The organism is Enterobacter sp. EC_64, from assembly GCF_019584165.1.
Classification (GTDB): domain Bacteria; phylum Pseudomonadota; class Gammaproteobacteria; order Enterobacterales; family Enterobacteriaceae; genus Enterobacter; species Enterobacter roggenkampii.
Map to the genome: position 1 here is coordinate 1 of NZ_VDAS01000007.1, position 57112 is coordinate 57112.

51 protein-coding genes (1 of these 51 cut by a window edge) are annotated in these 57112 nt (G+C 58.0%); 17 read left to right on the top strand and 34 right to left on the bottom strand.

The annotated features are described in order from the left end of the window. Positions 1–410 precede the first annotated feature (410 nt). On the top strand, positions 411–1742 hold the full coding sequence (locus tag FHC52_RS07165; protein WP_220419990.1) for a 2-hydroxycarboxylate transporter family protein: 1332 nt from the start codon (positions 411–413) through the stop codon (positions 1740–1742). Positions 1743–1863: 121 nt separating this feature from the next. Next, complete coding sequence (locus FHC52_RS07170) at positions 1864–2505, top strand: helix-turn-helix domain-containing protein (RefSeq protein ID WP_021240222.1); 642 nt, start codon at positions 1864–1866, stop codon at positions 2503–2505. Here FHC52_RS07170 and FHC52_RS07175 read toward each other — a convergent pair. Next, positions 2498–2797, bottom strand: coding sequence for a helix-turn-helix transcriptional regulator (locus FHC52_RS07175; RefSeq protein WP_008501755.1), 300 nt, complete (start codon positions 2795–2797; stop codon positions 2498–2500). The genes FHC52_RS07170 and FHC52_RS07175 overlap by 8 nt on opposite strands. 160 nt (positions 2798–2957) lie before the next feature. On the opposite strand from FHC52_RS07175, the gene fusA reads away from it, so the two are divergent. Further along, positions 2958–5057 carry an elongation factor G gene (gene fusA / locus FHC52_RS07180; protein ID WP_023327565.1) on the top strand — a complete coding sequence of 700 codons (2100 nt, stop codon included), beginning with the start codon at positions 2958–2960 and terminating at the stop codon, positions 5055–5057. Positions 5058–5092: 35 nt separating this feature from the next. On the opposite strand, the gene FHC52_RS07185 is transcribed toward fusA, so the two are convergent. Next, positions 5093–5665, bottom strand: a complete 573-nt coding sequence (locus FHC52_RS07185) for a flavin reductase family protein (RefSeq protein WP_220419991.1) — start codon at positions 5663–5665, stop codon at positions 5093–5095. A gap of 108 nt (positions 5666–5773) precedes the next feature. On the opposite strand from FHC52_RS07185, the gene nhoA reads away from it, so the two are divergent. Then, positions 5774–6619 (top strand): N-hydroxyarylamine O-acetyltransferase, encoded by an 846-nt coding sequence (gene nhoA, locus FHC52_RS07190; RefSeq protein WP_220419992.1) that lies wholly within the window; start codon positions 5774–5776, stop codon positions 6617–6619. Between the two features lie 94 nt (positions 6620–6713). After that, complete coding sequence (locus FHC52_RS07195) at positions 6714–7163, top strand: hypothetical protein (protein WP_126287843.1); 450 nt, start codon at positions 6714–6716, stop codon at positions 7161–7163. A gap of 86 nt (positions 7164–7249) precedes the next feature. Here FHC52_RS07195 and narI read toward each other — a convergent pair whose 3' ends face one another. The 6 genes from narI to FHC52_RS07225 form a co-directional block, all read right to left on the bottom strand. Beyond that, positions 7250–7930, bottom strand: a complete 681-nt coding sequence (gene narI / locus FHC52_RS07200; protein ID WP_014883923.1) for a respiratory nitrate reductase subunit gamma — start codon at positions 7928–7930, stop codon at positions 7250–7252. Next, positions 7927–8622 (bottom strand): nitrate reductase molybdenum cofactor assembly chaperone, encoded by a 696-nt coding sequence (gene narW / locus FHC52_RS07205; RefSeq protein WP_045410297.1) that lies wholly within the window; start codon positions 8620–8622, stop codon positions 7927–7929. Before narW ends, narI begins: the two co-directional genes overlap by 4 nt. After that, positions 8622–10166, bottom strand: coding sequence for a nitrate reductase subunit beta (narH, locus tag FHC52_RS07210; protein WP_220419993.1), 1545 nt, complete (start codon positions 10164–10166; stop codon positions 8622–8624). Before narH ends, narW begins: the two co-directional genes overlap by 1 nt. Next, entirely contained in the window at positions 10163–13903 is a 3741-nt protein-coding gene (locus FHC52_RS07215) for a nitrate reductase subunit alpha (protein WP_220419994.1), read from the bottom strand. Before FHC52_RS07215 ends, narH begins: the two co-directional genes overlap by 4 nt. 27 nt (positions 13904–13930) lie before the next feature. After that, positions 13931–15319 (bottom strand): NarK family nitrate/nitrite MFS transporter, encoded by a 1389-nt coding sequence (locus FHC52_RS07220; protein WP_220419995.1) that lies wholly within the window; start codon positions 15317–15319, stop codon positions 13931–13933. Between the two features lie 207 nt (positions 15320–15526). Then, complete coding sequence (locus FHC52_RS07225) at positions 15527–16102, bottom strand: TetR family transcriptional regulator (protein ID WP_220419996.1); 576 nt, start codon at positions 16100–16102, stop codon at positions 15527–15529. A gap of 117 nt (positions 16103–16219) precedes the next feature. Here FHC52_RS07225 and FHC52_RS07230 point away from each other — a divergent pair, with 117 nt between their 5' ends. After that, a complete protein-coding gene (locus tag FHC52_RS07230) occupies positions 16220–17707 on the top strand; it encodes an MFS transporter (RefSeq protein WP_039266474.1) in 1488 nt (495 codons plus the stop codon). Between the two features lie 66 nt (positions 17708–17773). On the opposite strand, the gene FHC52_RS07235 is transcribed toward FHC52_RS07230, so the two are convergent. Genes FHC52_RS07235 through FHC52_RS07265 form a run of 7 tightly spaced genes read right to left on the bottom strand, consistent with a single transcriptional unit; the run spans position 17774 to position 24224 of the window. After that, on the bottom strand, positions 17774–19000 hold the full coding sequence (locus tag FHC52_RS07235) for a Zn-dependent hydrolase (RefSeq protein ID WP_220419997.1): 1227 nt from the start codon (positions 18998–19000) through the stop codon (positions 17774–17776). After that, a complete protein-coding gene (locus FHC52_RS07240; protein WP_045333844.1) occupies positions 18997–19479 on the bottom strand; it encodes an L-2-amino-thiazoline-4-carboxylic acid hydrolase in 483 nt (160 codons plus the stop codon). The genes FHC52_RS07235 and FHC52_RS07240 overlap by 4 nt, the downstream gene beginning before the upstream one ends. Before the next feature lie 17 nt (positions 19480–19496). Further along, entirely contained in the window at positions 19497–20654 is a 1158-nt protein-coding gene (locus FHC52_RS07245) for a branched-chain amino acid ABC transporter substrate-binding protein (RefSeq protein WP_220419998.1), read from the bottom strand. A 28-nt stretch (positions 20655–20682) separates the two neighbouring features. Then, positions 20683–21402: an ABC transporter ATP-binding protein gene (locus FHC52_RS07250; RefSeq protein WP_045333841.1), complete on the bottom strand. Its 720-nt coding sequence runs from the start codon at positions 21400–21402 to the stop codon at positions 20683–20685. After that, complete coding sequence (locus FHC52_RS07255; protein WP_220419999.1) at positions 21395–22162, bottom strand: ABC transporter ATP-binding protein; 768 nt, start codon at positions 22160–22162, stop codon at positions 21395–21397. Before FHC52_RS07255 ends, FHC52_RS07250 begins: the two co-directional genes overlap by 8 nt. Continuing rightward, the gene (locus tag FHC52_RS07260) at positions 22159–23265 is read right to left on the bottom strand and encodes a branched-chain amino acid ABC transporter permease (protein ID WP_021240204.1); all 1107 of its coding nucleotides are present in this window, start codon (positions 23263–23265) and stop codon (positions 22159–22161) included. Before FHC52_RS07260 ends, FHC52_RS07255 begins: the two co-directional genes overlap by 4 nt. Before the next feature lie 8 nt (positions 23266–23273). Further along, the gene (locus tag FHC52_RS07265; RefSeq protein WP_032635720.1) at positions 23274–24224 is read right to left on the bottom strand and encodes a branched-chain amino acid ABC transporter permease; all 951 of its coding nucleotides are present in this window, start codon (positions 24222–24224) and stop codon (positions 23274–23276) included. A gap of 170 nt (positions 24225–24394) precedes the next feature. Between FHC52_RS07265 and FHC52_RS07270 the strand changes: the two genes are divergently transcribed. Next, on the top strand, positions 24395–25339 hold the full coding sequence (locus FHC52_RS07270; protein ID WP_023327551.1) for a LysR substrate-binding domain-containing protein: 945 nt from the start codon (positions 24395–24397) through the stop codon (positions 25337–25339). 52 nt (positions 25340–25391) lie between these two features. Here the strand turns inward: FHC52_RS07270 and FHC52_RS07275 are convergent, their stop codons facing one another. Further along, positions 25392–26501, bottom strand: coding sequence for a porin OmpC (locus tag FHC52_RS07275; RefSeq protein ID WP_023327550.1), 1110 nt, complete (start codon positions 26499–26501; stop codon positions 25392–25394). Positions 26502–27130: 629 nt separating this feature from the next. Further along, entirely contained in the window at positions 27131–28009 is an 879-nt protein-coding gene (yddG, locus tag FHC52_RS07280; RefSeq protein ID WP_023327549.1) for an aromatic amino acid DMT transporter YddG, read from the bottom strand. A 220-nt stretch (positions 28010–28229) separates the two neighbouring features. Here yddG and fdnG point away from each other — a divergent pair, with 220 nt between their 5' ends. Genes fdnG through fdnI form a run of 3 tightly spaced genes read left to right on the top strand, consistent with a single transcriptional unit; the run spans position 28230 to position 32822 of the window. After that, on the top strand, positions 28230–31277 hold the full coding sequence (gene fdnG / locus FHC52_RS07285) for a formate dehydrogenase-N subunit alpha (RefSeq protein WP_220420000.1): 3048 nt from the start codon (positions 28230–28232) through the stop codon (positions 31275–31277). Positions 31278–31288: 11 nt separating this feature from the next. Then, positions 31289–32173, top strand: a complete 885-nt coding sequence (gene fdxH / locus FHC52_RS07290; RefSeq protein WP_023327547.1) for a formate dehydrogenase subunit beta — start codon at positions 31289–31291, stop codon at positions 32171–32173. Then, entirely contained in the window at positions 32166–32822 is a 657-nt protein-coding gene (gene fdnI / locus FHC52_RS07295; RefSeq protein WP_220420001.1) for a formate dehydrogenase-N subunit gamma, read from the top strand. Before fdxH ends, fdnI begins: the two co-directional genes overlap by 8 nt. 60 nt (positions 32823–32882) lie before the next feature. On the opposite strand, the gene ppk2 is transcribed toward fdnI, so the two are convergent. Next, positions 32883–33701, bottom strand: coding sequence for a polyphosphate kinase 2 (gene ppk2, locus FHC52_RS07300; RefSeq protein WP_023327546.1), 819 nt, complete (start codon positions 33699–33701; stop codon positions 32883–32885). 252 nt (positions 33702–33953) lie between these two features. Here ppk2 and FHC52_RS07305 point away from each other — a divergent pair, with 252 nt between their 5' ends. The 3 genes from FHC52_RS07305 (at position 33954) to araJ (ending at position 36208) form a co-directional block, all read left to right on the top strand. After that, positions 33954–34322 carry a hypothetical protein gene (locus tag FHC52_RS07305; RefSeq protein ID WP_021240196.1) on the top strand — a complete coding sequence of 123 codons (369 nt, stop codon included), beginning with the start codon at positions 33954–33956 and terminating at the stop codon, positions 34320–34322. Continuing rightward, positions 34322–34828, top strand: a complete 507-nt coding sequence (locus FHC52_RS07310; RefSeq protein WP_023327545.1) for a YbjP/YqhG family protein — start codon at positions 34322–34324, stop codon at positions 34826–34828. Before FHC52_RS07305 ends, FHC52_RS07310 begins: the two co-directional genes overlap by 1 nt. A 189-nt stretch (positions 34829–35017) precedes the next feature. Continuing rightward, on the top strand, positions 35018–36208 hold the full coding sequence (gene araJ, locus FHC52_RS07315) for an MFS transporter AraJ (protein ID WP_032651930.1): 1191 nt from the start codon (positions 35018–35020) through the stop codon (positions 36206–36208). Here the strand turns inward: araJ and FHC52_RS07320 are convergent. From FHC52_RS07320 to FHC52_RS07355, 8 genes are all read right to left on the bottom strand, one after another. Continuing rightward, positions 36200–37291, bottom strand: a complete 1092-nt coding sequence (locus FHC52_RS07320; RefSeq protein ID WP_032651928.1) for an alkylhydroperoxidase domain protein — start codon at positions 37289–37291, stop codon at positions 36200–36202. The two genes, araJ and FHC52_RS07320, sit on opposite strands and share 9 nt — an antisense overlap. A gap of 10 nt (positions 37292–37301) precedes the next feature. Then, on the bottom strand, positions 37302–38291 hold the full coding sequence (locus FHC52_RS07325) for a putative FMN-dependent luciferase-like monooxygenase (RefSeq protein WP_039025271.1): 990 nt from the start codon (positions 38289–38291) through the stop codon (positions 37302–37304). Continuing rightward, complete coding sequence (locus FHC52_RS07330; RefSeq protein ID WP_032651924.1) at positions 38288–39895, bottom strand: ABC transporter ATP-binding protein; 1608 nt, start codon at positions 39893–39895, stop codon at positions 38288–38290. Before FHC52_RS07330 ends, FHC52_RS07325 begins: the two co-directional genes overlap by 4 nt. Continuing rightward, the gene (locus tag FHC52_RS07335) at positions 39892–40743 is read right to left on the bottom strand and encodes an ABC transporter permease (protein WP_039025269.1); all 852 of its coding nucleotides are present in this window, start codon (positions 40741–40743) and stop codon (positions 39892–39894) included. Before FHC52_RS07335 ends, FHC52_RS07330 begins: the two co-directional genes overlap by 4 nt. After that, complete coding sequence (locus FHC52_RS07340) at positions 40740–41684, bottom strand: ABC transporter permease (RefSeq protein ID WP_023327539.1); 945 nt, start codon at positions 41682–41684, stop codon at positions 40740–40742. Before FHC52_RS07340 ends, FHC52_RS07335 begins: the two co-directional genes overlap by 4 nt. 10 nt (positions 41685–41694) lie before the next feature. Then, positions 41695–43314, bottom strand: coding sequence for a TIGR04028 family ABC transporter substrate-binding protein (locus tag FHC52_RS07345; protein ID WP_126287858.1), 1620 nt, complete (start codon positions 43312–43314; stop codon positions 41695–41697). A 149-nt stretch (positions 43315–43463) separates the two neighbouring features. After that, the gene (gene adhP, locus FHC52_RS07350) at positions 43464–44474 is read right to left on the bottom strand and encodes an alcohol dehydrogenase AdhP (protein ID WP_126287860.1); all 1011 of its coding nucleotides are present in this window, start codon (positions 44472–44474) and stop codon (positions 43464–43466) included. A 196-nt stretch (positions 44475–44670) separates the two neighbouring features. Continuing rightward, entirely contained in the window at positions 44671–46383 is a 1713-nt protein-coding gene (locus tag FHC52_RS07355; protein ID WP_126287862.1) for an ABC-F family ATP-binding cassette domain-containing protein, read from the bottom strand. A 330-nt stretch (positions 46384–46713) separates the two neighbouring features. On the opposite strand from FHC52_RS07355, the gene FHC52_RS22755 reads away from it, so the two are divergent. Further along, on the top strand, positions 46714–47541 hold the full coding sequence (locus tag FHC52_RS22755) for an HNH endonuclease signature motif containing protein (protein ID WP_047721479.1): 828 nt from the start codon (positions 46714–46716) through the stop codon (positions 47539–47541). Positions 47542–47565: 24 nt separating this feature from the next. On the opposite strand, the gene FHC52_RS07365 is transcribed toward FHC52_RS22755, so the two are convergent. The 4 genes from FHC52_RS07365 to FHC52_RS07380 all read right to left on the bottom strand — a co-directional run bounded on the left by FHC52_RS07365 (position 47566) and on the right by FHC52_RS07380 (position 50974). Further along, entirely contained in the window at positions 47566–49263 is a 1698-nt protein-coding gene (locus tag FHC52_RS07365; protein WP_008501715.1) for an NAD-dependent malic enzyme, read from the bottom strand. Positions 49264–49439: 176 nt separating this feature from the next. After that, complete coding sequence (gene sra / locus FHC52_RS07370) at positions 49440–49577, bottom strand: stationary-phase-induced ribosome-associated protein (protein WP_008501714.1); 138 nt, start codon at positions 49575–49577, stop codon at positions 49440–49442. 95 nt (positions 49578–49672) lie between these two features. After that, positions 49673–49888, bottom strand: coding sequence for a biofilm-dependent modulation protein (bdm, locus tag FHC52_RS07375; protein ID WP_008501713.1), 216 nt, complete (start codon positions 49886–49888; stop codon positions 49673–49675). Positions 49889–50122: 234 nt separating this feature from the next. Next, the gene (locus FHC52_RS07380) at positions 50123–50974 is read right to left on the bottom strand and encodes a Vmh family MBL fold metallo-hydrolase (RefSeq protein ID WP_021240186.1); all 852 of its coding nucleotides are present in this window, start codon (positions 50972–50974) and stop codon (positions 50123–50125) included. A 110-nt stretch (positions 50975–51084) separates the two neighbouring features. Between FHC52_RS07380 and FHC52_RS07385 the strand changes: the two genes are divergently transcribed. Beyond that, the gene (locus FHC52_RS07385) at positions 51085–51960 is read left to right on the top strand and encodes a LysR family transcriptional regulator (RefSeq protein WP_126287864.1); all 876 of its coding nucleotides are present in this window, start codon (positions 51085–51087) and stop codon (positions 51958–51960) included. 19 nt (positions 51961–51979) lie between these two features. Here FHC52_RS07385 and FHC52_RS07390 read toward each other — a convergent pair whose 3' ends face one another. Then, positions 51980–52939: a hypothetical protein gene (locus FHC52_RS07390; RefSeq protein WP_032651911.1), complete on the bottom strand. Its 960-nt coding sequence runs from the start codon at positions 52937–52939 to the stop codon at positions 51980–51982. A 115-nt stretch (positions 52940–53054) separates the two neighbouring features. On the opposite strand from FHC52_RS07390, the gene FHC52_RS07395 reads away from it, so the two are divergent. After that, positions 53055–53483 carry an OsmC family protein gene (locus FHC52_RS07395; protein ID WP_008501708.1) on the top strand — a complete coding sequence of 143 codons (429 nt, stop codon included), beginning with the start codon at positions 53055–53057 and terminating at the stop codon, positions 53481–53483. A 23-nt stretch (positions 53484–53506) separates the two neighbouring features. Here FHC52_RS07395 and FHC52_RS07400 read toward each other — a convergent pair whose 3' ends face one another. Then, positions 53507–54412, bottom strand: a complete 906-nt coding sequence (locus tag FHC52_RS07400) for a LysR family transcriptional regulator (protein ID WP_044596480.1) — start codon at positions 54410–54412, stop codon at positions 53507–53509. A gap of 116 nt (positions 54413–54528) precedes the next feature. Between FHC52_RS07400 and FHC52_RS07405 the strand changes: the two genes are divergently transcribed. Beyond that, entirely contained in the window at positions 54529–55278 is a 750-nt protein-coding gene (locus FHC52_RS07405; RefSeq protein ID WP_021240182.1) for an SDR family NAD(P)-dependent oxidoreductase, read from the top strand. On the opposite strand, the gene FHC52_RS07410 is transcribed toward FHC52_RS07405, so the two are convergent. Further along, entirely contained in the window at positions 55275–56204 is a 930-nt protein-coding gene (locus FHC52_RS07410) for an ABC transporter ATP-binding protein (RefSeq protein ID WP_008501705.1), read from the bottom strand. The genes FHC52_RS07405 and FHC52_RS07410 overlap by 4 nt on opposite strands. After that, positions 56197–57112, bottom strand: the 3' portion of a protein-coding gene (locus FHC52_RS07415) for an ABC transporter ATP-binding protein (protein WP_023327531.1). Its footprint extends 71 nt past the window's final position; 916 of the gene's 987 nt are visible here — the last part of the coding sequence; its start codon lies off the right edge, out of view; it ends in the stop codon at positions 56197–56199. The genes FHC52_RS07410 and FHC52_RS07415 overlap by 8 nt, the downstream gene beginning before the upstream one ends.

A 57112-nucleotide genomic window follows, 5' to 3' on the forward strand; every position in this document is an offset into this window, starting at 1 on the left:
GGTCTAAATAGGCTGATTCAAGGCATTTACGGGAGAAAAAATCGGCTCAAACATGAAGAAATGAAATGACTGAGTCAGCCGAGAAGAATTTCCCCGCTTATTCGCACCTTCCCTAACGGAGCAGGAGTGATAAGGGTCACATTATTTCTGGTTTTATTAATTTCAAAAGAATTGCATTGAATGCCATGAATAACTTTAGTTACATAATAATGAATTAAATTATTTAAAAGGAAAGGGCTGTTGTGTTCACATTTCTCTTCGAAAGCCCATGTTAATTTCACGCTGAGCCTGTTTTTGAGAAAAGGCCACCAAAGTCATTATTTTCTATTTAAGAACATTTATTCGAATCAGGAATAGTTTTCCGCTTATTCCTTTCTCTGTATATCCGAACACAAATTTCAGGTGATTATATGAAAGATAATCCTGTACCGACTTCCGCGCTGTCGACCTCGCGTTTTGCTTTTGGGCTTAACACGACCGAGGTGGGCGCGGTTCCGCTGATGCTGTTCGTCGGGATTGCCGCGATTGTGGCGACGTCCGCCTGGGCAGGGCTGCTGCCGAAAAATATGATTGGCGGACTGGCGGTCATCATGACCCTTGGCTTTGCGTTTGCCAAAGTGGGGCGTCAAATCCCCGTGCTGAAGGACATCGGCGGCCCGGCGATCCTGTGTCTGATGGTGCCTTCCGTGCTGGTCTATTTTGGCGCATTCGGGATACAAACCCTTGATACGGTGCATCTGCTGATGAAGGAGGCGAATCTGCTCTATTTCGTCATCGCCTGCCTGGTGGTCGGCAGCATCCTGGGGATGAACCGGGTGCTGCTGATCCAGGGCATGATGCGCATGTTTATTCCGCTGGTGGCGGGAACACTGATGGCCGTGCTGAGCGGGCTTATTGTGGGAACGCTGTTTGGGTATACGCCTTACCACACCTTCTTCTTTATCATTGTCCCTATCATTGGCGGTGGAATTGGCGAGGGGATTTTGCCCCTGTCTCTGGCCTATTCGGCAATCCTGGGGCAGACGCCGGACGTCTACGTGGCGCAGCTGGCTCCCGCTGCGGTCGTCGGAAATATCTTCGCCATTATTTGTGCCGGCTCGCTGGCGCGTCTTGGGACGAAACGTCCTTCGCTTTCGGGAAATGGCATGCTCACGCGGAGTAAAGACGACGCCAGCCTGTTCGCCGGGGCGCCTGGCGCTCAGCAGACGGATTTTCATTTGATGGGCGGCGGATTGCTGATGGTGTGCGCGTTTTTCATCGTCGGAGGCTTGTTTGAAAAACTGGTCCATATTCCCGGCCCGGTGCTGATGATCCTGATTGCCGTCCTGTGTAAATACTTCAGGGTGATCCCGGCCTCAATGGAGCAGGGGGCGCACAGCTGCTATAAATTCGTTTCGGCTGCGCTGGTCTGGCCGCTGATGATCGGCCTCGGGATGCTATACGTGCCGCTCGAAAGCGTGGTGTCGGTCTTCTCGGTGGGCTATGTAGTGGTATGCGGATCGGTGGTGATTGCGATGGCGCTGAGCGGCTACGTGATTGCGTCGCGTCTGAATATGTACCCGGTGGAAGCGGCGATTGTGACCTGCTGCCACAGTGGGCTGGGCGGTACGGGAGATGTGGCCATTCTGTCCGCCTCCAACCGCATGTCGCTTATGCCGTTCGCGCAGATCGCGACGCGTATTGGCGGTGCCTCAACGGTGATTTTCGCCACGCTGTTGATGGGCTGGATTATGGCGCACTGATTCGAATCGGCAGGATACTGAATCGCAACGACATTTACAGCGTGTCGCTGCGGTTCAGTCCTTTATAAAACTCACCGCGCTGTATAGAATTACCGCAGCCACAGCGACGGGATACCCCACGATGACCGGAAGAGTTGATTATCAGATTGAAAAATATCTCCTGACCGAAGCTGCCGAACCGGAGCGCCTGACGCGCCAGTGGGCAGAGGTTCTGGAGGAGTGTCGTGAGCAAAAGGCCGGTGCAGAGGAGCGGCTGCGCCTCGCGTTGCTTAATGTGGATTACGTCACCAGCTTCGAGCTGCCCTTCAGGCTGCTTCTCACCCGTGCGCCCCAGTTGATTGATGCCGTCAGGAAAGAGCTTCAGCTCAGTCAGAAAAATGTTCTTTTCAATGGCAAGCGCTTTGGCTGCGTCTACAGCCTTAAACGGGATCTGGACGGCATACCTGACGAGTTTACCTATCACCTGAAGACGCGGATCCAGCGCAGTGACGCCACGGGCGCGACGGAAGCGTCCTACCGACAAATTGCCCAGCAGGTGAAAGCGCCAAAGGAACGCCTCAAACTGGCGCTGGACAACGGGCTGTCTGTAACCGCGCTTGACGGGCTTTTCTGGTTTGGCATTCAGCGCATCGCGGCTGATGTACAACGGTTACGCAAAACAGGGATGCGGATCGTGACGTCCAACGCCGAGGTGTTCGATACGCTTACCAAAACAACCCGGCAGGTCCCGGTCTATCGCCTGGAAGGGACTGAAATTACTTAACCTGCAGCAGGATCGCCATCAACCCTGGAAAACGGGTATCCAGATCGTCTCGTCGCAATGAAATCATGTTTTCGCGTCCCTGCGGACGCTGCCAGATGACCCCGCTGTCGCGCAATACGCGCCAGTGATGGGTCATCGTGGACTTCACCACGTCCTCCGGGCGCAGCGCGTTACAGCTCAGTTCGCTGCCGTCGGCGAGCCGGCGAATAATCGATAGCCGGAGCGGGTTGCCGAGGGCAAAGAGCACATTTTCCAGCAGTATTTGTTCAGTTTCAGGGTGGTTAGGGATCATCGTTTTCCTGCGTATGGCGTCAGATTGAGCTATATCAACAATAGGTCAACCCTTAAAAAATAGTTCGATAATACTCGTACAATAGGACTATTATAGCAAACGAACGAATGCACGACCATCCTGGTCGTCACAAACACGTCATACTGACTAAGGAAATATCATGCCCCGACCCATCCCTCTCGAACGTTATCGCAACATCGGTATCTCCGCGCATATCGATGCCGGTAAAACCACCACCACCGAGCGCATCCTGTTTTATACCGGGATGAGCCACAAGCTGGGTGAAGTACACGATGGCGCGGCAACCACTGACTGGATGGCGCAGGAGCAAGAGCGCGGGATCACCATTACGTCCGCGGCGGTCAGCTGCTTCTGGCCAGGCATGGACAGAGGCTATGAGCCGCACCGGATTAACATCATCGACACCCCGGGGCACGTGGATTTCACCATTGAGGTGGAACGTTCCATGCGCGTACTCGACGGTGCCGTGATGGTGTATGACTCCGTGGGCGGCGTGCAGCCGCAGTCGGAAACCGTCTGGCGTCAGGCCAATAAATATCACGTACCGCGTCTGGCCTTCGTCAACAAAATGGACCGTCCGGGTGCCGACTTCTTCCGCGTCGTGCGGATGATGCAGGAACGCCTGAAGGCCAATCCGGTGCCGATTGTCATCCCGGTGGGTGCCGAAGATCATTTCACCGGCGTGGTGGATCTGATCAAAATGCGCACCATTCTGTGGGACGATGCCACTCAGGGCATGGCGTTTAACTATGCGCCAGTACCTGACGATCTGCTCAGTACCGCGCAAGAGTGGCGCGAAAAAATGGTCTCTGCGGCGGCGGAAGCAAGCGATGAACTGATGGATAAGTACCTGGAAACGGGCAATCTTGATGAAGCTGAAATCATCAAAGGGCTGCGTATTCGCACCATTGCCGGGGAAATCCAACCGATGCTGTGCGGCAGCGCCTTCAAAAACAAAGGCGTGCAGCGCATGCTCGATGCGGTGATCGAGCTGATGCCGTCGCCGCTGGACGTGCCGGCCATTGATGGCGTGGATGAAAAAGGGCAGCACGCGGAGCGTCACCCGAGCGATGATGAGCCGTTCTCGGCGCTGGCGTTCAAGCTGATGAGCGATCCGTACGTCGGGCAGCTGACCTTTATCCGCGTCTATTCTGGCGTGCTGCGTAAAGGCGACGCGGTGTATAACCCGGTGAAAGGGAAGAAAGAGCGCATCGGGCGAATCGTACTGATGCATGCCAACGATCGCCACGAGGTGGATGAACTGCGCGCCGGGGATATCGCGGCCTGTGTCGGGTTAAAAGACGTAACCACCGGCGACACGCTCACCGATCCGAACGCCGTCATTACGCTTGAGCGCATGGAGTTCCCGGACCCGGTGATCTCGCTGGCGATTGAGCCGAAAACCAAAGGCGATCAGGAGAAAATGGGCATCGCGCTGCAGCGTCTGGCGGCGGAAGATCCGTCTTTCCGCCTGCACACTGACGAAGAGTCCGGTCAGACCATTATCTCCGGGATGGGTGAGCTACACCTCGAGATTATCGTCGACCGCATGAAGCGTGAGTTTGGCGTCGAGGCAAATATCGGTCGTCCGCAGGTGACCTACCGTGAAACTCTGCGTAAAACGGTGAAGGACATCGAGGGCAAATTTGTCCGACAGTCCGGCGGTAAAGGGCAGTACGGCCATGTGGTCCTGAGTCTGGAGCCTCTGGAGCCCGGAAGTGGTTTTAAATTTGAAGATGCCACCAAGGGCGGCGTGGTGCCGCGCGAGTATATCCCCTCCGTTGAGAAAGGGCTGCGGGAAGCGATGAACAGCGGCGTGCTGGCGGGCTATCCGGTCGTCGATGTTAAAGCGACGCTGACGTTTGGCTCGTATCACGACGTCGACTCCTCGGAGATGGCGTTCCGCATGGCGGCGATCCTCGGCTTTAAAGAGGGCGCCCGCAGGGCGGATCCGGCGATCCTTGAGCCGATCATGCACGTGGAGGTGGAAACACCGGAAGAGTACGCCGGTAACATCATGGGCGATCTCTCTTCCCGCCGCGGCATGGTGCAGGGGATGGCAGAGCAGTACGGAAGCCAGATTATTCGCGCTGACGTGCCGCTGGCGGAGATGTTTGGTTATGCCACGACATTGCGCTCGATGTCCCAGGGACGCGCGACGTATACGATGGAGTTCCACCATTTTGCGGAAGCCCCGCGGAATGTTGCGGATGAGATTATTGCACGGCGTGCGAAGTAATACGGTCACCCTCTCCCATTAGGGGGAGGGTTTTCTCAATCCAGCGCCTTCACCATCTTCCCGCTCGCCACAAACGTCCCGGCTCCAAGATGATGCAGGGTATTGAGCTTATCCCCGTCAAACTGCCAGCGTCCGGCAATAAACGCCCGCTCATCCGCTGCCGCTGAAACCACTTCACCAAACAGCGTGTCATATTTCTCTGCCGCAGAGGTCACGGGTAATAACCGGCATTCCATCCACGCCAGGCATTTCTCTTCAATGACCGGCAGGCCGAGCTCCGGGCCATTCACGACCGGGATCCCGTAACAGTTGAATTTGTCCTCGTCGCGCCCGCTGACGCTGCCCACCGCGTAAGTCCAGTTGGCCGCCGCCACGCCGGGAATGACGATGCCAAATTTCCCGCTGCGTTCGATCAGCTCGCGTGACCAGGTACTTTTATCCACGACTATCGTGACGCGTGGCGGTTCAAACTCAACGGGCATGGACCATGCGGCGGCCATAACGTTACGTCTGTCGATCGTTTCATCACGACTGGTAATCAGTACGGTAGGACCGTGGTTGAGCAGACGGCTGGCATGACGTAATTCAACAGGGCGAAAGTGGCTCATAGGATCTCCTCATCTGTAACGATGAGTATGACGAAAAAGCACGTAAATCAAAGTGAGCGCGTAGAATTAGTTTATAAACACAGCATCACTATCAAAGGAAACTGATATATGTCCCCCTTTCTGACCACCTATTTCGCCCGCATCGGCTGGAAGCAACCGGCTTCTGCTGATATAGACACCCTGCGCGCACTGCATTTACATCACAACTGCGCGATCCCGTTTGAGAATATCGATGTCGTCCTGCCGCGCGAAATTCATCTCGAAGACCAGTGTCTGGTCGACAAATTGCTGACCGCCCGTCGTGGGGGATACTGCTTTGAGCAAAACGGCCTGTTTGAGCGGGTATTGCGTGACGTCGGGTTTACCGTGCGCAGCGTATTGGGGCGCGTGGTATTAGCGAGCCCGCCGCAAATGCCGCCGCGCACGCACCGCCTGCTGCTGGTTGAGCTTAACGGTGAGCGCTGGATTGCGGACGTGGGGTTTGGCGGCCAGACGCTGACGGCGCCGATTCGTTTACTCGCTAACGAGGAGCAGGAAACGCCGCACGGTCTGTATCGTCTGCTGAGCGAGGGCAACGACTGGGTGCTGCAGTACCGCCACCACGAGCACTGGCAGTCGATGTACCACTTTGACCTGACGACGCAGTATTTCAGTGATTACGTGATGGGAAATTTCTGGTCGGCGCACTGGCCGCAGTCGCACTTCCGTCATCATCTGCTGATGTGCCGCCATCTGCCGGACGGCGGCAAGCTGACGCTGACCAACTTCAACTTTACCCACTGGCAGAACGGTCATGTGGAGGAGCAGATCCATTTGCCGGATGCGGAGGCGCTGTATAAGCTGCTGCAGGAGCGGTTTGGCCTGGGCGTTGATGACCCGAAGCACGGCTTTACCCTGGCCGAGCTGACGGCGGTGATGGCGGGGTTTGATACGCATCCGCAGGCAGGGAAATAGCCCGGTGGCGGCTACGCCTTACCGGGCCTACGGGTGACCGAACACAGGCCGCCACCCGGCAGGTTAGTTTAAACATCGTCAAAGGCATGCTGATATGGAAATCTTGTTGCGGAATAAATTCAGTTCAGTGGGAATGTTACTCGGGGTTATTGCACTGCTTCTCTCATTAGTGCAGTTCACCTTTGGTCCTTTTTCGACAAAGTCGACGGCGCTTGAAATTGTTGTGGCTGAAAAGGTTTCGGCGGTAAAAAAAGGGATCATTGCTGGCATAAAGGGAGAACAGCCGGCCGTTGAGGCAAAAAAGAAAGCGTTCGATATCGACAGCATTCTTATCAATAGCGGAATAATTTTATCCGTTGTGGCATTAGGGCTTGCCTTCACGGCTGGGATGCGCAAAGAGAACAGATGGGGGGTGAGTGGTGCACTGTTTTTTTCCGGGGCCACGCTCGCTTTTCATGCGGCGTTACTGGCTTTTGGTCTGATTGTCACAGTGTTGCTGCTGCTGTTGGTTATTTCAGTCGTCAGCGGAAGTACTTTGTTCTGACATTGCGGCCCGGTGGCGTCTACACCTGACCGGGCCTACGGGCGTGTGAACGTAGGTCGGGTAAGGCGTAGCCGCCACCCGACAAATCAACGGCGCGATCTCACCACCTGATACCGCCGCGTAAAGTACTCAAACGGCGCGCTCCACACGTGCACCAGGCGGGTGAAGGGGAAGATGAGGAAGATCGTCATCCCCAACACCAGATGCACGCGGAAGATCGGCGCCACGCCGCTCAGCATTTCTGATGAACCGCCCTTAAACGTCACGATCCCCTGCGCCCAGCCCACCAGCTTCATCATCTCGCTTCCGTCAGGATATTGCGCGGAGAAAGGAATGGTCGATAGCCCCAGAATGCACTGTATCAGCAGGATACTCATAATGATGATATCCGGTGTGGTGGAGGTGGCACGCACCCGCTGGTTGAACAAGCGGCGAATCAGCAGCATCGACCCGCCGATCAGCGTCAGCACGCCGCAGATCCCTCCCGCAATCATGGCCAGCTGCTGCTTAACCGCGACGGGTAAAAACCAGGCGTACATCCAGTGCGGGGTTAACATGCCGAACAGGTGCCCGAAGAAGATCCCCAGAATCCCGATATGAAACAGGTTAGAGGCCCAGTTCATCCCGCGCTTGCTGAGCATCTGGCTTGACGAGGCGCGCCAGGTGTACTGCCCGTAGTCGTAGCGCAACCAGCTGCCGAGGAAAAACACGGTGGCGCAGATGTACGGATAAATGTCATAGAAAAACACGTTCAGGTAGTGTGTCATTTTGGGCCTCCGGCACTGACGTCCACGTACTGCGGCGCGACGTCCTGGCTAAAGCGTCGTTGATATTGCTGCATCGGCGAGCTGTCGCACGATGTGGCGTTGTCTTCGATAAACTTCACCTGTTCCTCTTCCCACACGGCGTCCAGCGCCTGACGGGTATCATCCCGTTTTTCACCGGACACCTGTTTCGCCACGCTGTCGCTGGAAAGCCGCGTACCGGCCATCGTCAGCAGGGCGTCAAACAGCTGATAGTGCGCCACGCCGCGCTGCTTGAGGCGACCACCAATCAGCGCCAGGATCGGCGCGACATTTTGCAATCCTTCACGCGCCTCGTCGTCGGTCACGATGCTCAGGTATTCCAGGTACAGCGGCAGATAGTCCGGCAGCTCGCGGCAGTCCAGCACCAGACCGGCTTTCTCATACTGGCTCATCAGATCGACCATCGCCTGACCGCGATCGCGGGACTCGGCGTGAACGTGCTCGAACAGCAGCAGGGACGTTGCGCGACCGCGCTCAAACACCTCACACCATTCGGCCTGTTTATCCAGCAGCGGGGCGCTCAGGTGCTGGCGGGCAAACGGCAGCATCATGGGCGCGTCCTGCGCAATTAACGAAAGCGCTTCATCACGGTTTTCCCACAGGGTCTCATCGGGATACTCGATCAGCAGCGCGATGATTTTGAGGATCTGCATTACTCTCCCTCCCCATTTTCGCGCACCTCGGTGATGTTGATCGCGTCGATGCGGCTGCTGTTGAAGAGGTTGAATTTCGTATCGGAGCCGTGGCAGCCGTCGCCGAAGGTGAAGCCGCAGCCGTTTTTCTCCGGGAAGGCGTCGCGCGCCATTTCGCGGTGGCTGGTCGGGATCACGAAGCGGTCTTCGTAGTTAGCGATGGCGAGATAGCGGTACATCTCCTCAACCTGCGCTTCGGTCAGGCCGACCTCTTCAATGGCGCGGGTATCGGTCACGCCTTCCACGGTCTGGGAACGCTTGTAGTGACGCATTGCCATCATGCGCTTCAGGGCGCGCAGCACCGGGCCGGTATCGCCCGCGCTGAGCATGTTCGCCAGATACTGCACCGGAATGCGCAGGCTTTCGACTGCGGGAAGAACGCCGTCGCTCTGCGGCAGGCCGCCGGCGTCCGCGTAGGATTGAATCGGCGACAGCGGCGGCACGTACCAGACCATCGGCAGGGTGCGGTATTCCGGGTGCAGCGGCAGGGCCAGCTTCCAGTCCATCGCCATTTTGTAGACCGGGGAACGCTGGGCGGCGTCAATCACGTTCTGCGGAATACCCTGCTTCAGCGTTTCCTCAATCACCGCCGGATCGTTCGGGTTGAGGAACACGTCGCACTGGCGCTCGTACAGATCGGTTTCATGCTCGGTGCTGGCCGCCTCTTCAATGCGGTCCGCGTCATACAGCAGCACGCCGAGGTAGCGGATGCGCCCGACGCAGGTTTCCGAGCAGACGGTCGGCTGGCCGGACTCAATGCGCGGGTAGCAGAAGATGCATTTTTCTGACTTGCCGCTCTTCCAGTTGAAGTAGATTTTCTTGTAGGGACAGCCGCTGATGCACAGGCGCCAGCCGCGGCATTTGTCCTGGTCGATCAGCACAATGCCGTCCTCTTCGCGCTTGTAAATCGCGCCGCTCGGGCAGGTGGCGACGCAGCTCGGGTTGAGACAGTGCTCGCACAGGCGCGGCAGGTACATCATGAAGGTGTTTTCGAACTGGCCGTACATCTCCTTCTGGATCTTCTGGAAGTTGCGGTCGCGGGCGCGTTTTTCGAACTCGCCCCCCAGCAGCTCCTCCCAGTTGGGGCCCCAGACGATTTTGTCCATGCGCTTGCCGTCAATCAGCGAGCGCGGGCGGGCGGTAGGGAGGTGATCCCCCTCCGGGGCGCGGTGCAGATCCTGATAGTCAAAGGTGAAGGGTTCGTAATAATCGTCAATCTGCGGCAGAACGGGGTTGGCGAAAATCTTCGACAGCACGCCCATTTTGCCGCCGAGGCGTGGGGTCAGCTTGCCGTGAATGCCGCGGATCCAGCCGCCTTGCCACTCCTCCTGATCCTCCCAGTTTTTCGGGTAGCCGATCCCCGGTTTGGTCTCCACGTTGTTGAACCACGCATATTCCATCCCTTCACGCCCGGTCCAGACGTTCTTGCAGGTGACCGAGCAGGTGTGGCAGCCGATGCATTTATCGAGATTCAGAACCATGCCAACCTGTGAGCGTATTTTCATTTTTTCGCCTCCTGGACCTGATCCCGACCTTCGCCGTCCAGCCAGTTAATGTTTTTCATTTTGCGGATCATGATGAACTCGTCGCGGTTGGAGCCGACGGTGCCGTAATAGTTGAAGCTATACGCCAGCTGGGCGTAGCCGCCGATCATGTGCGTCGGTTTCGGGCAGACGCGGGTGACAGAGTTGTGGATCCCGCCGCGCCGTCCGGTCACCTCGGAACCCGGAATGTTCAGGATGCGCTCCTGAGCGTGATACATCATGGTCATGCCCGGCGGCACGCGCTGGCTGACCACCGCGCGGGCGGTGAGGGCGCCGTTGGCGTTGAAGGCCTCGATCCAGTCGTTGTCCTCAATGCCCAGCTCGCGGGCGTCGGTTTCGCTGATCCAGACAATCGGCCCGCCGCGCGACAGGGTCTGCATCAGCAGGTTTTCGCTGTAGGTGGAGTGAATGCCCCATTTCTGGTGCGGCGTCAGGAAATTGAGCGCTTTTTCCGGGAAGCCGTTCGGCGGGATCTCGCGCATATGGGTGACGCTGCGGGTGTCAATCGGTGGACGATAGGCCACCAGACTTTCGCCGAAGGCGCGCATCCAGGGATGATCCTGATACAGCTGCTGGCGGCCGGAAAGTGTACGCCACGGGATCAGCTCGTGAACGTTGGTATAGCCCGCGTTATAGGAGACGTGCTCGCTCTCCAGGCCGGACCAGGTTGGGCTGGAGATGATTTTACGCGGCTGCGCCTGGATATCGCGGAAGCGGATCTTCTCATCTTCCTTGTTCAGCGCCAGATGGGTGTGATTGCGCCCGGTCAGTTCGCCGAGCGCTTCCCAGGCCTTCACCGCCACCTGGCCGTTGGTTTCCGGCGCAAGGGCGAGGATCACCTCTGAAGCGTCAATGGCAGTTTCAATGCGCGGGCGGCCTTTCGCCGGGCCGTCGAGCTTGACGTAGTTGAGCTTGCCGAGGAAATCAACCTCGTTCTGCGTGTTCCACGATATGCCTTTCCCGCCGTTGCCGAGCGTGTCCATCAGCGGGCCGAGGGCGGTGAAGCGCTCGTAAGTTTCCGGGTAGTTCCGCTCGACGACCGCGATGTTCGGCGCCGTTTTACCGGGGATCAGATCGCATTCCCCTTTGCGCCAGTCCTGTATGTCAAACGGCTGCGACAGCTCCGCGGGGGAGTCGTGCTGTAGCGGCTGTAGCACCACGTCCGTTTCGGTGCCGAGATGCCCGACGCAGACCTCGGAGAAGACGTTGGCGATGCCCTTGTAGATCTCCCAGTCGCTGCGGGACTCCCACGCCGGGTCGACGGCGGCCGAGAGCGGGTGAATAAACGGATGCATGTCCGAGGTATTCATATCGTCTTTTTCATACCAGGTGGCGGTCGGCAGGACGATATCCGAGAACAGGCAGGTGCTGGACATGCGGAAGTCGAGCGTGACCAGCAGGTCGAGCTTGCCCTCAATGGCGGCGGTCTGCCACTCCACTTCCTCAGGCTTCACGTCGTCGGTTGAGCCCAAATCCTCGCCCTGAATCCCGCTCTCGGTGCCGAGCAGGTATTTCAGCATGTACTCATGGCCTTTCCCGGACGAGCCGAGCAGGTTAGAGCGCCAGACGAACAGGTTGCGCGGATGGTTCTTACCGTTGTCCGGCTGCTCGCAGGCGAAGCGGATATCGCCCGATTTTAACGCCTGAACGGTGTACTCCTGCGGCGTCATGCCCGCCGCGTCCGCGCGGGCCTTTATGTGCAGAGGGTTGAGGTTGAGCTGCGGCGCCGACGGCAGCCAGCCCATGCGCTCGGCGCGGACGTTGAAATCAATCAGGTGGCCGGTGAACCTCGAGGCGTCCGCCAGCGGAGAGAGCAGCTCCTGCGCGGTCAGCTTCTCGTAGCGCCACTGGCTGGCGTGGTTGTAGAAGAAGGAGGTGCTGTTCATCTGGCGCGGCGGACGGTTCCAGTCGAGCGCGAAGGCCAGCGGCAGCCAGCCGGTTTGCGGGCGCAGCTTCTCCTGGCCGACATAGTGCGACCAGCCGCCGCCGCTCTGCCCGACGCAGCCGCAGAAGACCAGCATGTTGATCATCCCGCGGTAGTTCATGTCCATGTGGTACCAGTGGTTCACCCCTGCACCGAGAATGATCATCGACCGGCCGTGGGTTTTGTGCGCCGTGTCGGCAAACTCGCGGGCGATTTTTTCAATCAGCCGGGCGGGCACGCCGGTGATCTGCTCGCCCCAGGCGGGGGTATAGGCTTTGACCTGGTCATAGCTCTCTGCGGCGTTGCTGTCCTCCAGACCGCGATCGAGACCGTAGTTCGCCAGCACCAGATCGTAAACGCTGACCACGCGCTTCTCGCTGCCGTCGGCAAGCGTCAGGGTTTTGCTCGGCACGCGGCGCGTCAGCACCGGATCCTGCTTCACGCTGCGGAAATGCGGGTTCTCGTTGCCGCCAAAGTAGGGGAAGGCGACATCGGCCACGCTGTCGTGGGTAATGAGCAGCGACAGCGTCAGTTCGGTGTCGTGGCCCGCAGCCTGTGGCTCCAGGTTCCATTTGCCTTTTTCTCCCCAGCGGAAGCCGATGGAGCCGTTTGGCACCACCAGGTTTCCGGCTACGTCAAAGGCGACGGTCTTCCACTCCGGGTTATTGGCTTCCCCCAGCCCGTCGACAAGGTCCGAGGCGCGCAGCATACGCCCAGGCACCACGCGACCGTCTTCCTGCTCGTCCAACAGCACCAGCATCGGCATATCGGTATAGCGGCGGCAGTAGTTAAGGAAGTAGTCGCTCGGGTTATCGAGGTGAAATTCTTTGAGGATCACGTGGCCCATCGCCATGGCGAGGGCGCTGTCGGTGCCCTGTTTGGGGGACAGCCACTGGTCGCTCAGCTTCGCGACTTCCGAGAAGTCCGGCGTGATGGCGACGGTTTTGGTGCCCTTGTAGCGCACCTCGGTGAAGAAATGGGCGTCCGGAGTACGCGTCTGCGGCACGTTCGAGCCCCAGGCGATGATATAGCTGGAGTTGTACCAGTCGGCGGACTCCGGCACGTCGGTCTGCTCGCCCCAGGTCATCGGCGACGCCGGCGGCAGGTCGCAGTACCAGTCGTAGAAGCTCAGGCAGGTACCGCCCAGCAGGGAAAGATAGCGCGTGCCGGCGGCGTAGGAGACCATCGACATCGCCGGAATAGGGGAAAAACCGGCCACGCGGTCCGGGCCGTAGTTTTTGATGGTCCAGACGTTGGCGGCGGCAATCAGCTGGTTCAGCTCTTTCCAGTTCGAGCGGATAAACCCGCCTTTACCCCGCGCCTTCCTGTAGCTTTGCGCCTTTTGCGGATCGCTCTGGATGGCGTCCCAGGCCAGCACCGGATCGGTATGCTGCGCCAGCGCCTCGCGCCACAGCTCAATCAGCCTGCGGCGCACCAGCGGGTATTTAAGACGGTTGGCGCTATAGAGATACCACGAGTAGCTCGCCCCGCGCGGGCAGCCGCGCGGTTCGTGGTTGGGCAGGTCAGGGCGGGTGCGCGGATAGTCGGTCTGCTGGGTTTCCCAGGTCACCAGGCCGTTTTTGACATAAATCTTCCAGCTGCAGGAGCCGGTACAGTTCACGCCGTGGGTGGAGCGCACGATCTTGTCGAACTGCCAGCGCTGGCGGTAGCCGTCCTCCCAGTCGCGGTTGGTGTTATATACCTGCCCGTGCCCGTTGGCGAAGCTGTCCCCCTTTGTTTTGAAATAACGAAAGCGATCCAACAGTTTGCTCATGACATTTCTCCTGCTTCGGACGTGTAGTTATTCTTGTTTTGCGGATTTGCGGCCATACACCAGCCAGGTAACGAGCACGCAGACGATGTAAAACACGAGGAACACCTTCATGGCGCCGACCGGCGATCCGGTCATTGCCAGCGAGGTGCCAAAGGCTTTGGGAATGAAGAACCCGCCAACGGCGCCGATAGCGGAGATAAAGCCCAGCGCGGCGGCGGTCTCTGTCACCGCTTCGTGCTGCGCCTGCTCGTCCGTGCCGCCCTGTTTTTTGACGCGGTCGAGCGTGATTTGGCGGAAAATAATCGCGATCATCTGGAAGGTCGATCCGCTGCCGAGCCCGGCGGTGAGGAACAGCCCCATAAAGACCAGGTAGAACGCGACGAAGCTGCCGGAGCCAGAGCCGGGCAGCGTCAGGAAGATCAGGGCGCTGAAGAGGGCCATAAAGACGAAGTTAATCAGCGTGACCCGCACGCCGCCCAGTTTGTCAGAGATCATCCCGCCCGCTGATCGCGCCAGCGCACCGATTAGGGGGCCAAAGAAGGCGAGGTGCAGAATGTTGACGTCCGGAAACTGGGTTTTTGACAGCATGGCAAAGCCCGCCGAGAAGCCGATAAACGAGCCGAAGGTCGCCAGATAAAGCAGGCTCAGCAGCCAGAGATGAAAGCGCTTCAGCACCGGGAGCTGGCTGGCGATAGAGGCCTTAGAGCTGGCGATATCGTTCATTCCAAAGAAGGCCGCAAGGGTGGCCAGCAGCAGCAGCGGCGCCCATATCCAGGCCGCATTGGCCAGCCACAGGGTGGAACCGTCATCCTGCGGTACGCCCTCCACGCCCAGGAAGGTAAACATCGGCAGGAAGATCACCAGCGGCGCGACCAGCTGCATCACGCTGACGCCCAGGTTGCCGAGCCCGCCGTTAATACCGAGCGCGCTACCCTGTTTTGCCTTGGGGAAGAAGAAGCTAATGTTGCCCATGCTGGAGGCAAAGTTGGCGCCTGCAAAGCCGCAGAGCAGGGCAATCACGATAAAGATCCAGTAAGGCGTCGCGGTGTTCTGGATGGCCATCCCCAGCCAGACGCAGGGAATGATCAGGATGACGGTACTCAATACCGTCCAGTATCGTCCGCCAAATATGGGTACCATAAACGAATAGGGGACGCGCAATATCGCGCCGGAGAGAGAAGGTAATGCCGTTAGCATAAAAAGTTGATCGGTGGTGAAATGAAATCCGACTTTATTCAGATTGACGGCAATGGCGCTAAATAACATCCAGACGCAAAACGCTAACAGCAAACAGGCGACAGAAATCCACAGGTTTCTTCGCGCGATATGTTTTCCTTTGTTTTCCCAAAATTGCACATTTTCCGGTTTCCAGTTACTTAACAGATGCGGATTACTCTTCTCACTTTGTTGTGACATATCACCCTCTTGCTCGCCAGAATGAAGAGAAAACAAATGAAAACAGTTAGATAGATGTGAGTGCGCTGGTTGGTTTATTGGATGTTTTTGGATACAACTGAAAGGATAGATAAAAAAGCGAACCCCTGAGATTCGAAAGGAAATATGGGTTCGCTTAATGTGTTACTAATTGTAAAACTCGCGGTAAATAATACTCCGTTGGGAGTATTAACCCAATTCGAGGGAGATAAGTTTATCGAGATGCTTATTAAACGCCGCATCGTCCATTTCGGGCATATTTAAAATCGTGATCCCATCAAGCCCACAAACCAGCCCGATCAATCGCCAGGCAATATTTTCCGCGCGATCGGTAAGCGTAAAGGCGCTGGCCTCCGCCCCGGCGCGGATAATCGCCACGGTCTCCTGATGCCACATCTCCATGGTCAGGGCGTAAGCCGCGTTGATTTCAGGATCCCGGCTGGCGAGAATTTGAGCTTCCCGCCAGAGGCGAATGTAAGGCTCAAGCCCGCCGTCGTCACTGCCGAGCATGCTGTGCAGCCGTTCCCGCCAGCTGGCGTTTTCACCCACCACGTCGGCATCCAGCAGCTCGCGGATCACGCGCACAAAGGCCAGCGATTTTAGCTCGCCGCCGGAGGCGAAGTGGTGGTGGACCTGTCCGGTCGCGACGCCCGCTTCAGCGGCAATTCGCCGTACCGTCATGGCTGCCAGCCCCTCGGCCAGCGCCACGCGCATCGCGGCCTGCAGGATCGCTTCCCGTCTCTCTTCCTTGCTCAAATATTGCATTTTTTCACTACTCTCAATAGGAATGAAACGAGTGTAACAAAAAGCTGGACACGCGTTCAACTTTACGTAGGATCGCAATCTGGACATGTGTCCAGGTTTGAGATGAAAAGGAAATTTATGTTTCGTCAGTGGTTAGCGTTAGTGATTATCGTGCTGGTGTATATCCCGGTGGCGATTGACGCGACGGTGCTGCACGTAGCGGCGCCGACATTGAGCATGACGCTGGGCGCCAGCGGCAATGAATTATTGTGGATCATCGATATTTACTCGCTGGTGATGGCGGGAATGGTGCTGCCGATGGGCGCCCTGGGTGACCGCATCGGTTTTAAACGGTTGTTGATGATCGGCAGCACGCTGTTTGGCCTGTCATCGCTGGCGGCAGCGTTTGCCCCCTCAGCAGGGTGGCTGATCGCGGCGCGCGCCTCGCTGGCGATTGGTGCGGCCATGATCATTCCTGCCACTCTGGCGGGGATCCGCACGCTCTTTACCGACGCGAAAGATCGCAACATCGCGCTCGGCGTCTGGGCGGCGGTCGGTTCCGGCGGGGCAGCGTTTGGCCCGCTGATTGGCGGTATGCTGCTGGAGCATTTTTACTGGGGATCGGTGTTTTTGATCAACGTACCGATTGTGCTGGTGGTGGTGTCGCTGGCCGCGCGTTTTGTCCCCCGTCAGCAGGGCCGACCGGAGCAGCCGCTGAATATCAGCCATGCCATCATGCTGATTGTGGCGATTTTGCTGCTGGTCTACAGCGCCAAAACCGCGCTTAAGGGCGCTCTGGCGCCGTGGCAGGTGGCGTGTACCCTGCTGACGGGTGCCGTGATGCTGTTTATTTTTGTGCGCATCCAGCTTCGCGCCCGCGTGCCGATGATCGACATGCGCCTGTTCTGCCATCGCATCATTCTGAGCGGCGTGGTCATGGCGATGACCGCCATGATTGCCCTGGTCGGGTTTGAGCTGCTGATGGCGCAGGAGCTGCAGTTTGTCCACGGCTTTACGCCGTTCGAGGCGGGCATGTTTATGCTCCCGGTAATGGTGGCCAGCGGGTTCAGCGGACCGATTGCCGGTGTGCTGGTGGGCCGTCTGGGGCTACGCATTGTCGCTGCGGGTGGCATGGGGCTGAGCGCGGTCAGCTTTATCGGCCTGTCGACGCTCGACTTCAGCACGCAGCAGTGGCAGGCGTGGGGGCTGATGGTGCTGCTCGGCTTCAGTGCCGCCAGCGCGCTGCTGGCCTCGACCTCGGCCATTATGGCGGCCGCGCCGAAAGAGAAGGCGGCTGCCGCCGGAGCCATTGAAACCATGTCCTATGAGCTGGGGGCCGGGCTGGGGATCGCCATTTTTGGCCTGCTGTTGACCCGCAGCTTCTCGGCGTCGATTGCGCTGCCGCAGGGGCTGCATGCCTCGCTCGTCGATAAAGCCTCGTCATCGATTGGTGAAGCGATGAAGGTGGCGCAGGAACTGACGCCGTCCCTCGCGGAGCCGGTGATTGAGGCGGCGAAAAGCGCCTTTATTACCTCTCACAGCGTGGCGCTGGGGAGTGCAGGCGGAATGCTGCTGTTGCTGGCAGTGGGGATCTGGTTCAGCCTGGCGAAGGTGCCGAAGGGGTAAAACACGCCCGGTGGCGCTGCGCTTACCGGGCCTACGGGCGCGGTTGTCCGAGCCGCGCCACCCGGTTTATTTTTCCTGGGCCGCGGCCAACACGCTGTGCAACAGCACGTTCGCCCCTTTTTCCGACCACTCCGGCAGGATCCTTTCCGCTTCGTTATGGCTGATGCCCTTCACGCAGGGGATAAAAATCATGCTGGCAGGGGCAATTTTGCTCACATAGCAGGCGTCGTGTCCCGCGCCGGAGACCATCGGTTTCGCCGAGTAGCCCAGTTCCGCCACGGCCTTCTCCGTGCGGGCCAGACATTCGGCATCAAACGCGATGGGCGCGTAGTCAAAGATGCGCTCAACGACAGCCGCCACCCCGCGCAGGCTCAGGCTTTCAGCCACCTTATGCAGCGCCGCCTCCATGGCTTCCAGCGCCGTCTGCGCCGGATGGCGAAACTCCACGCTGCAGACCACCCGAGACGGCACGACGTTGCGCGAGTTTGGCGTAACCTGCGCCATGCCGATCGTCGCCCGTCCGTCCGGCGCATGCCGATAGCCAATCTCCTCCACCTTCAGCGCCAGCTCCGCGAAGGCGGTCAGCGCGTCGCGGCGGCTGTGCATCGGCGTGGTGCCCGCGTGGGCGGCAAACCCGTCCAGCGTCAGGGTGAACCAGCGCTGGCCCATTGCCGCGCGGACGAGCCCGATATCCAGACCTTCGTCTTCCAGAATCGGGCCCTGCTCGATGTGCAGCTCGTAGCAGGCGTAAACCGGAAACGCGCGGGCAGGGGCTTCCCCCCGGTAGCCGATGTTATCCAGGGCTTCACCCACGGTGATGCCATCGTGATCGGCGCGGGCATGGGCGTACGCTTCGCTAAATTGCCCCGTCCAGACCCCTGAAGAGAGCATGGCTGGCGCGAAGCGCGCGCCTTCTTCGTTGGTCCAGTTGACCAGCACAACGTCACGTTCCGTCTCAATGTGAAGGTCGTTGAGCGTTCGCAGCAGCTCCAGCCCGGCCAGCACGCCGTAAACCCCGTCGTAGTTCCCCCCCAGCGGCTGCGTATCCACGTGCGAACCGGTCATGACCGGGGCAAGCTGCGGATTTTTCCCCGCACGACGGATAAACATATTGCCCATGCTGTCGACGTCACAGGTAAAACCGGCGTCCAGCGCCCAGTCGCGCAGCAGATGACGCGCAACGCGATCTTCCTCGCTCATTGCCAGACGGGTGACGCCACCGGCGGGCGTACCGCCGATCTGCGCCATCATCTCAAGCGTTGACCACAGCCGTTCGGCGTTGACGCGGATCATGGCTTGTCCTTACTGCTGCGGTAGCGGAAATCACAGCACGCGCCGCCCTGCATAATGGTGGTGGTGCGGGTTAGCTCTACGTCGGGCGCATAGCCCACGATGAATTTTTCATCGCGCGCGCAGGAGAGCAGGTGACCAATTTCGCCCAGCCCCATCTCGTGGTACATCTCCGCGTAGCGACAGCGGGTCACGTTGTAGTTGTACTGCTGGTCGTCGGCGTCGATCACCTTCACGTCCAGGGCGTTATCTTTCTCCCACAGATACTGCAGGGCGATAAAGCTCTTGATGTTTGCGCCGTTGGGTTCTTTGCTGGCAAACCCTTTGCCAGCGTCAATCGCGGCCTGCTCAATGGCCTCACCAATCACCGCCTGGGCGCGGTCTTTCCCTATCTCGCGCACCAGGATTTCATAAATTGGCTTAATAATTTCGGCTTCAATTTTGCGGCGGGCGAGAATGCCCAGCTCATTATTATCACTCATCACATTGCCTCGCTGCGTTACTTCGCTTTTGCGCCGCCCAGCACGGTCTGCGGCTGCCATTTGCCGTCGACAACCTTATAGACCGTGAACGACGGCGATTTCAGGTTGCCCTCTTTATCAAACGCGATCTGTCCGGTCACGCCGGAATAGCTGATGGCGCGCAGGGCGGGCAGATAGTCGGACGGCTCAACGGAGTCTGCTTTTTCCATCGCCGCCACCAGCACGCGGGTGGCGTCATAGGCGAACGGGGCGTGCAGTTCGATATGGGTGTGGTAGCGGGACTGGTACGCCTGCTCGAACGCTTTACCACCCGGCATCTGGTCAACGGGCAGACCCGGCTCCAGCGCCACAACGCCTTCGCCTTCTTTCTGCGCCAGCTTGAGGAACGTCTGGCTGACGAATCCGCCTGCGCCCATCAGCGTGGCGTTCATGCCCAGCTGTTTGATGCGGCGCGCCAGCGGTGCGGCCTGGCTGTCGACGCCGCCGAAGAAGATCAGATCGGCGTTTTTACTGCGGATGGCGGTCAGTACGGCGCTGAAATCGACCGTTTTGTCATCCACGTACTGACGATCGACAATTTTCACGCCCTGCGCTTCCAGCGATTTAATAAACTGGTCTGCAAGCCCCTGACCAAATGCGGTACGGTCGTCGATCACCGCAATGCGTTTGGCTTTCAGGGTGTTAACCGCGTACTGACCGGCGAGCTGGCCGCCGTCATCGTCGTGGCCCATCACGCGGAAGCTGGTGTCAAAACCCTGTTGGGTATAGGCATGACCGGTTGCGACCGGCGCCACCTGGGCGATGCCTGCATCGTGATAAATGCGGGCCGCCGGAATGCTGGTGCCGGTGTTCCAGTGGCCGACCACGCCTGCCACGCCGCTATCCACCAGACGCTGCGCGACGGCTACGGCGGTGCGCGGGTCGGACTGATCGTCTTCGGACTGCAGTTTGAAGGTCACCGCTTTGCCGCCGATGGTCGGGTGCTGCTTGTTAATGTCGTCAATGGCCAGCTGCGCGCCGTTCTCCAGATCTTTCCCGATACGGGCAGACGGGCCGGTCAGCGGGCCTGCTAGTCCGATGACCACGGTTTCACCGTCAGCGGCCCACGTGGCCGTCGAGGCAAAGCTGCCGAGGAGGATAGCGGCGCTGAGCGCACTGATTTTTACTGTTTTCATTGTATTTCCCTGATGTTGGCTGGTGTGGTTAAACGGGCATTTCGCCCAAATAAATCTGTGCAATCTGGTCGTCGTTAAGCAGCGCTGTCGATTCGCCATGATGAACAATGCTGCCGCTGTCCATCACCCACGCGCTGTCGGTCACCTCCAGCGCGAGCCGGGCGTTTTGTTCGATAAGCAGCAGGGCGACGCCGCGCTCGCGCAGCCCGGCAATAACGGCAAATATGTTCTCGACCATCTTCGGGGCAAGGCCCATTGACGGCTCGTCGAGGATCAGCAGGCGCGGGCGGCTGAGCAGGGCGCGGTTAAGGGCCAGCAGCTGTTGCTCGCCGCCGGACAGCAGACCGGCAAGCTGATGCTGGCGTTCGCCCAGACGCGGGAAGCGCTCGAAAATTTCGTTCATCTCGCGCCTGATGGTGACAGTGTCACGCCTGAGCCAGGCGCCCATCTGCAGGTTTTCCAGCACCGTCATGCGGGAGAATATCCCGCGTCCCTCCGGGACCATCACCAGCCCGTCGCGAAGCAGGGTCTCCGGGCTCTGTTTACGTACCGCTTTACCGCTGAAGTCAATGCTGCCGCTAAAGCTTTCCAGCCCGGTAATGGCGCGCACGGTGGAGCTTTTCCCCGCGCCGTTAGCGCCGATCAGCGTAGCCTGTTCGCCCTCGCGCAGGGTAAAGGAGACATCGCGTACGGCCTGAATGCCGCCGTAATGCACGTCCAGACGTTCCACCTTCAGTAATTCAGACATGAGCGTGACCTCCAAGCCAGGCGGCGATCACTGCCGGGTCGCGCCGCACGCTTTCCGGCGTGCCGCTGGCGAGCGTTTTTCCGTAATCAAGGACCGTCAGGCGATCGCAGATGCCCATCACCAGCTTGACGTCATGCTCAATCATCAGCAGGGTTTTGCCGTCATCGCGGATGCGGATGAGCAGCTCGCCGAGCGCCACTTTTTCCGCCGCGTTCATCCCGGCAGCGGGTTCATCCAGCGCCAGCAGCAGCGGATCCGTTGCCAGCGCGCGGGCGATTTCAAGCCGACGCTGATGGCCATAGGCCAGGTCGCAGGCGCGATAGTGGGAGAACTGCGCAATGCCGGTATAGTCCAGCCAGTGCCAGGCCAGCTCGCGGGTCTGCTTCTCTTCCTCGCGGGCGCGTTTGTGGCGGCTCAGCGCGGCCCACAGGCCGTTACGGGTGCGCACGTGGCGGCCCACCATCACGTTTTCCAGCACCGACATCTCGTTGAAGAGGCGCACGTTCTGGAAGGTGCGGGCAATCCCGGCGGCGGTCACTTTCTCTATCTGCTTCGGGAAGTAGGGCTTATCCGCAATCGAAAATTCGCCGCTGTCCGCCGGATAAAGCCCGGTGATCAGGTTAAAGCAGGTGGTTTTTCCCGCGCCGTTGGGGCCGATCAGCCCGTAGATCTCGCCTCTGTTCACGGTAATCGAAACGTCATCCACGGCAGTCAGCCCGCCGAAGCGTTTTGTCATGTTGCGTACGGTTAACAGACTCATGCCTTCACCTCCTTGTGGCGTACCGGCCAGATGCCGGACGGGCGCACCAGCATCACCAGCACCAGTGCCAGACCGTAAAACAGCTGGCGCAGCACTTCAGGGTCAATCAGTACCGTACCGAACAGCGCCTGCTGCACCGGCGCTGCCTGGCTGCGCAGCAGTTCCGGCAGGGCGGTAAGCAGTACCGCGCCCAGGATCACGCCCGGAATGTGCCCCATACCGCCCAGCACGACCATCGCCAGTACGGCAATCGATTCCTGTAACGTGAAGGATTCCGGGGAGACAAAGCCCTGAAACGCGCCGAAAAGCGCACCCGCCACGCCGCCAAAGGAGGCGCCCATCGCAAAGGCGAGCAGCTTATAGTTACGCACGTTGATGCCCATCGCACGGGCCACATCTTCATCCTCGCGGATGGCGTGCCAGGCGCGGCCAATACGGGAATGCTGCAGGCGCAGGCAGACGAAGACGATCGCGATAATCACCAGCATCAGCAGGTAGTACCACAGCCACAGCGCGGGTACTTTGAAACCAAACCAGTGGTATACGCCGCTGAACTTCAGGCCGAACAGGTTCAGCGTATCCACTCCGGTTATGCCCTTTGCGCCGTTGGTGATGTTCACCGGACGGTCGAGGTTACGCATCAGGATGCGGATAATTTCGCCAAAGCCGAGGGTCACTATCGCCAGGTAGTCCCCGCGCAGCTTGAGCGTAGGAGCACCGAGTAAAATCCCGCAGACGGCCGCGACGAGGGCGGCCAGCGGAATAATGAGCAGATACGAGGTATGCAGCCCCTCCGGGAACCAGACGCCGAGGATCGGGAACACCTCCAGCAGGTGCGGGGAAGCCATCAGTGCCGCGAGGTAGGCGCCGACCGCGTAAAAGGCGATAAAGCCCATGTCCAGCAGGCCGGTATAGCCCACCACAATGTTAAGCCCGAGCGCCAGCATGATGTAGAGCAGGGCGAAGTCGATGACGCGCACCCAGTAGTTGCCGCCTAGCTGCGTGGCCACCACGGGCGCAATCAGCAGCGCGAGGCAGAACAGGCTCATGCCTGACCAGAATTTGCGCGTCGTCGCCGGGGTCTGGAGTTGAAGTGTTGTCATGGAATTCCTTACGCCCTGTTCGCCACGCGCTCGCCCAGCAGGCCAGCCGGACGGAAGACCAGCACCAGGATCAGCACCATAAAGGCAAAGACATCCTGATAGTTGCTGCCAAATACGCCGTGGGTCAGTTTACCCAGGTAGCCTGCGCCCAGCGCTTCGATAATGCCGAGCAGGATGCCGCCAATCATGGCGCCCCGAATGTTGCCAATGCCCCCCAGCACGGCGGCGGTAAAGGCCTTGATCCCGGGCAAAAAGCCCATCGAGAAGCTGGCGTTACCGTAGTTGCTGGCCATCATCACGCCTGCCAGCGCGGCAAATACGCCGCCAATGGCAAACGTCAGGGTAATAATGGCGTTTGGGTTAACCCCCATCAGCGTGGCCACGCGTGGGTTTTCCGCCACGGCGCGCATGCCGCGCCCCAGACGGGTGTATTCCACCAGCAGCCACAGCCCGGTCATCACCGCCAGCGCCAGGACAACGGTGACGATACCGGTGACGGTGACGATGGCAGGAGGATGCGCTTCGCTGCCGGACGTGACGGCGATAGGGTCCATCGGCAGGATCTGCGGGAACATCAGCGGGTTGCGCGTCCAGATAATCATCGCCACGGTTTGCAGCAGGACTGAAACGCCGATACCCGAGATCAGCGGCGCGAGGCGCGGCGCGTTGCGCAGTCGACGGTAGGCAAAGCGTTCCACGGCCATCGCCAGCAGGGCGCAGACGGCCATGGCAATCATCAGGGCAACGCCGAGCTGCAACAGCTGCGGCATATGCGGGAAGGTGGTATTCAGGGCGTTAATGGCGGAGAGCGTGGTGAGCGCGCCGACCATCAGAATATCGCCGTGAGCAAAGTTAATAATGCGCAAAATGCCATACACCATGGTATAGCCCAGCGCGATCAGCGCGTAGATGCTTCCCAGCATCACACCGTTGATCAGTTGTTGTATGAGTGTATCCAACGTCTGTACCCGCAAAGTGCTCGTTCTGCGACTACCATCCAATAAATGAATAAAATTGTAAAATACACATCTATTATTTCTTATGATAAATAGATATTGTTCTATCTTTATGATTTATATAAATATAATGAAGACCTGTTTTTGGGTGAAAAGCCTAAAGAAATCAACATATGAATAAAACAGAACAATTGGTTGGCCTGCCTGCGTATGCAGAAAGTCGCCTTGCAAACGATCCGCCGCTTCGGGCTGTGCGTGCCTTTGAGGCCATCGCCCGGCTGGGCAGCGTCACGCTGGCCGCGCAGGAGCTGGACATTTCTCCGTCGGCCGTCAGCCATCAGCTCAGGGTGCTCGAAGGGTACCTGCAAATGCCGCTGACGGAGCGTCAGGGGCGCAGGCTGGTGCTGAGCCAGCACGGGCGGGAATATTACCGCTCGATCCGTGCGGCGTTTAACGTGCTGCGCCAGGCGACGGAGCATCTGGCGGAGCAGGCGCAAACGCGTCAGGTCACCATCAGCCTGATCCCGCTTTTTGGTATGGGGTGGTTTATCCCGCGCTTGCCTGCGTTCATGCGCGCCAATCCCCAAACCGAGATCAATGTGGTGTATGCCAACCATCGTAACTATCTGAGCGACGCGTCGGATATGTCGATTCGTTTTGGCAACGGCCAGTGGGCGGGCTATCAGAGTGAAAAGCTGATTTCCGGACAGATGGTGCCGGTGTGCAGCCGCGCGTTTTTGCGCATTCACGGCCATATCGACACGCCTGAGCAACTGCTGCAGATGCCGCTGCTGCACGATGAGGAGCGCACGACGTGGGCGCAGTGGTTTGTACAGCAGGGGGTGAAGCGTCCCGTTCGCCGCAGCGGTCCAATGTTTGAGGACGGTCTGCTGACGCTGGCGGGCGTACAGGCGGGTCTGGGGTGCGCGCTGATGCGGGAGCCGCTGATTGCGCCGTATCTTGAGAGCGGCGATCTGGTAAAGATCTTTGACCTACCGATTGATGACGGACGCGACTACTACCTCTGCGTGCGCTCAGATTCAGAGATGACCGAGGACGGCAAGCTGCTGCAAAACTGGCTGCGGCGGGCAGCGGGCGGGGAGTCGTCTGGCGGGTAAAAGAGGGCGATAAAAAAGCCAGCTGTTCAGCTGGCTTTTGGAGAGACAAGATTTAGAACTGGTAGGTCAGACCCAGCGCTACGATGTTGTCGGTACCGATGCCTGCCTGGCGAGTGAACGTGTTGTCATCGAGCAGGTTGATTTTGTAATCCACGTAGGTGGACATGTTTTTGTTAAAATAATAGGTCGTGCCAACATCGATGTATTTCACCAGATCCTGGTCGCCGAAGTTTTCGATGTCTTTGCCTTTAGACTGCAGGTAAGCGATAGACGGACGCAGGCCAAAGTCGAACTGATACTGGGCCACAACTTCGAAGTTTTGCGCCTTATTTGCAAAGCCGTAAATGTCGGTACGCTTGTTGTTAGAGGTACCGAAACGGGTTGCATTGTAGGTCTGAGAGTACTGTGCCGCGAGGTAAATGTTGTTCGCGTCGTATTTCACACCGCCGCTGTATACTTCTGCGCGGTCGCCTTCACCGTATACGCCAGCCGCATTCTGGTCAGCGGTACGACGGGAGGAAGACATTGCACCACCTACGCTGAAGCCTTCGCCCAGATCGTAAGTCAGGGATGCGCCATAGCCGTCACCGTTCTGGTTCAGCAGGCTGCGGCCGCTGGTGTTTTCACCACTTACGCTGCCGTTTTTACCCTGATACTGCAGAGCAAAGTTCAGGCCGTCAACCAAACCGAAGAAGTCCTGATTACGGTAGGTTGCCACGCCGTTAGCACGAGACTGCAGGAAGTTGTCGGCACCGTAGGTGTCACCGCCGAATTCTGGCAGAACGTCGGTCCAGGAGGTCACGTCGTAAATCACGCCGTAGTTACGACCATAATCGAATGAACCTGCTTCCGCGAACTTCAGACCTGCAAACGCCACACGAGTCCAGGACTGGTTGTCGCCTTCGTCTTTGTTGCCCTGAATCTGGTATTCCCACTGGCCGTAACCGGACAGCTGATCGTTAACCTGGGTTTCACCCTTGAAGCCGATACGCATGTAGGTTTTATCGCCATCTGCGCCAGCATCATCAGAGAAATAGTGCAGACCTGTCACTTTACCGTACAGATCCAGTTTGTTACCGTCTTTGTTGTAAATTTCGGCAGCGTTAACAACGCCTGCTGCCAGCATGGAAGTGACTGCCACTGCAACTAATTTAAGTTTCATCTTAAATGTTCCTTATAATTTTTTTCGGTATTTCCTGAACCACTTTGAACGATTTCTAAACGAGGCTGTTCGTCAATGGCATGCTATTCTTAAAAATCTCGTAGTCTTATTTCAATAATAAGTTTCAAAATATTAGAGATAATTTCAATTAGTGTGATCTCGATCGTGTGAGAAGGCGATCATTCAAACAATATGGTCGGAATTTATACGATTAATAGTTATTTAGTCAGTGGGATTATTGCTTTTACTATAATTTCTGATGGTTTTTGTTTATCGCGTTAAATTTCGCAATTTCCGAGGGTTTAATGAGGGTGGTATTGCTACTTTTCTTTAAAAACAATGGGTTGTTTTAATTTTTCAGCGTCTATTCCGCATATTATCATAAAACTGTCAGAGCTGAATTATTGCACGCCATGCTATCCAGAGCGTTAATATTCATCACTCACTAATTTCATTGGGTTGTCAGTTTGTGTCAACTCGCTTCAGGTGGCTTTACAGAAGGCGTTCAATATAAACCGAACTTAAACAGATGCTCTATTATCATGATAAATATTCTGATGTCTGATCACATTTTAAATTTATGTTAATTATGTTGCCGGGTTGAAATTCCCCCGGCCAGTCGAGCAGCGTTATTTTCGTGTGGCGTACCAGCAGAGCAACGACCCGGCGCAGACCATCAGCGCGCCTTGCCAGAACGAGAATGATAGGGGGGAGCTTAGCACCGCGGCGGCAAGCGCGGCAGAAAGCACGGGGGTAAAATAGGATACGGCAGCCAGAACCGTGACGTTACCGTGCAGGATGCCAATATTCCAGGCGGCGTAACCAAACCCAAGCGCGATACCGCACATAACCAGCTTCACTGCTACCGGAAGCGTGAACACCATGTCGGGCTGATCGCTCAGGGCATATTTCACCCACAGACTCAGCGCGGTCAGCAAAACAAACAGGGTGATGCCATTTTGCCCTTTCGCAAATTTGCTGGTGACGGTGCAATAGGCGGCCCAGATAAAGGCCCCGGCAAACGCCAGCGCATAGCTCAGAGGGCTGGAAACGACATTGCGGGTTATTTCCTCAAGGTGTAATCCTTCTTCGCCGCCCAATACCCAGCACACGCCCAGCAGCGAAATGAGCAAGCCGGGGATCACCCACAGGGTAGATTTTTGCCCGTTGAACAAAATCGCAAATACGATCGTCAGGCTCGGCCAAAGGTAATTGACCATACCGACTTCAATCGCCTGCGCGCGCGTGGCGGCATAGCCCAGCGACAGCGCCAGACATATTTCGTAGCTGACAAATAAAACGCTGCCGGCAATAAGATAGCGGGGAGAAAACCGTCGGATATCAGGAAATCCTACCGTCACCAGACACAGTAATCCGCTGAGGGTGTAAATCATCGCGGCACCGCCAACAGGGCCCAATCCCTCACTCACGCTGCGAATAAGGCCGACCATGGTGCTCCATAGCAGTATTGCCGCCAGCCCAATAAGCGTTGCTCTCTTTCTGTCCATTACTCGCCATCACAATAAAAACTAAAGGAAAAATGTATCGCATTACGCCTGTCGCTGTCGTGAATTATTCTCTTAAGCCGTTAATCAAAAAGGGGTAATGAAACGTTGCGGAGGTGACTATTAAGGGGGGGAAGGCTGATGACCTTGATTTGACGCAAAAAAATCAGGGGCTTTGCTGTTAGTTTGCGGCGCGAAGTCTTTTCAGATAACGAGGACAGCAATGGACGTCAGCCGCAGACAATTTTTTAAAATCTGCGCGGGCGGTATGGCCGGAACAACAGCCGCAATGCTGGGATTTGCTCCCAAAATGGCGCTGGCTCAGGCACGCAACTATAAACTGCTGCGCGCCAAAGAGATCCGTAACACCTGCACATACTGCTCCGTGGGTTGTGGGCTTTTAATGTATAGCCTGGGCGATGGCGCGAAGAACGCCAGAGAAGCGATTTATCACATTGAAGGGGATCCGGATCATCCGGTGAGCCGCGGGGCGTTATGCCCGAAAGGGGCGGGGCTGCTGGACTACGTCCACAGCGAAAACCGCCTGCGCTACCCCGAATACCGCGCGCCGGGCTCCGACAAATGGCAGCGTATCTCCTGGGATGAGGCCTTCTCCCGTATTGCGAAATTGATGAAAGCCGACCGCGACGCCAACTTTATTGAAAAGAATGCGCAGGGCGTGACGGTCAACCGCTGGCTTTCCACCGGCATGCTATGCGCCTCGGCGGCCAGTAATGAAACCGGCATGCTGACGCAAAAATTTGTGCGCTCGCTCGGCATGCTGGCGGTAGACAACCAGGCGCGCGTCTGACACGGACCAACGGTAGCAAGTCTTGCTCCAACATTTGGTCGCGGTGCGATGACCAACCACTGGGTTGATATCAAAAACGCGAACGTCGTGGTGGTGATGGGCGGTAACGCCGCTGAAGCCCATCCGGTGGGGTTCCGCTGGGCGATGGAAGCGAAAAACAACAACGATGCGACGCTTATCGTCGTCGATCCGCGCTTTACGCGTACGGCATCGGTGGCCGATATCTATGCGCCGATCCGCTCCGGTACGGACATTACGTTCCTGTCCGGCGTGCTGCTGTACCTGATCGAAAACAACAAAATTAACGCGGAATACGTTAAGCACTACACCAACGCGAACCTGCTGGTGCGGGATGATTTTGCCTTCGAAGACGGGCTGTTTAGCGGCTATGGCGCCGAAAAACGCCAGTACGATAAAACGTCCTGGAACTATCAGTTCGATGAAAACGGCTATGCGATGCGCGATGAAACGCTCACGCATCCGCGCTGCGTGTGGAACCTGCTGAAGCAGCATGTTTCCCGCTATACGCCGGACGTCGTGGAGAACATCTGCGGCACGCCGAAAGCGGACTTCCTGAAGGTGTGTGAAGTGCTGGCTTCCACCAGCGCCGCCGACAGAACCACCACGTTCCTGTACGCGCTGGGCTGGACGCAGCACACCGTGGGCGCGCAGAACATCCGTACCATGGCGATGATCCAGCTGCTGCTCGGCAACATGGGCATGGCGGGGGGCGGCGTGAACGCGCTGCGCGGCCACTCAAACATTCAGGGCCTGACCGATCTCGGTCTGCTCTCCACCAGCCTGCCGGGCTATCTGACGCTGCCGTCTGAAAAACAGACGGATTTGCAAAGCTATCTGGCGGCGAACACGCCAAAAGCGACGCTGCCGGATCAGGTGAACTACTGGAGCAACTATCCGAAATTCTACGTCAGCCTGATGAAATCCTTCTACGGCGATGCGGCGCAGAAAGAGAACGACTGGGGCTTTGAGTGGCTGCCGAAGTGGGATCAGGCTTACGACGTTATCAAGTATTTCAACATGATGGATAAGGGCGAGGTGACGGGGTACATCTGCCAGGGCTTTAACCCTGTTGCGTCCTTCCCGGATAAAAACAAAGTCGTTCGCAGCCTGAGCAAGCTGAAGTACATGGTCGTTATCGATCCGCTGGTGACCGAGACCTCCACCTTCTGGCAGAACCACGGGGAATCTAACGATGTCGATCCGGCCTCGATTCAGACCGAAGTGTTCCGCCTGCCGTCCACCTGCTTTGCGGAAGAGGACGGCTCCATTGCCAACTCTGGCCGCTGGCTGCAGTGGCACTGGAAAGGGCAGGACGCCCCGGGCGAAGCGCGAAACGACGGCGAAATCCTGGCCGGGATTTACCACCGCCTGCGCGAAATGTACCGCACCGAAGGCGGCAAAGGCGCTGAGCCGCTGCTGAAGATGAGCTGGCACTACAAGCAGCCGGATCGTCCCGAGTCTGAGGAAGTCGCGAAAGAGAACAACGGCGTGGCGCTGGCGGATCTCTACGACGCCAACGGCAACCTGGTGGCGAAGAAAGGCCAGCTGCTGAACAGCTTCGCGCTGCTGCGTGACGACGGTACCACGGCATCATCCTGCTGGATCTACACCGGCAGCTGGACGGAGCAGGGTAACCAGATGGCCAACCGCGACAACGCTGACCCGTCAGGCCTGGGCAACACGCTGGGCTGGGCTTGGGCATGGCCGCTGAACCGTCGCGTGCTGTACAACCGTGCGTCCGCCGACGTGAACGGCAAGCCGTGGGATCCGAAACGGATGTTGATCCAGTGGAACGGGGCGAAGTGGACGGGGAACGATATCCCGGACTACAGCACCGCCGCGCCGGGCAGCAACACCGGGCCGTTTATCATGCAGCCGGAAGGGCTGGGGCGCCTGTTCGCCCTCAACAAGCTGGCGGAAGGGCCGTTCCCGGAACACTACGAGCCGATGGAAACGCCGCTCGGCACCAACCCGCTGCACCCGAACGTGGTCTCAAGCCCGGTGGTGCGGATCTACGAAGACGACGTGCTGCGCCTGGGCAAAAAGGACAAGTTCCCGTATGTAGGGACGACCTACCGCCTGACCGAGCATTTCCATACCTGGACCAAGCACGCGCGGCTTAACGCCATCGCGCAGCCGGAACAGTTTGTGGAGATAAGCGAAACGCTGGCGAAGGCGAAAGGCATCGCCAACGGCGACCGCGTGAAGGTGAGCAGCAAGCGCGGCTTTATCCGCGCGGTGGCGGTGGTCACCCGCCGCCTGCAGTCGCTGAACGTGCACGGCCAGCAGGTGGAAACCGTTGGTATCCCGTTGCACTGGGGCTTTGAAGGGGTGGCGCAGAAAGGCTACATCGCCAATACCCTGACGCCAAACGTCGGCGATTCCAACTCGCAAACGCCGGAGTATAAAGCGTTTCTGGTCAACATCGAGAAAGCGTAAGGAGCGATTAAATGGCGATGGAAACACAAGACATAATTAAACGCTCCGCGACCAACCCGATCACTCCCGCGCCTCGCGCGCGGGACTACAAGGCAGAGGTCGCCAAGCTTATCGACGTCTCCTCCTGCGTGGGCTGTAAGGCCTGTCAGGTGGCCTGTTCGGAGTGGAACGATATTCGCGACGAGGTAGGGCACTGCGTTGGGGTGTACGACAATCCGGCGGATCTGAGTGCCAAATCCTGGACGGTGATGCGCTTTAGCGAAACCGGCCAGAACGGCAGGCTGGAGTGGCTGATCCGCAAGGACGGCTGCATGCACTGTGAAGATCCGGGCTGCCTGAAGGCGTGCCCGTCTGCCGGGGCAATTATCCAGTACGCCAACGGGATCGTCGATTTCCAGCAGGACAACTGCATCGGCTGCGGGTACTGCATCGCGGGCTGCCCGTTTAATATCCCGCGCCTCAATAAAGAGGATAACCGGGTATACAAATGCACCCTGTGCGTGGACCGCGTCAGCGTCGGGCAGGAGCCTGCCTGCGTGAAGACCTGTCCAACCGGCGCCATTCACTTTGGCACCAAAAAAGAGATGCTGGACGTGGCGCAGGAACGCGTCGATAAGCTCAAAGCGCGGGGCTACGACAAAGCGGGCGTTTACAACCCGCAGGGCGTGGGCGGTACGCACGTGATGTATGTGCTGCACCATAGCGACCAGCCGGAGCTGTACCACAATCTGCCGAAGGATCCGGCGATCGATACCTCCATCAACCTGTGGAAAGGTGCGCTCAAGCCGCTCTCCGCGGCGGGCTTTATCGCTACCTTTGCCGGGCTGATTTATCACTACATCGGTATCGGGCCAAACAAAGAGGTGGATGACGACGAGGAGGAGCATCATGAGTAAGTCGAAAATGATAGTGCGCACCAAATTTGTCGATCGCGCCTGCCACTGGACGGTAGTGATCTGCTTCTTCCTGGTGGCGGTATCGGGAATTTCGTTCTTCTTCCCGACGCTGCAGTGGCTGACCGAAACCTTCGGTACGCCGCAGATGGGGCGCATTCTGCACCCGTTCTTCGGCGTGCTGATTTTCGTGGTGCTGATGTTTATGTTCGTGCGCTTCGTTCATCACAATATTCCGGACAAGCAGGATATCCCGTGGGTGAAAGGGATCGTTGAAGTCCTGAAGGGTAACGAGCACAAAGTCGCGAAGGTGGGGAAATACAACGCCGGGCAGAAGATGATGTTCTGGACCATCATGAGCATGATTTTTGTGCTGCTGGTGACCGGGGTGATGATCTGGCGTCCGTATTTTGCACACTACTTCCCGATACAGGTGATTCGCTACGCGCTGCTGATCCACGCGACGTCGGCCATCATCCTGATTCATGCCATCCTGATCCATATGTATATGGCGTTCTGGGTGAAAGGATCGATTAAAGGCATGATTGAAGGGAAGGTGAGCCACCGCTGGGCGCAGAAACACCACCCGCGCTGGTATCGTGATGTGGAACGGCTGGAGGCGAAACAGGAAAGTACGGAAGGGATGAAGTAAAACCTGCGCCGTCGGCTCTGCCCGGCGGCGCTGCGCTTGCGCGGACCTACCTCTGCTATTTCAGAATCGCTCCTCCACATACCGGAACGGGTATTTCGTGGGTTTGACTTTGCCGATTTTGCGCTTCGGTAAATCCACCTTGTCGACGTGAATTTCTTTATACGGGATCTGCGAAAGCAGATGCGAAATAATATTCAGGCGCACGCGTTTTTTATCCTCTGAACGCGCCACAAACCACGGCGCCCAGGCGGTGTCGGTGGCTTCAAACATGGCGTCGCGCGCGCGGGTGTACTCGTCCCAAAGGTTAAAGGATTTAATATCCATCGGCGACAGCTTCCAGATCTTACGCCCATCGTTAATACGGTCGCGCAGGCGGCGCTCCTGCTCTTTCGGCGTCACCTCCAGCCAGTATTTCAGCAGGATAATGCCGGCATCAACCATCGCTTTTTCCATAACCGGCGCGCCGTCTAAAAATTTCTCCGCCTGTTCTTCCGTGCAGAACCCCATCACCCGTTCCACGCCCGCGCGGTTATACCAGCTGCGATCGAAGATCACGATTTCGCCCGCCGAAGGCAGGTGGGGCACATAGCGCTGGAAGTAGAGCTGGCTTTTTTCTTTTTCCGTCGGGGCAGGGAGCGCAACAACGCGAAACACGCGCGGGCTGACGCGCTCGGTGATCGCTTTAATGGTGCCGCCTTTGCCGGCGCCATCGCGTCCTTCAAAAACAATACACACTTTTAACCCTTTGGCGACGACCCACTGCTGGAGCTTAACCAGTTCGACGTGCAGGCGGCGGAGCTCTTTTTCATACTCTTTGGTCTTAAGCGGTGCATTCGATACGACATCAACAGCGACAGGGGTTTTCTTTTTGCTTCCCATGATTGTCATCCTCAGGTTGTTCGGCACGGAAAAAGCGAGGCCGCACTATGAAGTGTAATCCACCTGATATTATGCGTATTGTTTTTAGGTAATTAATGTCACGACACTTTTTTAAGCAGATACAGAGGTATTAACGAAGGTGCTTAGCACCTGTTTCCCTATGCAGATGCAATAAAATCAGCACATTTAATCCCGCGCTCTGTATGTGGTTAATGTGATAATTTCATTCTTATTTACTTAAAGGAACTAAGAATGAGTTGGAATAAAGACGCTGCGGTTTCGTATCTCCGTTCACACGCTCTGGGACGCTCTCATAGTGAATGTGCTAAGTTTACCCGCCTTGCCATTCTGGCTGGCGGTGTTAAGGTAGCGAACACAGATTATGCAAAAGATTATGGGGTTGAATTATTACGTGCTGGATTCAGTGAGCTGCCGCCCGGTTCAACGTTAATTGCTGGTGATGTGGCCGTGATACAGCCATACCCTGGTGGAAATGGCATAGGTCACATGACTATGTATGACGGTACACAATGGATTTCTGATTTCGTTCAAAAAAGTATGTATCCGGGGCCTGGATACCGCAAAATGCAACCATCCTTTAAAATTTACAGGATGCATTGATGAAAAGGATATTGTTATCATTCGTTATGTTGCTGGTGGGATGTAGTTCGGCTGCTAATCAAGAACGTAGTGCACAAGACGCTACTGAATCATTTTATAAATCCTATCTTTCCGTATTCGGCAGCGATGAAGCCAGGCCTTATCCTGCCGACGAACTGCGTAAATATGTTTCTGCTGATACTATTGCTCGTATCAATGCTATTCAGGAAATCTCTGAACAAGAGTTAATAGAGTCTGACTATTTTACGTATACACAAGATTACTCCCGTGAATGGATACCTGCGTTACGAGTGGAAAACGCCAGACCATTTTTAAACGGTGAAGTAGTCCACGTCATTGAAGGGGCGGGTAACGGGAGAAGCATCCATCTTGAGGTATTTCTTCGTCGTGAAGATGATGCATGGAAAATCTACCGCGTTCGTGACGTAACGAACAATCATGAGCATCCTATTTTCAATGCTGGCGCGATTACATGCGCTAAAGCAGCGGCAGAAAGCACACCGTAAAAGCCAGACCTTAAACCCTTTAAAGCCCTGACGCCTGCCGGGGCTTTTTGTTTGCCAATCCCACCGCGTAGCAGTTGGAGAAAACTCCTGAATCAATGGATTAACCTGTCAGCCATCTGATTTGAACTGGCTCACCATACAAGATTATTCAATAATGCCCGCTGCGAGTGATTAACCCGTGGTTGAGGTATGAAAAAGACAATATTTTCGTTGGCGCTTGGCACATTTGGCCTGGGCATGGCTGAATTTGGCATCATGGGCGTGTTAACCGAGCTGGCGCATGACACCGGTATTTCGATTCCCTCCGCCGGGAATATGATCTCGTTTTATGCCTTCGGCGTGGTGATTGGCGCCCCGATTGTGGCGCTCTTCTCCGGCAAGTTCTCGTTAAAAACCACGCTGCTGTTTCTGGTGGCGATGTGCGCTGTTGGCAACGCCCTGTTTACGTTTTCTACGTCATATTTCTGGCTGGCGCTGGGGCGGCTGATTTCCGGTTTTCCGCACGGCGCGATTTTCGGCGTCGGGGCGATAATCCTCTCCAAAATTGCGCCGCCGGGGAAGGTGACGGTCGCGGTGGCCGGGATGATCGCCGGAATGACCGTCGCCAACCTGGTGGGTGTGCCGCTCGGCACCTGGCTGGGGCACCAGTTCAGCTGGCGTTATACCTTTTTCCTGATAGCCCTGTTCGATGCGCTGGTGATCCTCTCGGTGCTGATCTGGGTGCCGGACATTCATGACAAATCAGAAATTAAACTGACCGAGCAGTTCCAGTTCCTGAAGAAACCGGAGCCCTGGCTGATTTTTGCCGCTACCATGTTTGGTAACGCCGGTGTATTCGCGTGGTTCAGCTTCGTCAAACCGTTTATGGTCAACGTTTCTGGCTTCTCCGAAGGCATGATGACGATCATCATGATGCTGATGGGCCTTGGCATGGTGTTGGGCAATCTGTTGAGCGGCAAGCTCTCGGGGCGCTTTAGCCCGCTGCGCATTGCGGCGACTACCGACATGGTGATTGTCGCCTCGCTGCTGCTGCTTTTTGCCTGCGGTGAACTGAAAACGGCCTCGCTGGTGATGGGCTTTATCTGCTGTGCCGGGCTGTTTGCGCTCTCCGCGCCGCTGCAAATCCTGCTTCTGCAAAATGCGAAGGGCGGCGAGATGCTGGGGGCGGCCGGAGGGCAGATGGCGTTTAATCTCGGCAGCGCGATCGGAGCGTACTTTGGTGGGATGATGATTACCCTCGGCTTTAGCTGGCGCTACGTCACGCTGCCTGCGGCGTTACTCTCGTTCTCGGCCATGAGTGCATTACTGATCTACGGTTACCTGCGGGCCAGGCAGGCTCAGGCTAACGCTCGCGCGCTAGCCTTATGGAAATCAGGCTAGCCAGGGCTCGCCCAGGGTCAGCATCAGGCGGTTGGCCCAGGCGAAGAACGCGGCGGACTGTACCAGATCAAGCTGGGCTAAGGTGTCCAGCCCCTCTTTTTCCAGCGCGGCAAGGTGCAGCGGCGTGGCGGCAGGCGGCGTAACTGACAGCGCCGCGGCAAAATTAATCTCCGCCTGCCAGCGCGCAGACTGCCCCTCGCTCAGGGACTGTCCCGGACGCACGGCCAGCAGGGCCTCTACCGCCGCGTCATCCTTAGACAGCTGGCTGGCTTTCCGCGCATGGACAGATGCGCAGTAAATGCAGCCGTTGATTTTACTGGTGACCGTTGCCGCCAGCTCGCGTTCGGCGCGCGGTAATCCTCCCGGTGTATAAAAAATCCCTTTATCCGTTAGCGTGCGCTGTTCAAGCACCGGCAGGTTGCGCCCCAGCAGGCGGAAATAGTCGGAATCGGTGTGGCCAAACTTCGCCAGTATAGCAACCTCGTCATCACGAAAATCCGCCAGCGGTTTGGCGGCGATCCACGGCTCCCAGCCCAGCTCCTGCTGGGTGAAGGCGACGGGAGCCGCCTTCCCGGTGGCCGTGGTGGCGGTCGTGTGCCAGACGCCCGCCGCTAACGGCGCATCGCTTGTGGCGACGGGCCTGTCGTTCAGCAGCCGCAGCCCGGCAATCAGTCGGCTCTGGAAGCTGACAAAGGCGATAAGCTGCGCCAAGGTCACGATGCCTTCCTTGCTCCAACCCGCCTGGATCAGCGCCCTTAACGATGTCGGCGTGGCTTCGACGGGGGAGAAGGTCAGCAGGCGCGCGAAATTCAGCGCCGGGGTCAGACGGTCTGAGGTCGGGTCTGCCAGGCCAAATCCCGCATAGTGCGCGGCCAGCGCCTCCGCGTTGTGCCACCTGGCAACTTTTGCCGCGACGGCGAAGCGCTCGTCCAGCGCAAAATCGCTATCCTGCTGGGTAAATAAGATTTCGTAGCTGCCCTGGGCGTGGCGCGTGGCGGCGTCCCGCGTGGCGCGCGCCTCTGCCAGAGGGGAACCGGGTTTGATTTCCGCCAGCTCGGCGAGAATGTCGTGACTTAATGACATAGGTGTCTCCTCAAAGGATGTGGGGGGCAATATGTTCGGCGATCAGTTCGATGGAGCGCAGGGTGTCTCGATGGGTGGGCTCGACCGAATGGACCTGGAATGAGATGTCCGTGGCGCGCCGGAGAACGGAATCGGCCTGCAGCGAACGCAGCACCGTCTCGGGCGAACCGATGTGGGCGTCGAACTGGCGACGAAAATCGGTGACGGTGTCACCTTTAACCGCGTGTCCGGCAGCGCGATGCTGCTGGGCCTGTCTGGCGAGACCCGGCGTCGCAACCTTCAGCGCATAGTCATCGCTGTCGGCGACGAATGCCGTACGGGAGGCCAGAATACGCGGTGCGATACCGGCAGGCAGAGCCTCAAGGTAGGCATCCACAATCGGGTTCTGGATCGCGTCGAGCGTGAGATCCAACTGGTCTGCCGGACGCGGCTGCGTGCGGGAGAGCATCAAACCGTGTCCGGCCCGCGCGGCGCGAACGGCGCCGTCGACGGAAAAGGTGGCAATCCAGATCCTGTCAGCCAGCTGTGGCGCTGGCGGGTAGAGGTGGTTATCCGGATGGGTAAGCGAATCCCCGCGCCAGGCGCTCTGGATCACATGTAAATGGTCGGCAAAGGCCGCGCCGCGCTGTTCAAACGTCAGTCCGAACGGCAGGAAAGAGGTCGGCGTGCCGCCCGAACCAAAACCGACTTCGAGACGTCCATCGGCGAGTAAATCCAGCACCGCCGCATCTTCCGCCACGCGCAGCGGGTTTTCCATCGGCAGGGTGATGATGGCCGTGCCCAGCCGAATGGTTTCGGCATGCGCCGCAACGTGGGCCAGAAACAGCAGCGGCGACGGCAGGCCGCCTTCATTCTCATGGAAGTGGTGCTGGGCAATCCAGGCGCTGTCAAAACCGTGGCGTTCAGCGTGGCGGATCTGTTCTGTAGCCAGTCGATAGCGCTCTTTCGGCGTGGCGTCGTCAAGCAGGCGGGTGAAAAATCCCAGGCGTTTTCGCGTCATGCGAACTCCTCCGTAGCGGGTGAAAAATGGGGAATGGCGGCAATCAGCTCGCGGGTATAGTCGTTCTGCGGTGATGTGAATAAGGTCTCGACGTCACCGTGTTCGACCACCTGACCGCTGCGCAGCACCGTGACGCTGTGGGCGATCCGGCGAACGGTAGAGAGATCGTGCGTGATGAACAGGTAGGTTAATCCCAGCTGCTGCTGCAGCTGCTGAAGCAGCGCCAGGATCTGCGCCTGGACGGTGACGTCCAGCGCGGAGGTGGCTTCGTCCAGCACCAGAATGGTCGGCTCCAGGATCAGCGCCCGGGCGATGGCCACGCGCTGGCGCTGCCCGCCTGAAAGCTCTCTGGCGGTGCGGGTCAGGAGTTCGACGGGCAGGGCAACCCGCTGCGCCACGGTCTCCACCCGGGCCTTTCGCTCCGCCTTGGCGAGGCGAGAAAAGTTCTTCAGGGGCTCTTCGATGATCTCGAACAGCGTCTGACGCGGGTCGAGAGAGGCGAACGGGTTCTGGTAAACAAACTGGATCTTCTGGCGCAGCTGACGGCGGGCCTCGCGGCTGAGGTCGGTGGCATCAATGTCATCAATAATGACCTGTCCGCTGTCCGCCTGTTCAAAGCCCAGCAAAATACGGGCGAGGGTGGTTTTCCCGGAGCCGGATTCACCGACCAGCGCGTGCGTGCTGCCGCGTCTGACGTCAAACGTCACCCGATCCAGCGCCTGCAGCTGATGACCTTTACCCAGCGAGAACCGTTTGCTGATGGCGCGGGCGCGAATGGCCGGTGACGCCAGCGGAAGGCCCGCTACCGGGGCGATGGTCAGGCGCTGGCCCTGAAGATCGCTCAGCAGCTGACGGGTGTAGGCGTGCTGCGGCGTGCGGACGATATCGGCGGTGTCGCCATGCTCCTGAACCTCACCGTTGCGAAACACCAGCAGCCTGTCCGCGCGCTGGGCTGCCAGGGCCAGATCGTGGGTGACAAACAGAACGGCGGTGCCCGATTCCCGGCGCAGGATATCCAGCAGGTCGAGAATGCGTTTTTGCACCGTCACGTCCAGCGCGCTGGTGGGTTCATCGGCAATGATGACGTCCGGGCTCAGGGCAATGGCGATGGCAATCAGCACGCGCTGTTTCATCCCGCCGGAGAGCTGATGCGGATACTGCTTCATGCGCTGTTCGGGGTGGCTCAGGCCGACCTTTTTCAGCAGGGCGAGCACCTGCTCGTCGCGTTGGGCGTGAGTCACCTTCTGGTGCAGCTGAATAATTTCCCCGACCTGCGCGCCGATCGTCTTTACCGGATTGAGTGAATTACCCGGATCCTGCGGAACCAGGCTGATTCGCGCGCCGCGAAGGGTATCGAGACGCTTCGCTGACCACCGGCTAATCTCCTCGCCGTTGAGCACGATTTTCCCCGCATCCCGACGGGCGTTATCCGCCAGCAGGCCAATGATCGCCTGTGCCGTGGTCGTTTTGCCGGAACCGGATTCGCCGACAAAGGCCAGCATTTCCCCCCGCCGGAGGGTGAAGCTGACGTTATGCACCACCTCGCGCCACCGGCGCGCGGTACGGTAGCTGATGGTCAGGTTTTCTACCGAGAGTACGGTCATTTCAGGCCTCCGCTGAACTGCTGGCTGATACGGTTGGTGGCAAGCACGACGGCGATGACGACCACGCCGGGGAAGGTGGTTAGCCACCAGGCGGTAGAGAGATAGTTACGGCCTTCGGCGATCAATAAGCCCCATTCCGGAACGGGCGGCGGGGTGCCGTAGCCGAGAAAGCTCAGCGTGGAGAGGGCCAGAATGGCCTGACCAAACTGCAGCGTGGCAAAGGCAAGGACGGCGGTTAAGGCGTTGGGCAGGGTATGTCGCCACAGCACCGCCAGGAACGTCCCGCCGCTGCCAAACGCCGCCTCGACATAATCCGTATGGCGGATGCGCACCACTTCACCGCGCGCGAGGCGGGCGAAGCTGGCAATGGAAGCCACGCCGACGGCAATGGCGGCGTTAACGGTGCCAAACCCGAGCAGAATAATGACCGTCAGCGAGAGCAGCAGAGACGGAATGGACAACAGCACGTCGACAAAACGCATCAGGAAAGACTCGACGCGTCCTCCGAACGCCCCGGCGATCACCCCGAGACCGGTGCCCACCACCAGCCCCATCGTGACGGCAGCGAGCGCCGCGCTCAGGGAGTGGGACGCACCGTACACAATACGGGTGTAAACATCGCGGCCAAGCTGATCGGTGCCGAGCCAGTGGCCCGCCTGCGGCGCCAGACGTTGCGCTCCGGCGATGCCCTCAATCGGGCTGTAGTGGGTTAACAGGCCGGGGGCTACGGCGGCAAAAATCGCGAGAATAATCACCGCCCACGCCAGCCACAGTCCCGGCTGCCACGCGACGCCCTGCCAGCCGGGAACGCGTTTTCGCGCCGCGGCAGCGTAATCGACCAGGCTCATGATGCACCTCCGGTAACGGTTTGCAGACGGGGATCCAGCAGCGGCATCAGCAGGTCCACCAGCAGATTGATCAGGACAAAGCCGAGGGCGGAAATCATCACCACCGCCTGAAGCACGGCGATGTCCTGGTTATTTACCGCCTGCTGGGTCAGCTGCCCGAGCCCGCTGCGGCCAAATACGGTTTCGGTGATTAGCGCTCCGGCAATCAGCTCGCCCAGCAGCAGCCCGGCAATATTGAGTACCGGCAGCAGGGCGTTGCCGGTGACGTGACGCCACAGGACGGCGGTTTCACTCAGCCCTTTGGCGCGGGCCACGGCGACAAACGGCTGCGTCGCCACCTGGTCCAGGCTGCGCATCAGGATTTGCGCCAGCGGGGCGGAGATCGGGATCGCGACGGTCACGATCGGCAGGATCAGCCCCTGCAGCGGCGTCGGGTTAATCACCGGGATCAGCCGCAGCTGGAAAGAAAAGAGCTGGATGAGGGCAATCCCCAGCCAGAACGTCGGTAAGGAGATAAACAGGACCGGTAGAGACTGGAGAGTATTACTTAGCCAGCGCAGACCCGGCAGACGCGACGCAAAGGCCAGCGCAAACGCCAGCAGGACCGCGAGTAAAAAGGCGGGCAGGGCGAGGCTCAGGGTATCCGGCAGATTGCTGGCAATCAGCTCGCTGACCGGCACGCCGGCCTGTAACGAGTAGCCGAAATCCCCGCGCAGCATCGCCAGCAGCGTGTGGCCGTACTGCTGCCACAGCGGACTGTCCGCGCCGTAGGCCACGCGCATCTCCTCGATTTGCGCCGGGCTTAAGCCCAGGTCCGGGTTCTGAAATTTAATCAGCACCGCGTCGCCCGGCAGCACCTGGAGCAACACGAACGAGAGGGTAAAGGCGGCCCACAGTACCAGCAGCCCGTGCCCAAAGCGTTGAAGAAGTGCGTGGCGCATCGTCAGCTCCTCAGTGTTTCTCAAGCCACGCGCCGTAGAACGACGGGCGGCCGACCGCTTCAAAATTCACGCCTTTTAGCCACGGCGCACCGGCAAAGACCTGCGGCTCCTCGAAAATCGGAATGACGTAGGCGTTATCCAGCAGGTAGCGCTGGGCATCGCCGGTCAGCTGCAGGCGTTTTTGCGGGTCGACTTCGGCGGAGATATCCACCAGCAGCGCATTCAGCTTGTCGTCACGGAAGCTTTTGACCTTGTCACTGGAGCCGCCTTTTTGCAGCAGCGCGTCGCGGTTAGCGGGGTAGAACATGCTTTTCACCACGTCAGGATCGGCGCGGCCCACTTCGGAGACGGTTAACGGGGTCTTCAGCGGATCAAGGTTATCCAGCGTGCGGCTACCTGCGTCACCGGCTTTCACGCTCAGCGCCACGCCCACCTGACGCCACTGCTGGGCAACCAGCTGCAGCACCTCTTTGTTTTGCGGCTGCGGCAGGGATTCATATACCGTCAGCGCCAGCCGCTGGCCATCTTTGGCGCGGATGCCGTCGCTGCCCGCTTTCCAGCCCGCCTCGTCCAGCAGCTGGTTAGCTTTAGCCGGGTCAAAGGTCAATTTGTCGCTGAGATCGACAAAGCCAGCGGCGGAATCGGCAATCACCGACTTCGCCTGCGGATAGTTAGCCGAGAAGAGGGTCTCAACCACCTGTTTTGCATTGGTGGCATGCAGCAGCGCCTGGCGCACGCGAATATCGGAGACCAGCGGGTTATCCGGGCGGAAGCTGATGCTGTCGTTCACCCCGCGCGTTGGGGCAGCGTAGATCTTATAGCCCTGATCGGTCGCCTGCTTTTCGTCATACGCCTGCACCTGGCGAATAAAGTCGGCCTGACCGGCCAGCAGGGCGCCGACGCGCACGCTGTCTTCCTGAGTCACGATAAACTTGATGCCATCAAGATTGGCTGGCCCCTGTTGCGCCAGATTTTTGGGCCCCCACTGGTAGTCCTTACGTGCTTCCAGCGTCACTTCGCGACCCAGCTTCTCGTCCTTCACCACAAACGGGCCAGAGCCAATGATATGCCGGGCGTCACCCAGCTCTTCAAAATTGCGCTTGAGCGTGCTGAGCGAGACCAGGCCCGACCCGATGGTGGCGGTGCCCTGCAGGAATCCCGGTGACGGTTTTTTGAAGTAGAACTTCACGGTCAGCGGGTCGACCACTTCGCTGCGATCGTAGTTATTGATCACTTCTGACACCGGCAGGCGCTGCGCCTTGTTACCTAAGCCGTAGGTATCAAAGTTTTTCGCCACGGCGTTGGCATCCAGCGGCGTGCCGTCGGAGAAGGTAATACCGGGACGCAGTTTAAAGGTGTATTCGGTTTTATCGGCGTTGGTGGTCCAGCTTTCGGCCACCCACGGTTCGACCTGCAGCGTCTTTGGGTTCTGCCACGTCAGTTTGTCGGTAATCTGGTTCAGAATGCCGCCGTTCGGGTAGAAGCCGCCGGCGGGCGGATAGAGGTTGGTGTGCGCCTGTTGCTCCAGATAAATCAGCGTGCCGCCTTTGACCGGCGCATCAGCGGACCAGGCTGCGGTGGTCGTCAGAATGAGCACCGTCAGCAGCGGCAGACGAAATGGGGTTTGCATGGTGAATTCCTTTGTTATCTTCTTGTTAGCGTCGGATTCATCATCGGGCGCGGGGGAAAACAAGGGAACAAAGGAATTAAGATAAGGATTGCCGGAAAATGGCTATAAAAAAACCGCCCCGGAGAGGAGCGGTGATGAACGGTGAACGATTACGAACGTAAGTCGATCACCATACGGCCACGGATCTGGCCCTGTTCCATCTCTTTAAAGATGGCGTTGATGTCCTCAATAGGACGCATCGTCACTTTCGGCACCACTTTACCTTCAGCGGCGAACTGGAACGCTTCCTGCAGGTCCTGGCGGGTGCCAACCAGCGAACCCACCACCTGAATGCCGTCCAGCACCAGGCGCGGAATATCGAGGCTCATCGCTTCCGGCGGCAGGCCAACCGCGACCACGCGGCCACCGGCACGCACGGCATCAACGGCGGAGTTGAAGGCCGCTTTTGCGACGGCAGTGACGACGGCGGCATGCGCGCCGCCAGTTTTTTCCTGCACAATTTTAGCGGCATCTTCGCTGCGGGAGTTGATGGTGAGGTCCGCGCCCATGCTGGCCGCCAGCTTCAGCTGTTCGTCGTTCACGTCAAGGGCGATGACTTTGGCGTTAAAGACGTTTTTGCCGTACTGCAGCGCGAGGTTGCCCAGCCCGCCCAGACCGTAAATCGCAATCCACTGGCCCGGTTTAATACCCGATACCTTCACTGCTTTGTAGGTGGTGACACCCGCGCAGGTAATGCTGCTGGCCGCCGCCGAATCCAGACCGTCCGGCACTTTTACCGCGTAATCCGCGGTGACGATGCACTCTTCCGCCATGCCGCCGTCAACGGAGTAACCGGCGTTTTTCACGTCACGGCACAGGGTTTCGTTGCCGGAATTACAGTATTCGCAGTGCCCGCAGCCTTCAAAGAACCAGGCCACGCTTGCGCGGTCGCCGACTTTCAGCGACTTCACGCCAGGGCCGACTTCTTTCACGATACCAATCCCTTCATGGCCCAGGATGACCCCGGTTTTATCGCCGAAATCACCGTTCTTCACGTGGAGGTCGGTATGGCATACGCCACAGCACTCCATCTTCAGCAGGGCTTCCCCATGCTTTAGCGGACGTAAGGTTTTTTCGGTAACGTTGACCTGGTGATCCTGAGTGACAACAGCAGCCTTCATGTGTATCTCCTTGTTCATGATAAGAATCTGCATAGCAGGTGTAGTACCTCTTAAGGATTAATACATTAGCCTGGTAATGCAAGGCTGCAGCAACATAATGTCATCATTTGATTCGATTTCAGATTAAGAATACGGCGTTCCTCTAATAATTAAGGGGGAAAATTCTGGCCCGGCTAGGCGCTCGCCGGGCGCAGACTTACAGCTGGGCTTCTATCTCCTCTATCTCTTTACGCCATTGCGCCTGCAGCTGCGGCTTTTGATGCTTCGGCTTACGCGCCAGATCGTTTTCCAGCAGCGTTTCCAGCGCGACCAGGCGTTCAAGCAGATCGTCATACGGCGAGGGGCGATCCGTCGGCGCCGCGATGTCAGGCGCACTAGATGTGACCAGCCCCGCGCGTTCACGCAGCCGCTCAAACACCGCTTCTGCATCGTGCCACTCGCTCAGTTTTCCCTCTTCAATCAGCCAGAAACGGTTGCAGCTTTGGCTAATTAACTGACGGTCATGGCTGACCAGCAGGACGCCGCCTTCGAACTGCTGAAGGGTGTGCGCCAGCGCCTCTTTGCCTTCCATGTCCAGGTGGTTGGTAGGCTCATCCAGCATCAGCAGGCTATAGCGGGCAAGCGTCAGGCCAACGAACAGCAGGCGCGAGCGTTCGCCTCCGCTGAGCGTGCTGACCGTTTGTCCGTGACGCGCCCACGGGAAACCGGCGCTTATCAGGGCCATTTTGCGGTTCTGCGGATCCGGAGCGAAAGGCTCCAGCGCGTCGAGCAGCGTGGCGTTGTCCGGCAGCTGATTCAGCGTCTGGTCGTAATAGCCCGGCGACACGCGTGGGTGCAGCTTCAACCCGTCGTGGGTCAGTTCATCGGTAAACTGTCGCCAGATGAGCTTCATCAGCGACGATTTACCGCAGCCGTTACGACCGACAATCGCCACGCGATCGCCGCTTTTTAACCGCGCAACGTCGACGCTGAACAACGCAGGCAGGCCCGGAGCAGGGGGCACGTCAAGGTTTTCCATCTCCAGTAAACGGTCGGCCCGCAGCGCGTCGCCGCGAAGGGTTAGCGTCCACGGGCTACCTGCCGTGAGTTCCGTCTGGCTCTCCCTGAGCCGTTCGACCTGTTTTTCCATCTGTTTGGCTTTGCGGGCCAGGTCTTCGTTGTCGTAAACCTTGCCCCAGGTCGCCAGACGTTTGGCACTGGCGGTCACGCGGTCGATCTCCTTTTGCTCCGCCTTGTGGCGCTGCGCGTCGGTCTCATCTTTGGCTTCCAGCGCCTGACGTGCCGCCGTGCAGGGAAGGGCAAAGTAGTGCAGCGTTTTATCGCGCATGATCCAGCTGCCGTTGGTGACGGCATCCAGCAGCTGTCTGTCATGCGAGACCAGCACAAAGCTGCCCGACCAGTTCTGCAGGAAGTGTTCCAGCCAGAGCATTGTCGGCAGGTCAAGGTGGTTGCTGGGTTCATCCAGCAGGAGCAGGTCCGGCTCGTGAATCAGCGCCCGGGCCAGCAGCAGGCGGGTGTGCTGCCCGCCGCTCAGCGTGGCGGAGTGCAGCATCATATCCTGCGGCGTAAAGCCCATGCCTGCCAGCAGCGTTTCGGCTTTCCAGCGCAGGCTGTCCCGTTCCGCTACGGGCAGCTGGGCCAGGACGGCATCCAGCATGGTGAGCGATAAAATAGCGTCCGGGAGATGTTGCTCCACGCGCGCCATCAGGCAATGCCCGGCCAGCGCTACCGTTCCGGCAGCAGGGGAATCCGTGCCGTCCAGCACCTTCAGCAGCGTACTTTTGCCGCAGCCGTTATCGCCCAGCAGACCAATGCGGTCGCCTTTTTTCAGCGTAAAGGAGAGTGAGTCGAAGAGCGTGCCAAACGCCGTATCAACGCGTAAAGATTGTGCAGTGAGTAAAGTGCTCATTGTCGCTTACCCAAGAGTTACAGGCATGTTTATGCCTCGTCAAACATCGCTGACGATAACTCAGTAAGCCCGAGAGAAGGGATTTCAGGGGGTGGTGTCTTCGCTCAAGCCGAAGTTATCGCAGCACGATACCGATAACGCTTGAGCGGGTGCGATCACCAAATGTATGTGAAACATTGAAAATTTCACGATACAGCATAATTGGCCTCCTTATATATTCAGTGGGTTAATGTGTGTCGAAAGTATAATCGAATGTCACATGATTGCACGTTAAGATTTTTGTCATTATGCCGATACCCTTCATTATGAAACCAAAAGGAGGTTGAGCGTATGGCCTATTATTACGCCTATCACAGTGCATCTAATTTCAGCAATTTTGATTACAACAAGGGCTATGGTGTTAGTCCAGGTAGTGAGAAAAAGCTGAGTAATGTAAAAACAGGCGACTTTGTCTTTGTCATCCAAAATGTTCATAAATCTGTGGGATACCAGCTTTGCGGACTTTACCGTATTGAAGGGATCGATTTCGAGGAGGGAAACGTTTACCCCCATCGTGTGCAGTTGAGCGATGTGTCTAAGCTAGATGATTTTATTACGCTTGATCGCCACGAACTAAGCAAAGTTCTGCCTCCAGCGGGCAAAGAATCCCGTTGGGATCGCTTCATGAATCACTTCGCTCAAACAGGAAGAACATTCCAGAAGCCTCTGGACGCGACGGTTATTGCCATCCTCAAGGAACAACTTAATCAACAGCGAGTGGACTGCGAAGATATTCCAGGCCGCGATGAAAACGACTTTTACGACAAAGTCAGCAAGGCGTTAAAACTACAATCTGAGGAAAGACGAAAGCGGCTGCAAAATGCGTCTGTTCATCCGGCGAAAAAACAGGTTTCCGTCTGGCGTTACGATCGTAATCCCGATGTGGTGGCTGAAGTACTCCTCAGAGCTCAAAATAAATGTGAATGTTGTGATGCCCCCGCGCCATTTCAGCGTACGAAGGATGGGAGATATTATTTAGAAGTTCATCACATTATTCCGCTATCAGAAAATGGGGAAGACAACGTAGACAATGCTATTGCCCTTTGCCCTAACTGTCATCGGCAGGAGCATTACGGTGAACCGCGGATAGATAAAAGCTGGCAACCTGGCAAAAAATAAGTGGGCCAGTGGCCCACTCACATTTTAAATCGACGTACGGCGATAGCTGCGGTATTCAGGCTTCCAGAAGTTGTCGTCGATGGCCTGCTGCAGCGCGTCGGCAGAGGTTTTCACCGCCACGCCCTGCTGCTGCGCCATTTTACCCACTGCAAACGCGATAGCACGCGACACCTTGTGAATGTCCTTCAGCTCGGGCAGAACCAGACCTTCGCCGTCGTTGACCAGCGGCGAGTGGCCCGCCAGGGTCTCACTCGCGGACATCAGCATTTCGTCGGTGATGCGGGACGCGCCGGAGGCGATAACGCCCAAACCAATGCCCGGGAAGATATAGGAGTTGTTGCACTGGGCAATCGGATAGGTTTTATCCTTCCACACCACCGGATCGAACGGGCTACCGGTGGCCACCAGCGCATTACCTTCGGTCCAGGCGATGATGTCCTGCGGCGTCGCCTCCACGCGGGACGTCGGGTTAGACAGCGGCATCACGATAGGGCGCTCGCAGTGCTTGTGCATCTCGCGAATAATCTCTTCGGTGAAGAGACCGGTTTGCCCGGAAACGCCGATCAGAATATCCGGCTTCACGTTGCGCACCACGTCCAGCAGGGAAAGTACTTCGTTGTCGGTATCCCAGTTTTTCAGGTTTTCGCGTTTCTGCACCAGTTTCGTCTGGAACGGCAGCAGGTTCGGCATGCCGTCGGTCAGCAGGCCGAAACGGTCCACCATAAAGACGCGGGAGCGGGCCAGCTCTTCGCTTAAGCCTTCGCGCTGGGTCTGGGCGATAATCTGCTCGGCAATACCGCAGCCCGCGGAGCCTGCGCCCAGGAAGACGATTTTCTGGTAGCTCAGCTGGCTTCCCGCTGCACGGCTGGCGGCGATAAGCGTACCCACCGTGACGGCTGCGGTGCCCTGGATATCATCGTTAAAGGAGCAGATCTCATCGCGATAGCGGTTCAGCAGCGGCATCGCGTTTTTCTGCGCGAAGTCTTCGAACTGCAGCAGCACGTCCGGCCAGCGGTGCTTCACGGCCTGGATGAAGTCGTCGACAAACTGATAGTACTCGTCGTCGGTAATACGCGGATGGCGCCAGCCCATATAGAGCGGGTCGTTGAGCAGCTGCTGGTTGTTGGTGCCGACGTCCAGCACCACCGGCAGGGTATACGCCGGGCTGATGCCGCCGCAGGCGGTGTAGAGAGAGAGCTTACCGATTGGGATCCCCATCCCGCCAATCCCCTGGTCGCCGAGGCCGAGAATACGTTCGCCGTCGGTCACCACAATTACTTTGATATTGTGGTTCGGCACGTTCTGCAGAATATCGTCCATGTTGTGACGGTTCTGATAAGAGATGAATACCCCGCGGGAGCGGCGGTAGATCTCTGAGAAACGCTCGCAGGCGGCGCCCACCGTCGGGGTGTAGATCACCGGCATCATCTCTTCGAGATGGTTTTGCACCAGGCGATAGAAGAGGGTTTCGTTGGTGTCCTGAATGTTACGCAGGTAGATGTGTTTGTCGATTTCCGTTTTGAAACCCTGGTACTGGATCCACGCGCGCTCTGCCTGTTCTTCAATAGTTTCAACCACTTCTGGCAGCAGGCCCAGCAGGTTAAAGCTGCTGCGCTCTTCCATGCTGAAGGCGCTGCCTTTGTTGAGCAGGGGGAATTCGAGTAAAACCGGTCCGGCGTATGGGATGTATAAGGAACGATGTTTTTTCAGTTTGTTGTCCATGTCACTCACTCTTTTTATGAAGATCCGTCCCTGACACTGCTGTTTGTCATCTTTCTGGCCTGTGCGATGGGGTGCGGTCCGGCGGTATTATAAAGGAGCTAAATATTAATTACCGCAACACATAAACAAAAACACCATCGGGATTACCGATGGTGTTCTGGATCTCAGTCTGGAACTTACTTGCCCGCGTGGCGTTTTCTGCCGGTGGCGTGAGTGACTTGGGTTTCGTGGTCGCCTTCAATCACAACTTTGCGCTGATTAGAAAGCTTGTAGTTCAGTCCCAGAATATGGCGTGCCTGACGGTTCGATTTCATATTAACTCCTCAATCCTGTTGATAGTTTTAAGGACCAGTTTGCTTACGCAAACGAAATGTAACCCCTTAGGTTGCAGATCCAGCTTAGCAGGTTTTTACAAGGGTGCGTTTTGCCCGCTGACGACGTAGTTAATGGTCTGCTGGTAGATGTCACTGAGGATGTCATTATCTGTGGATTCCACCCACCTGGTGAGTTCCATCAAAATGTCATCTTCAGTCACAGCACCGTGCTCGGCGTGAAGACCCTGTGCAATCGCGTTAACGAGTTCAGGTTGTGCTGCTGCGGTATTTGCCGGGTAATAAGTAAACATGCTGCCTCCGTGTCGTTGTCTGTTTAATGGTACGGCTCGCAAAAAATTTAATTCACAAACAGAATGGCAAATATTTTCCCGGTTGTGGCTCAGATTCATCTTAGAAATAAAAATGACATAAGTGTATGCTTTTGTGTGCTTTTGAAATGGGGGGGGGTAAATCGACGTGGCGCTGAGAGAATATTATGACGGTGCTCCTGCTATCTCGAAAAAATAGCAGGAGCAGCGTTTAAATTACCACTTCATTTCGCCGGTATTCACCTTAGCGCTTAATTCCAGCGAGCTCTCTTCAGCCAGATTCGGATACTGTTTTTTCAGGGTGCTGATGACGCCCGCAGAATCTTTATGAACGGACAAGGCCTTTTCAAAGCGCTGGAGATAGTCACGGGTAAAATCAATCGCACCCGTCCCGGCTGGCGGGGTACCCAGATAGTGACCCGGGATCACGCGCTCGGGTTTGTGCGCCGCCATGTTCACCAGCGTTTCCTGCCACTGCTTACGGCTTTCCGCTGTCTGGGTGTCCGCCGTCCAGACGTGAATGCCCCAGGAGACGCCAGTGCCGCCGAGGATGGTCTTTGCGGACGGGATCCATACATAGGCCGCATAGCTGTCAGGCTGTTCGATGTCGATCTTCTCCCCGTCAACCATAAACGTGGTGGAGGCGAGCACCTGCGGGACGACCAGCTCCGTTGGCGCGCCGTCTTTCATCTGCGGACCCCAGAAGGCAAGCTTGGCGTCTTTAGTGGCCTTGATGTGATCAACCACGTGCTGCGTGGCCACCACTTTGGCGTTCGGGAAGGCTTTGACCAGCGGCTGCAGGCCAAAATAGAAATCCGGATCGCCGGAGGTGATCACAATTTTGTTCAGGGTCTTACCGCTTTGACGAATTTTCTCTACCAGCGCTTCGCCATCCTTCACGCTGAACTGCGCGTCAAACAGCACCGCCTCTTTCGGGCCGGAAACCAGCGTGGAGGAGACAGCGAAAATGCCTTTCTCCTGCGGGTTATAGGTATCAATGCTTAACGGCGCGGCAAAAGCAGCCGGCGTGAAAAGGGTGGAAAGCAGGGCAAGGTGAGTGAATTTCATGCTGTTGTCTCTGTTGTTCAGGAATGTCTCTATTGTACGGAAATTCGCATTTGCCAGAATTCCTGAAACAAGACATGCTTAGTTTCATAAATCGAGCAGATGGAGTTGATATGGATCGCGTGATTGCCGCTCAGGTTTACAACCGAATATGCGAGCTGGGAAGTTTGAGCGCGGCGGCCCGGGCGCTGGGTATTTCCCGCCCAATGGTGAGCCGCTACCTTGAACAGATGGAGAAATGGGCGGGCACGCGGCTGGTAAACCGCTCCACGCGCAAGCTGACGCTGACCGCGGCAGGCGAAAAGGTGCTGCAAAAAACGCGGACGCTCTCGCAGATCTCGCAGGAAATTGAAGGCCAGTCGGAAAAAGATCTCCCGTCTGGCACCCTGCGGGTGGCCTGCGCGCACTTTACCGCCATGCACCTGATTGCGCCGGTCCTGCCCGGTCTGCTCTCGCGCTACCCGCAGCTGCGCATTGAGCTGGACGTGAACAACCATCCGGTCAGCCTGGTGGGAGAGCGCATTGATGTTGCCGTACGCATTACCGATAACCCTGAACCCGGCATGATTGCCCGTCGGCTGGGGGAGTGTCGCTCGGTGCTTTGCGCCTCGCCGGACTATCTGGCGCAGCACGGTACCCCCGTCGGCCCCGAAGAACTAGCCCGGCATAACTGCCTGCACTACAGCTTTTTTGCCGGGCAGTCCTGGCACTTCCTGACGCCGGAGGGCGAAAGCCTGAGCGTGGCCGTCAGCGGCAACCTGAGCGCCAGCATCTCTTCGCTGCTGATGGACGCTGCGATTAAGCACTGCGGTATCGCCATGCTGCCGGAGCGTGAAGCGCGTGCCGCGCTGGAGCAGGGATGGCTGGTGCCGGTACTGGCGGCGCTGGAGCCGAAGCCGCTGGCCATCCATGGTATTTATCAGTCCCGGGAATACCAGCCTGCCGCGCTGCGGGCGTTCCTTGATGAGCTGGCCCGCTATCTGGCATGAGCGCGGCGTTTGCCGTCGTTTACTTAGCCTTTAGCCAGGGGGAGGCCGTGCTCCAGAAAATAATATCCGCCCCGAGATAATTTTCCGCGAACCGATCAAATTCTGCTTTGGTGAAGGGCTTGCCGGTCTCAGGGTTCTTATAGGTCAGGGTCGGTTCCTGAACCGCCATGGCGATAAGCGGCAGCGTCTGTTTATTTTTATGGAAGAAAGGATAGGCATTCTTCATATGCGCCTTGCGGTTGGGAACAATGTCCGGCCCACCGAGGCCGACACTGTTGGCGCTGGCATACGCAAAAAGACGCCCCATGTAGTTGTGGTCGTTATCCCATTCGCACGGCCAGAAGTTCACGTATTGCACCACGTGTGATTTCTGAAAAGCCTTGCGCGCAAAGGCCAGGTTTTCCATTTCTCCCGCAAAATAGCTGTCGCAGGTAAATCCGGCGGGCGGATTTTTTTCGTCAAGATCGATGGCGGTTTCAGGCAGGTTTACACCATATACCTCGCCATCAAAGCGTTTCGCGAGGGCGGCCAGCAGCGCCTGGTAGCGCTGGCGCACCTCGGGATCCCACTGACGCGCCACCCAGCCTGAACCGACCGGCTTGCCTTCGCCGGGGTTATCGAACTGCGGCGCAATCCCGCCTCCGTATTGCTTATCGTGCATCAGATAATCCGGCACGTAGCGCGCGTCCGCCTCAAAGAAACGGTCCTGAATCTGGATAAAAAGCTTTTTCCTGGCAGCCTTAAGACGCGCGAGATCCCGTTCAATGCGCGAGAAATCGTAGCGATCCTTCTCAGGCTCAAGCGCGCGCCAGTTGTAGACGATCTGTACGCCGCCGATATCGTTTCGCACAACGAGCGGGAACGCCGCGTCGAGCTCGCCGGAGCTGGTATAGATAAAGTTCTCGGGCGTTTTCGCCTGCAAAGACAACGATAGAGCGAGGGTAGCGATCGCAACGGCCATCCTGATTTTTAGCGCCATAGGTTTATCCTTTTTGTCGGTACAGCAGGTGTAAGTCCCGGAATTGTCTGTGTTCCAGGGGCAGTCAGATGCGTAGTCTATACTTAACCCTTTGTAAGCCAAAAGGAGAGCAAGAATGACTATTCATAAGCACGGTTCGGCACACTGGTCTGGCGACATTAAGCGCGGTAAAGGAACGGTTTCCACCGAGAGCGGCGTTCTCAATCAACAGCCTTATGGCTTTAATACCCGTTTTGAGGGTGAAAAGGGGACCAACCCCGAAGAGCTGATCGGCGCGGCACATGCGGCCTGCTTCTCGATGGCGCTGTCGCTGATGCTCGGCGAAGCGGGCTATACCGCCGACGCCATTGACACCACCGCGGATGTCTCCCTCGATAAAACGGACGGCGGTTTTGCCATCACCAAGGTTGCCCTGAAGAGCAAGGTGACCGTTCCCGGCATCGCCCCTCAGCAGTTCGACGGTATTATTCAGAAAGCCAAAGCGGGCTGCCCGGTTTCGCAGCTACTGAAAGCCGAAATTACGCTGGACTATACGCTTAACTAAGCCTCAGCCGGGCTGGCGCCCGGCTATCCCTTCAGCGCGGCGGGAAACACCTCCGCCAGCCAGGCAATAAACACCTTCAGACGGTGCGTCAGATGGCGATTCTGAGGGTATACCACGTGAAATGGATAGGCGGCAGGGCGCCAGTCGCTCAGGATCGCCGCCAGCGTTCCCGCCTGTAAATACGGCTTTGCCGAATACTCAAACGTCTGCACGATCCCCAATCCTGCCACGGCCGCCGCCAGGTGGGCATTACTTTCATTTATGCCGAGATAATGGGGGATATTGATTTCCATCGCCTCGCCATGCCGCCTGAAGCGAAAGGGAAACGCCCGCCCGGTGACGGGCGAGAGGTAGCTAATGAGCTTGTGGCCGTTGCACAGCTCCTGTGGATAGGCTGGAACGCCATGGTTTTTCAGGTAGCCCGGCGTCGCGCAGGTGACCATTTCGGCGTTACCAATATGGCGAGCGATAAGGGTCGAATCGTCCAGCGGGCCGCCGCGGATCACGCAGTCTACGTTACCGCTGATGAGATCGACCGGCCGGTCGGCCACGCCAAGGTCGATGCGGATATCCGGGTAGCGCCGCATAAAATCCGGCAGCAGGGGGATGAGCACGTCCCGGGCGGTGGAGCCGCCCACGTCAACCCGCAAATGCCCTTTGGGCGTCGCGCGGGAAACGCGAAACGCGGTGTCGATGTCTTCGATATCTATCAAGACCCTGAGCGCTTTTTCATAGTATTCCATCCCTTCCGGCGTCGCGACCACCCGGCGAGTCGTTCGGTGCAGGAGGCGTATCTCCAGGTGCGTCTCAAGCGATTTCACCAGCTTGCTCAGCGTGGCGATGGGCATGTTCAGCGAGTCCGCCGCGCGGGTAAAGCTGCCGGTTTCCACCACCCGGGTAAAGGCGCGCATCGCCATGAGCTGATCCATGAGACTCCCTCTGATTATTTCTGTATGTGAATAGTCATTTTCATTTTTGCTGGTTTTTCACTAATCCCGCAAGGGCTAAAGTTTGTCCAACGCAAACCCAACAAAAGGTAAATGACATGAACACGACTCTCTCAGGAAAAATCGCACTGGTCACCGGCGGCAGCACCGGCATCGGTCTTGCCACGGCGCAGGAGCTGGCGGCACAGGGCGCGAAGGTGTACATCACCGGACGACGTCAGGCCGAGCTGGACGCGGCGGTGGCTGAAATCGCTTCAACGGCAGTGGGCATTCGCGCTGACGTGTCAAAACTGTCGGACCTGGACGAGGTCTATGCCCGGATAGCCAAAGAAGAAGGCCGCCTCGATATTCTGTTCGCCAATGCGGGTGGCGGCGATATGCTGCCGCTAGGCGCGATTACCGAAGAGCAGTTTGACCGGATTTTCGGCACTAACGTTCGCGGGGTGCTGTTCACGGTGCAGAAGGCGCTGCCGCTGCTCTCCGCCGGATCCTCGATTATTCTGACCGGCTCGACGGTGTCCATTAAGGGGACGGCAAACTTTAGCGTCTACAGCGCCAGCAAGGCCGCCGTGCGCAACTTTGCCCGCTCCTGGGCGCTGGATTTGCAGGGCCGCGGGATCCGCGTCAACGTGGTAAGCCCGGGCCCAATCAAAACGCCTGGCCTCGGCGACCTCGTGCCGGAAGAACACCGCCAGGGGCTGTACGACGCGCTGGCCGCTCAGGTGCCGCTGGGCCGTTTAGGCGCGCCGGGTGAGGTGGGTAAAGCGGTGGCGTTTCTGGCCTCCGATGCGGCCAGCTTTATTAACGCCACCGAGCTGTTCGTGGACGGCGGCATGGCGCAAATCTAACCCAGACTGCGCCAGCAGCGGACGTCACGGCCCTCGCGAGAGGGCTGTAACGGCTGAGGACGCTCGCACCCCTGCGCGGCCATCGGGCATCGGTCGCGGAAAAAACAGCCTTCGGGCAGACGGCGGTTGCCGGGAAGCTCGGTTTTGCGTAACGCCAGCGTTTCATCCAGCGGTTCACCGGTGCGCGGAACCGAATCGAGCAGCAGGCGGGTGTAAGGATGGCGCGGCTCGCCAAGCACCTGCGCGGCGCTGCCCAGCTCCACAATCTGCCCAAGGTACATCACCGCCACGCGGTCGCTCATGTGCCGGACCACCGAGACGTTATGTGAGATCAACACGTAGGTCAGATTACGCTGCTGTTGTAGCGTCACCAGCAGGTTGAGGATCTGCGCCTGCACGGAAATATCCAGCGCGCTGGTGGGTTCATCGAGCACGATGATATCCGGATCGGACGAGAGCGCCCGGGCGATGGCAATGCGCTGGCGCTGCCCGCCGGAGAAGGCGTGCGGAAGCCGGTCGAGATATTCCGGGCGAATGCCCACCTGCAGCGCCAGGTTTTCAGCCAGCTGGCGGCGGTCGCGCTCGCTGCTGCGCTTTTGCACCCACACCGGCTCGGTGATGATTCGCCAGACCGGCAGGCGCGGGTCAAGCGAGGAGAGCGGATCCTGAAACACCATCTGCATGCCGCCCGCGTGGTGCGCCCGCTGGCAGGCGCCGGTGCTGGGCTTAAGCATGCCCATCAGCAGCTGGGCGAGCGTGCTTTTCCCGCAGCCGGATTCCCCGACAATGCCAAGCGTTTCTCCCCGACGGATCTCAAGGTCGAGCCCGTTGAGCGCATGGACCCGTTCCGTCACGCGGCCCAGCCAGTTTTTGCGCGCCGCAAAGTTCACGTGCACGCTATCCAGTTCCAGCAGTACATCAGACATGGGCTTTCTCCCGTTGTGGATACCAGCAGGCGGCCTGTTGGCCCTCTGCGCCAGTGGGCGCTAAGCGCGGCGTTTCGCTGCATTTCGCCCCGGCGGCAAAGCAGCGCTCGCGGAAAGCGCATCCCTGCGGAAGCTGGCTGAGGTTGGGCACCGTGCCGGGGATGGCGGGAAGCGGGGCGCGCGGCTGGCCGTTTTCCGGCGCGCACTGCAGCAGGCCAATAGAGTAGGGATGCACGGGCTGGTGGATCAGCGTTTGCGTGGTGCCGCTCTCGATCACGCTGCCCGCATACATTACATACACTCTGTCGCAGAGCTGTGACACCACGGCCATATCGTGGCTGATAAACAGCACCGAGGTGCCGCTGGCCCGCGCCTTGTGCTTCAGCAGGCGCAGCACCTGCAGCTGAACGGTGACGTCCAGCGCCGTGGTTGGTTCGTCGGCGACGATCAGCTCCGGCTCGCAGGAGAAGGCAAGGGCAATCATCACCCGCTGGCGCATGCCGCCGGAGAGTTCAAACGGATAGCGCGCCATGACCGCTTTCGCGTCCGGGATTTGCATCTCTTCCAGCAGGGTAATCGCCTTCTGCTGCGCCTCACGCCGGGAAAGCGGTTGATGCTGGCGGATCACCTCGACCATCTGTTTGCCAATCCGCCGCGTCGGGTTGAGGGCGGTCATGGGCTCCTGAAAAATCATCGCGACCTTTGCACCGCGCCACTGGCGAAGCTGTTTCTCGGACGCCGTCAGGACATTTTCGCCGAGTAATTTCACCTGACCATGATGAATGCGGTAGCTGCCTTCCGGCAGCAGACGCATGGCGAGCATGGCGGTCACGGATTTACCCGAACCGGATTCGCCCACCACGCCGACAATTTCACCCCTGCCGATCTCCAGCGAGACGTGGTTCAGC

Coding starts and splice junctions, on each gene's coding strand:
- FHC52_RS07260 (WP_021240204.1), bottom strand. CDS start 23,265: ATGACAACACTTCAACTCCAGACCCCGGCGACGACGCGCAAATTCTGG.
- ppk2 (WP_023327546.1), bottom strand. CDS start 33,701: ATGGGAAGCAAAAAGAAAACCCCTGTCGCTGTTGATGTCGTATCGAAT.
- FHC52_RS07275 (WP_023327550.1), bottom strand. CDS start 26,501: ATGAAACTTAAATTAGTTGCAGTGGCAGTCACTTCCATGCTGGCAGCA.
- FHC52_RS07340 (WP_023327539.1), bottom strand. CDS start 41,684: ATGCGCCACGCACTTCTTCAACGCTTTGGGCACGGGCTGCTGGTACTG.
- FHC52_RS07220 (WP_220419995.1), bottom strand. CDS start 15,319: ATGTCACAACAAAGTGAGAAGAGTAATCCGCATCTGTTAAGTAACTGG.
- FHC52_RS07175 (WP_008501755.1), bottom strand. CDS start 2,797: ATGATCCCTAACCACCCTGAAACTGAACAAATACTGCTGGAAAATGTG.
- FHC52_RS07270 (WP_023327551.1), top strand. CDS start 24,395: ATGAATAAAACAGAACAATTGGTTGGCCTGCCTGCGTATGCAGAAAGT.
- FHC52_RS07365 (WP_008501715.1), bottom strand. CDS start 49,263: ATGGACAACAAACTGAAAAAACATCGTTCCTTATACATCCCATACGCC.
- narI (WP_014883923.1), bottom strand. CDS start 7,930: ATGACACACTACCTGAACGTGTTTTTCTATGACATTTATCCGTACATC.
- FHC52_RS07305 (WP_021240196.1), top strand. CDS start 33,954: ATGAGTTGGAATAAAGACGCTGCGGTTTCGTATCTCCGTTCACACGCT.
- nhoA (WP_220419992.1), top strand. CDS start 5,774: ATGTCCCCCTTTCTGACCACCTATTTCGCCCGCATCGGCTGGAAGCAA.
- FHC52_RS07240 (WP_045333844.1), bottom strand. CDS start 19,479: ATGAGTGATAATAATGAGCTGGGCATTCTCGCCCGCCGCAAAATTGAA.
- FHC52_RS07405 (WP_021240182.1), top strand. CDS start 54,529: ATGAACACGACTCTCTCAGGAAAAATCGCACTGGTCACCGGCGGCAGC.
- narW (WP_045410297.1), bottom strand. CDS start 8,622: ATGCAGATCCTCAAAATCATCGCGCTGCTGATCGAGTATCCCGATGAG.
- FHC52_RS07345 (WP_126287858.1), bottom strand. CDS start 43,314: ATGCAAACCCCATTTCGTCTGCCGCTGCTGACGGTGCTCATTCTGACG.
- FHC52_RS07185 (WP_220419991.1), bottom strand. CDS start 5,665: ATGAGCCACTTTCGCCCTGTTGAATTACGTCATGCCAGCCGTCTGCTC.
- FHC52_RS07250 (WP_045333841.1), bottom strand. CDS start 21,402: ATGTCTGAATTACTGAAGGTGGAACGTCTGGACGTGCATTACGGCGGC.
- FHC52_RS07410 (WP_008501705.1), bottom strand. CDS start 56,204: ATGTCTGATGTACTGCTGGAACTGGATAGCGTGCACGTGAACTTTGCG.
- FHC52_RS07395 (WP_008501708.1), top strand. CDS start 53,055: ATGACTATTCATAAGCACGGTTCGGCACACTGGTCTGGCGACATTAAG.
- FHC52_RS22755 (WP_047721479.1), top strand. CDS start 46,714: ATGGCCTATTATTACGCCTATCACAGTGCATCTAATTTCAGCAATTTT.
- fusA (WP_023327565.1), top strand. CDS start 2,958: ATGCCCCGACCCATCCCTCTCGAACGTTATCGCAACATCGGTATCTCC.
- FHC52_RS07225 (WP_220419996.1), bottom strand. CDS start 16,102: ATGCAATATTTGAGCAAGGAAGAGAGACGGGAAGCGATCCTGCAGGCC.
- FHC52_RS07390 (WP_032651911.1), bottom strand. CDS start 52,939: ATGGCGCTAAAAATCAGGATGGCCGTTGCGATCGCTACCCTCGCTCTA.
- fdxH (WP_023327547.1), top strand. CDS start 31,289: ATGGCGATGGAAACACAAGACATAATTAAACGCTCCGCGACCAACCCG.
- FHC52_RS07385 (WP_126287864.1), top strand. CDS start 51,085: ATGGATCGCGTGATTGCCGCTCAGGTTTACAACCGAATATGCGAGCTG.
- fdnI (WP_220420001.1), top strand. CDS start 32,166: ATGAGTAAGTCGAAAATGATAGTGCGCACCAAATTTGTCGATCGCGCC.
- FHC52_RS07320 (WP_032651928.1), bottom strand. CDS start 37,291: ATGTCATTAAGTCACGACATTCTCGCCGAGCTGGCGGAAATCAAACCC.
- FHC52_RS07165 (WP_220419990.1), top strand. CDS start 411: ATGAAAGATAATCCTGTACCGACTTCCGCGCTGTCGACCTCGCGTTTT.
- bdm (WP_008501713.1), bottom strand. CDS start 49,888: ATGTTTACTTATTACCCGGCAAATACCGCAGCAGCACAACCTGAACTC.
- FHC52_RS07335 (WP_039025269.1), bottom strand. CDS start 40,743: ATGAGCCTGGTCGATTACGCTGCCGCGGCGCGAAAACGCGTTCCCGGC.
- yddG (WP_023327549.1), bottom strand. CDS start 28,009: ATGGACAGAAAGAGAGCAACGCTTATTGGGCTGGCGGCAATACTGCTA.
- sra (WP_008501714.1), bottom strand. CDS start 49,577: ATGAAATCGAACCGTCAGGCACGCCATATTCTGGGACTGAACTACAAG.
- FHC52_RS07255 (WP_220419999.1), bottom strand. CDS start 22,162: ATGAGTCTGTTAACCGTACGCAACATGACAAAACGCTTCGGCGGGCTG.
- FHC52_RS07380 (WP_021240186.1), bottom strand. CDS start 50,974: ATGAAATTCACTCACCTTGCCCTGCTTTCCACCCTTTTCACGCCGGCT.
- FHC52_RS07310 (WP_023327545.1), top strand. CDS start 34,322: ATGAAAAGGATATTGTTATCATTCGTTATGTTGCTGGTGGGATGTAGT.
- FHC52_RS07355 (WP_126287862.1), bottom strand. CDS start 46,383: ATGAGCACTTTACTCACTGCACAATCTTTACGCGTTGATACGGCGTTT.
- FHC52_RS07245 (WP_220419998.1), bottom strand. CDS start 20,654: ATGAAAACAGTAAAAATCAGTGCGCTCAGCGCCGCTATCCTCCTCGGC.
- narH (WP_220419993.1), bottom strand. CDS start 10,166: ATGAAAATACGCTCACAGGTTGGCATGGTTCTGAATCTCGATAAATGC.
- FHC52_RS07325 (WP_039025271.1), bottom strand. CDS start 38,291: ATGACGCGAAAACGCCTGGGATTTTTCACCCGCCTGCTTGACGACGCC.
- FHC52_RS07215 (WP_220419994.1), bottom strand. CDS start 13,903: ATGAGCAAACTGTTGGATCGCTTTCGTTATTTCAAAACAAAGGGGGAC.
- FHC52_RS07400 (WP_044596480.1), bottom strand. CDS start 54,412: ATGGATCAGCTCATGGCGATGCGCGCCTTTACCCGGGTGGTGGAAACC.
- araJ (WP_032651930.1), top strand. CDS start 35,018: ATGAAAAAGACAATATTTTCGTTGGCGCTTGGCACATTTGGCCTGGGC.
- FHC52_RS07170 (WP_021240222.1), top strand. CDS start 1,864: ATGACCGGAAGAGTTGATTATCAGATTGAAAAATATCTCCTGACCGAA.
- FHC52_RS07195 (WP_126287843.1), top strand. CDS start 6,714: ATGGAAATCTTGTTGCGGAATAAATTCAGTTCAGTGGGAATGTTACTC.
- FHC52_RS07235 (WP_220419997.1), bottom strand. CDS start 19,000: ATGATCCGCGTCAACGCCGAACGGCTGTGGTCAACGCTTGAGATGATG.
- adhP (WP_126287860.1), bottom strand. CDS start 44,474: ATGAAGGCTGCTGTTGTCACTCAGGATCACCAGGTCAACGTTACCGAA.
- FHC52_RS07230 (WP_039266474.1), top strand. CDS start 16,220: ATGTTTCGTCAGTGGTTAGCGTTAGTGATTATCGTGCTGGTGTATATC.
- FHC52_RS07330 (WP_032651924.1), bottom strand. CDS start 39,895: ATGACCGTACTCTCGGTAGAAAACCTGACCATCAGCTACCGTACCGCG.